General features: G+C 59.0%; 51 protein-coding genes and 2 tRNA genes (2 of these 53 running past the window's edge). 30 read left to right on the top strand and 23 right to left on the bottom strand.

The annotated features are described in order from the left end of the window. Positions 1-1065, top strand: partial view of an FAD-binding and (Fe-S)-binding domain-containing protein gene (locus tag MHM85_RS10570; RefSeq protein ID WP_239285865.1) — the final stretch only. It extends 2037 nt beyond the left edge of the window; 1065 of the gene's 3102 nt are visible here — the last part of the coding sequence; the start codon falls outside the window, past its left edge; the stop codon is at positions 1063-1065. Positions 1066-1108: 43 nt separating this feature from the next. On the opposite strand, the gene trpC is transcribed toward MHM85_RS10570, so the two are convergent. From trpC to MHM85_RS10545, 5 genes are all read right to left on the bottom strand, one after another. Next, positions 1109-1912 (bottom strand): indole-3-glycerol phosphate synthase TrpC, encoded by an 804-nt coding sequence (trpC, locus tag MHM85_RS10565; RefSeq protein WP_239285863.1) that lies wholly within the window; start codon positions 1910-1912, stop codon positions 1109-1111. A gap of 8 nt (positions 1913-1920) precedes the next feature. Further along, the gene (gene trpD, locus MHM85_RS10560) at positions 1921-2940 is read right to left on the bottom strand and encodes an anthranilate phosphoribosyltransferase (protein ID WP_139525587.1); all 1020 of its coding nucleotides are present in this window, start codon (positions 2938-2940) and stop codon (positions 1921-1923) included. A 36-nt stretch (positions 2941-2976) separates the two neighbouring features. Next, a complete protein-coding gene (locus tag MHM85_RS10555) occupies positions 2977-3582 on the bottom strand; it encodes an aminodeoxychorismate/anthranilate synthase component II (RefSeq protein ID WP_239285861.1) in 606 nt (201 codons plus the stop codon). 98 nt (positions 3583-3680) lie between these two features. Further along, on the bottom strand, positions 3681-6497 hold the full coding sequence (fdhF, locus tag MHM85_RS10550; protein ID WP_239285859.1) for a formate dehydrogenase subunit alpha: 2817 nt from the start codon (positions 6495-6497) through the stop codon (positions 3681-3683). Beyond that, complete coding sequence (locus MHM85_RS10545) at positions 6494-8242, bottom strand: NADH-ubiquinone oxidoreductase-F iron-sulfur binding region domain-containing protein (protein WP_239285857.1); 1749 nt, start codon at positions 8240-8242, stop codon at positions 6494-6496. Before MHM85_RS10545 ends, fdhF begins: the two co-directional genes overlap by 4 nt. Before the next feature lie 288 nt (positions 8243-8530). Here MHM85_RS10545 and MHM85_RS10540 point away from each other — a divergent pair, with 288 nt between their 5' ends. Next, positions 8531-9448, top strand: a complete 918-nt coding sequence (locus MHM85_RS10540) for a zinc ABC transporter substrate-binding protein (protein WP_239285854.1) — start codon at positions 8531-8533, stop codon at positions 9446-9448. 12 nt (positions 9449-9460) lie between these two features. On the opposite strand, the gene MHM85_RS10535 is transcribed toward MHM85_RS10540, so the two are convergent. Next, entirely contained in the window at positions 9461-10129 is a 669-nt protein-coding gene (locus MHM85_RS10535; protein WP_239285852.1) for a phosphoglycolate phosphatase, read from the bottom strand. Between the two features lie 135 nt (positions 10130-10264). Between MHM85_RS10535 and MHM85_RS10530 the strand changes: the two genes are divergently transcribed. Next, on the top strand, positions 10265-11563 hold the full coding sequence (locus MHM85_RS10530) for an NAD(P)/FAD-dependent oxidoreductase (RefSeq protein ID WP_139525581.1): 1299 nt from the start codon (positions 10265-10267) through the stop codon (positions 11561-11563). A gap of 57 nt (positions 11564-11620) precedes the next feature. On the opposite strand, the gene rpe is transcribed toward MHM85_RS10530, so the two are convergent. Further along, entirely contained in the window at positions 11621-12319 is a 699-nt protein-coding gene (gene rpe / locus MHM85_RS10525) for a ribulose-phosphate 3-epimerase (RefSeq protein ID WP_139525580.1), read from the bottom strand. 253 nt (positions 12320-12572) lie between these two features. Between rpe and cysP the strand changes: the two genes are divergently transcribed. The 5 genes from cysP (at position 12573) to MHM85_RS10500 (ending at position 17066) form a co-directional block, all read left to right on the top strand. Continuing rightward, complete coding sequence (cysP, locus tag MHM85_RS10520; protein WP_153842416.1) at positions 12573-13610, top strand: thiosulfate ABC transporter substrate-binding protein CysP; 1038 nt, start codon at positions 12573-12575, stop codon at positions 13608-13610. Positions 13611-13619: 9 nt separating this feature from the next. After that, positions 13620-14474, top strand: coding sequence for a sulfate ABC transporter permease subunit CysT (cysT, locus tag MHM85_RS10515; protein WP_239285850.1), 855 nt, complete (start codon positions 13620-13622; stop codon positions 14472-14474). Continuing rightward, positions 14474-15301, top strand: a complete 828-nt coding sequence (gene cysW / locus MHM85_RS10510; protein ID WP_139525577.1) for a sulfate ABC transporter permease subunit CysW — start codon at positions 14474-14476, stop codon at positions 15299-15301. The genes cysT and cysW overlap by 1 nt, the downstream gene beginning before the upstream one ends. Then, positions 15298-16392, top strand: coding sequence for a TOBE-like domain-containing protein (locus MHM85_RS10505; RefSeq protein ID WP_219863243.1), 1095 nt, complete (start codon positions 15298-15300; stop codon positions 16390-16392). The genes cysW and MHM85_RS10505 overlap by 4 nt, the downstream gene beginning before the upstream one ends. 80 nt (positions 16393-16472) lie before the next feature. Further along, positions 16473-17066 (top strand): YajG family lipoprotein, encoded by a 594-nt coding sequence (locus tag MHM85_RS10500; RefSeq protein WP_239285848.1) that lies wholly within the window; start codon positions 16473-16475, stop codon positions 17064-17066. An 8-nt stretch (positions 17067-17074) separates the two neighbouring features. Here MHM85_RS10500 and MHM85_RS10495 read toward each other — a convergent pair whose 3' ends face one another. From MHM85_RS10495 to MHM85_RS10485, 3 genes are all read right to left on the bottom strand, one after another. Further along, on the bottom strand, positions 17075-17707 hold the full coding sequence (locus MHM85_RS10495) for a thiopurine S-methyltransferase (protein ID WP_139525574.1): 633 nt from the start codon (positions 17705-17707) through the stop codon (positions 17075-17077). 31 nt (positions 17708-17738) lie between these two features. Continuing rightward, positions 17739-18374, bottom strand: coding sequence for a TIGR04211 family SH3 domain-containing protein (locus MHM85_RS10490; RefSeq protein WP_139525573.1), 636 nt, complete (start codon positions 18372-18374; stop codon positions 17739-17741). Positions 18375-18458: 84 nt separating this feature from the next. Continuing rightward, positions 18459-18788, bottom strand: a complete 330-nt coding sequence (locus MHM85_RS10485) for a DUF1820 family protein (protein WP_009100748.1) — start codon at positions 18786-18788, stop codon at positions 18459-18461. Positions 18789-18996: 208 nt separating this feature from the next. Here MHM85_RS10485 and MHM85_RS10480 point away from each other — a divergent pair, with 208 nt between their 5' ends. From MHM85_RS10480 to MHM85_RS10470, 3 genes are read left to right on the top strand one after another with little or no spacing between them, the layout of a single operon-like run. Then, positions 18997-20220: a carboxylate--amine ligase gene (locus tag MHM85_RS10480; protein ID WP_239285845.1), complete on the top strand. Its 1224-nt coding sequence runs from the start codon at positions 18997-18999 to the stop codon at positions 20218-20220. Between the two features lie 30 nt (positions 20221-20250). Continuing rightward, on the top strand, positions 20251-22275 hold the full coding sequence (locus MHM85_RS10475; RefSeq protein WP_239285843.1) for a hypothetical protein: 2025 nt from the start codon (positions 20251-20253) through the stop codon (positions 22273-22275). Between the two features lie 33 nt (positions 22276-22308). Beyond that, the gene (locus tag MHM85_RS10470; protein WP_139525570.1) at positions 22309-23061 is read left to right on the top strand and encodes a TlyA family RNA methyltransferase; all 753 of its coding nucleotides are present in this window, start codon (positions 22309-22311) and stop codon (positions 23059-23061) included. 3 nt (positions 23062-23064) lie between these two features. On the opposite strand, the gene mscK is transcribed toward MHM85_RS10470, so the two are convergent. Then, positions 23065-26400: a mechanosensitive channel MscK gene (gene mscK / locus MHM85_RS10465; RefSeq protein WP_139525569.1), complete on the bottom strand. Its 3336-nt coding sequence runs from the start codon at positions 26398-26400 to the stop codon at positions 23065-23067. 177 nt (positions 26401-26577) lie between these two features. Here mscK and MHM85_RS10460 point away from each other — a divergent pair, with 177 nt between their 5' ends. The 4 genes from MHM85_RS10460 (at position 26578) to MHM85_RS10445 (ending at position 28695) form a co-directional block, all read left to right on the top strand. Then, positions 26578-27609 (top strand): phospholipase A, encoded by a 1032-nt coding sequence (locus tag MHM85_RS10460; RefSeq protein WP_139525568.1) that lies wholly within the window; start codon positions 26578-26580, stop codon positions 27607-27609. 75 nt (positions 27610-27684) lie between these two features. Continuing rightward, positions 27685-28017, top strand: coding sequence for a DUF883 family protein (locus MHM85_RS10455; RefSeq protein WP_139525567.1), 333 nt, complete (start codon positions 27685-27687; stop codon positions 28015-28017). Then, the gene (locus MHM85_RS10450; protein WP_153842412.1) at positions 28017-28412 is read left to right on the top strand and encodes a phage holin family protein; all 396 of its coding nucleotides are present in this window, start codon (positions 28017-28019) and stop codon (positions 28410-28412) included. The genes MHM85_RS10455 and MHM85_RS10450 overlap by 1 nt, the downstream gene beginning before the upstream one ends. Beyond that, positions 28396-28695 carry a YqjK family protein gene (locus MHM85_RS10445; RefSeq protein WP_219863233.1) on the top strand — a complete coding sequence of 100 codons (300 nt, stop codon included), beginning with the start codon at positions 28396-28398 and terminating at the stop codon, positions 28693-28695. The genes MHM85_RS10450 and MHM85_RS10445 overlap by 17 nt, the downstream gene beginning before the upstream one ends. Positions 28696-28790: 95 nt before the next feature. On the opposite strand, the gene MHM85_RS10440 is transcribed toward MHM85_RS10445, so the two are convergent. Beyond that, entirely contained in the window at positions 28791-29975 is a 1185-nt protein-coding gene (locus MHM85_RS10440; protein ID WP_219863231.1) for an NAD(P)/FAD-dependent oxidoreductase, read from the bottom strand. Positions 29976-30171: 196 nt separating this feature from the next. On the opposite strand from MHM85_RS10440, the gene MHM85_RS10435 reads away from it, so the two are divergent. Further along, positions 30172-31236, top strand: a complete 1065-nt coding sequence (locus MHM85_RS10435) for an efflux RND transporter periplasmic adaptor subunit (RefSeq protein WP_153842410.1) — start codon at positions 30172-30174, stop codon at positions 31234-31236. Continuing rightward, positions 31236-34376: an efflux RND transporter permease subunit gene (locus MHM85_RS10430; protein WP_153842409.1), complete on the top strand. Its 3141-nt coding sequence runs from the start codon at positions 31236-31238 to the stop codon at positions 34374-34376. The genes MHM85_RS10435 and MHM85_RS10430 overlap by 1 nt, the downstream gene beginning before the upstream one ends. A 74-nt stretch (positions 34377-34450) precedes the next feature. Here the strand turns inward: MHM85_RS10430 and MHM85_RS10425 are convergent, their stop codons facing one another. Continuing rightward, the gene (locus MHM85_RS10425; protein WP_139525562.1) at positions 34451-34864 is read right to left on the bottom strand and encodes a DUF3617 family protein; all 414 of its coding nucleotides are present in this window, start codon (positions 34862-34864) and stop codon (positions 34451-34453) included. Between the two features lie 160 nt (positions 34865-35024). On the opposite strand from MHM85_RS10425, the gene MHM85_RS10420 reads away from it, so the two are divergent. After that, on the top strand, positions 35025-35234 hold the full coding sequence (locus tag MHM85_RS10420) for a CPXCG motif-containing cysteine-rich protein (protein WP_153842408.1): 210 nt from the start codon (positions 35025-35027) through the stop codon (positions 35232-35234). A 17-nt stretch (positions 35235-35251) separates the two neighbouring features. On the opposite strand, the gene MHM85_RS10415 is transcribed toward MHM85_RS10420, so the two are convergent. From MHM85_RS10415 to MHM85_RS10400, 4 genes are all read right to left on the bottom strand, one after another. Continuing rightward, complete coding sequence (locus tag MHM85_RS10415; RefSeq protein WP_139525560.1) at positions 35252-36094, bottom strand: ABC transporter permease subunit; 843 nt, start codon at positions 36092-36094, stop codon at positions 35252-35254. Continuing rightward, positions 36091-37002 (bottom strand): ABC transporter permease subunit, encoded by a 912-nt coding sequence (locus tag MHM85_RS10410; protein ID WP_139525559.1) that lies wholly within the window; start codon positions 37000-37002, stop codon positions 36091-36093. The genes MHM85_RS10415 and MHM85_RS10410 overlap by 4 nt, the downstream gene beginning before the upstream one ends. A 31-nt stretch (positions 37003-37033) precedes the next feature. Then, positions 37034-38215: a polyamine ABC transporter ATP-binding protein gene (gene potA / locus MHM85_RS10405; protein WP_139525558.1), complete on the bottom strand. Its 1182-nt coding sequence runs from the start codon at positions 38213-38215 to the stop codon at positions 37034-37036. Positions 38216-38310: 95 nt separating this feature from the next. After that, positions 38311-39414, bottom strand: coding sequence for a polyamine ABC transporter substrate-binding protein (locus MHM85_RS10400; protein ID WP_153842407.1), 1104 nt, complete (start codon positions 39412-39414; stop codon positions 38311-38313). 353 nt (positions 39415-39767) lie between these two features. Here MHM85_RS10400 and ahpC point away from each other — a divergent pair, with 353 nt between their 5' ends. Then, positions 39768-40331 (top strand): alkyl hydroperoxide reductase subunit C, encoded by a 564-nt coding sequence (ahpC, locus tag MHM85_RS10395; RefSeq protein WP_139525556.1) that lies wholly within the window; start codon positions 39768-39770, stop codon positions 40329-40331. A gap of 179 nt (positions 40332-40510) precedes the next feature. Next, the gene (ahpF, locus tag MHM85_RS10390) at positions 40511-42067 is read left to right on the top strand and encodes an alkyl hydroperoxide reductase subunit F (RefSeq protein WP_139525555.1); all 1557 of its coding nucleotides are present in this window, start codon (positions 40511-40513) and stop codon (positions 42065-42067) included. Positions 42068-42166: 99 nt separating this feature from the next. Here ahpF and moeB read toward each other — a convergent pair whose 3' ends face one another. From moeB to hemA, 5 genes are read right to left on the bottom strand one after another with little or no spacing between them, the layout of a single operon-like run. Beyond that, positions 42167-42922, bottom strand: coding sequence for a molybdopterin-synthase adenylyltransferase MoeB (gene moeB, locus MHM85_RS10385; protein ID WP_153842406.1), 756 nt, complete (start codon positions 42920-42922; stop codon positions 42167-42169). 4 nt (positions 42923-42926) lie between these two features. After that, positions 42927-43427, bottom strand: coding sequence for an Lrp/AsnC ligand binding domain-containing protein (locus MHM85_RS10380; RefSeq protein WP_139525553.1), 501 nt, complete (start codon positions 43425-43427; stop codon positions 42927-42929). Between the two features lie 30 nt (positions 43428-43457). After that, the gene (prmC, locus tag MHM85_RS10375) at positions 43458-44306 is read right to left on the bottom strand and encodes a peptide chain release factor N(5)-glutamine methyltransferase (protein ID WP_153842405.1); all 849 of its coding nucleotides are present in this window, start codon (positions 44304-44306) and stop codon (positions 43458-43460) included. After that, positions 44306-45394, bottom strand: coding sequence for a peptide chain release factor 1 (gene prfA / locus MHM85_RS10370; protein ID WP_153842404.1), 1089 nt, complete (start codon positions 45392-45394; stop codon positions 44306-44308). Before prfA ends, prmC begins: the two co-directional genes overlap by 1 nt. After that, positions 45391-46701 carry a glutamyl-tRNA reductase gene (gene hemA, locus MHM85_RS10365; RefSeq protein WP_153842403.1) on the bottom strand — a complete coding sequence of 437 codons (1311 nt, stop codon included), beginning with the start codon at positions 46699-46701 and terminating at the stop codon, positions 45391-45393. Before hemA ends, prfA begins: the two co-directional genes overlap by 4 nt. Positions 46702-46929: 228 nt before the next feature. On the opposite strand from hemA, the gene MHM85_RS10360 reads away from it, so the two are divergent. The 9 genes from MHM85_RS10360 to MHM85_RS10320 all read left to right on the top strand — a co-directional run bounded on the left by MHM85_RS10360 (position 46930) and on the right by MHM85_RS10320 (position 54331). Beyond that, positions 46930-48723, top strand: coding sequence for a tetratricopeptide repeat protein (locus MHM85_RS10360; RefSeq protein WP_153842402.1), 1794 nt, complete (start codon positions 46930-46932; stop codon positions 48721-48723). 86 nt (positions 48724-48809) lie between these two features. Further along, positions 48810-49460 (top strand): lipoprotein insertase outer membrane protein LolB, encoded by a 651-nt coding sequence (lolB, locus tag MHM85_RS10355; protein ID WP_153842401.1) that lies wholly within the window; start codon positions 48810-48812, stop codon positions 49458-49460. A gap of 58 nt (positions 49461-49518) precedes the next feature. After that, positions 49519-50379, top strand: a complete 861-nt coding sequence (gene ispE / locus MHM85_RS10350; RefSeq protein WP_153842400.1) for a 4-(cytidine 5'-diphospho)-2-C-methyl-D-erythritol kinase — start codon at positions 49519-49521, stop codon at positions 50377-50379. Between the two features lie 30 nt (positions 50380-50409). Continuing rightward, a tRNA-Gln gene (locus MHM85_RS10345) sits at positions 50410-50484 on the top strand. A 59-nt stretch (positions 50485-50543) separates the two neighbouring features. Further along, a complete protein-coding gene (locus MHM85_RS10340; RefSeq protein ID WP_026001771.1) occupies positions 50544-51485 on the top strand; it encodes a ribose-phosphate pyrophosphokinase in 942 nt (313 codons plus the stop codon). A gap of 96 nt (positions 51486-51581) precedes the next feature. Continuing rightward, positions 51582-52223, top strand: a complete 642-nt coding sequence (locus MHM85_RS10335) for a 50S ribosomal protein L25/general stress protein Ctc (protein ID WP_139525546.1) — start codon at positions 51582-51584, stop codon at positions 52221-52223. Between the two features lie 189 nt (positions 52224-52412). Further along, on the top strand, positions 52413-52994 hold the full coding sequence (gene pth, locus MHM85_RS10330; protein WP_153842399.1) for an aminoacyl-tRNA hydrolase: 582 nt from the start codon (positions 52413-52415) through the stop codon (positions 52992-52994). Between the two features lie 104 nt (positions 52995-53098). Beyond that, the gene (ychF, locus tag MHM85_RS10325; protein WP_139525544.1) at positions 53099-54190 is read left to right on the top strand and encodes a redox-regulated ATPase YchF; all 1092 of its coding nucleotides are present in this window, start codon (positions 53099-53101) and stop codon (positions 54188-54190) included. Positions 54191-54254: 64 nt separating this feature from the next. Beyond that, a tRNA-Met gene (locus MHM85_RS10320) sits at positions 54255-54331 on the top strand. Positions 54332-54410: 79 nt separating this feature from the next. Here MHM85_RS10320 and MHM85_RS10315 read toward each other — a convergent pair. Beyond that, complete coding sequence (locus MHM85_RS10315; RefSeq protein WP_153842398.1) at positions 54411-55715, bottom strand: M18 family aminopeptidase; 1305 nt, start codon at positions 55713-55715, stop codon at positions 54411-54413. Positions 55716-55853: 138 nt separating this feature from the next. Between MHM85_RS10315 and MHM85_RS10310 the strand changes: the two genes are divergently transcribed. Next, a protein-coding gene (locus MHM85_RS10310; RefSeq protein WP_153842397.1) for a carboxy terminal-processing peptidase crosses the window boundary here: on the top strand, positions 55854-57303 show its 5' portion. Its footprint extends 644 nt past the window's final position; only the first 1450 of its 2094 coding nucleotides appear in the window; it begins with the start codon at positions 55854-55856; its stop codon lies beyond the right edge, outside the window.

Here is a 57303-nt window from a genome sequence, read left to right as displayed (position 1 = left end):
GCGGGCTGCTTGGCGTGCAAATCCTGCGCGGGCCAGTGCCCGATCAAAGTCAACGTGCCGCAGTTCCGCTCGCAGTTTTTAGAGGTGTATCACGGCCGCTACCTGCGCCCGCTGCGCGACTACGTGATTGGCGGCACCGAATTCATGTTGCCTGCGTTGACCAAGATCGCTCCGCTCTATAACGCCGCCCTTGGCCAGCGTTGGGTCGAGCAGCTGATGCAAAAAGGGCTCGGTATTAGCGACTCCCCCGCGCTCTCTCGCGCCAGCGTGAAAAAACAGCTGCGTGCCTGGGGCGTGGCGGAAGCCACGCCCACATCGCTTGCGCTCCTCACCGAGCAGCAGCGAGCCAACAGCGTCGTGATCGTGCAAGACGCTTTCACCACTTATTTCGAAGCCAAGCTGGTGATGGACGTGGTAGAGCTGCTATCGCGGCTGAACCTGCGCGTGTTTGTGATGCCGTTTTCCGCCAACGGCAAGCCGCTGCACGTACAGGGCTTTTTGGGTGCCTTCGAGCGCACGGCAGAAAAGCAAGCCAAACGCCTTCGCGCACTCAGCGAGTTCGAGGTGCCCATGGTGGGCATCGACCCTGCCATGACGCTCACCTACCGCCAGGAGTACGTCAAAGCGTTGGGTCCTGAGCAAGTGCCGAACGTACTGATGCTTCAGGAGTGGCTGGGGACCCGCGTCAACACCCTCGCCACCAACAAGCTCACGCTCGAAGACCCAGGCTTTAAGCTACTCTCCCACTGCACCGAAAAAACCAACGCACCGGGCAGCCCGAAAGCGTGGCAGCAGGTGTTTGCCGCCTTTGGATTGCAGTTGGAGCTGGCCACCACGGGCTGCTGCGGTATGTCCGGCACCTACGGCCATGAGACCCGTAACGTCGCCACCTCCAAAACGATCTACGCTCAGTCGTGGCAGCCCCAGGTCGAAGCCGAAGAGAACAGCGGCAAGCTACTGGCCACCGGCTACTCCTGCCGCAGCCAAGTAAAGCGCTACTCGGCGCAAACCCTGCCCCACCCGCTGCAAGCCCTGCTCTCCTGCATCAAACAGGCCAGCCGCTAACGCGACTGGCCTGCTGGGTCTTGCTTGTATCCGTGTGAAGCGTTTAGAAAAACAGCCGCTTGAGGGCCAAACCAGGGTCCTCTTCGCGCATGAACGCCTCCCCTACCAGGAAACCATTGACTTCGTGGTCACGCATCAGCTCTACGTCATCACGCGTGTGAATACCTGATTCGGTGATCACGGTGACGCCATCAGGAATACGCGGCAGCAGGTCCAGGGTGGTATTCAAACTGGTCTCGAACGTGTGCAGATTACGGTTATTGATACCCACTAGCTTTAGGTCCAAGGCGAGCGCCCGCTCTAGCTCCTCTGCATCGTGAACTTCCACCAACACGTCCATGCCCAATGCGTTGGCCTGCTGGTGCAGGTCGCGCAGCTGAGCGTCATTGAGCGCCGCCACAATCAATAGGATGCAGTCCGCACCGATGGCGCGCGCTTCTGTGACCTGATAGCCGTGGGTAATGAAGTCTTTACGGATCACCGGCAGGTCACAGGCATCACGAGCGGCGATGAGGTAATCCTCATGGCCCTGGAAGAAGTCGGCATCGGTGAGCACCGAAAGACACGCCGCCCCGCCCTGGGCGTAGCTTTTGGCGATATCCGCTGGGTGAAACGCTTCCCGCATCACGCCTTTAGAGGGCGAGGCTTTTTTCACCTCGGCAATCACGGCCGCATCGCCTGCCGCAATACGCTGATTCAATGCCTCAATAAAGCCACGGGGCGCGCTCTGCTTTTCCGCCAGCGCAAGCAGATCCGCTTCAGATACCGCCTGCTGACGCTCAGCGACTTCCTGGTCTTTACGGGCCAAAATGCGCGTTAAAATAGTCGGCGTTGCCTGGTCACTCATTGGAAGTTTTACCCTTTAAAGACGCTAGTGAAGTGCGAAAGCTCTCTGAGCTTCTCAAGCGGTAGTTTGGAGGCCTGGGCATCCTGGGCCACCATCACGCCCTCTTTCAAGCTATCGGCCACGCCCGCGCAGTAAAGCGCCGCCCCGGCGTTGAGCGCCACCATATCTGCCGCTGCGCCTTCACCGCTAAGCGCGGCTTTCACCAAACGCAGGCTATCTTCCGCGCTGGACGCTTTGAGGTTGGCCAGGCTTTGGCGCTCGACGCCCAGGGATTCCGGCGTAATGGTGTACTGGGTAATTTCGCCCTCTTTTAGCTCCGCCACCAGCGAGGGTGCCGCGAGGGAGATCTCATCCAGGCCATCCTCAGAATGCACCACCATGACATGGCGGCTACCCAGCTTGCGCAATACTTCGGCCATCAGCGGCACCAGCTCGGCCGAGTAGACGCCTAACACCTGGTTGGGCGCCCCGGCCGGATTGGTGAGCGGGCCCAGAATATTGAACAACGTACGTACGCCCATTTCGCGCCGCGGTCCAATGGCGTAACGCATGGCCGGGTGGTGGTTAGGTGCGAACATGAAGCCAACGCCCACCTGCTCGATGCAGCGGGCTACTTGGTCGGGCTTCAGGTCAAGATAGATGCCTGCGATATCGAACAGATCCGCGCTACCCGAGGAAGAGGAAACGCTGCGATTGCCATGTTTAGCAACGTGAGCCCCCGCCGCCGCCGCCACGAAACTGGATGCGGTCGATACATTGAACAGGTTGGCACCATCGCCGCCGGTACCGACGATATCCACCACGTTCTCGGTGTGCAGCTCGACGCGCTTCATGAGCTCACGCATCACCTGGGCAGCGGCGCTGATCTCTTCAGCGCTTTCCCCTTTCATGGCCAACCCCACCAGTAGACCGCCAATTTGCGCGTCGGAGGCTTCGCCAGTCATGATCTGGCGCATCAGCGCGTGCATCGCATCGAAAGAGAGGTCTTCGCGGCGCATCACCGCGTTAATTGCGTCTCGCATTTGCATGAGCAGGAAAGCCCCTAAAGCGTATGAATGTGGCGATCAGCCGCGTTGTAAAAAATTGGCCAATAACGCATGGCCCTGGCGCGTGAGTATCGACTCAGGATGAAACTGTACGCCTTCCACATCAAGGGTACGATGACGAAACCCCATGATCAGCCCAGGCGTCACGTCATCTTCGGCGGTCCAGGCGGTCACTTCTAGGCAGTCGGGCAGGCTCTCATGCTCAACCACCAATGAGTGATAGCGCGTCACTTCCAGCGGGTTTTCCAGCCCGCTGAACACGCCCTGCCCACGGTGTACAACGGCCGAGGTTTTGCCGTGCATCACCTGGGGCGCCTGCACGACCTTGCCGCCATAGACCTGGCCAATGGCCTGGTGCCCCAGGCAAACGCCCAATATAGGCAGTTTGCCCGCAAAGTGCTCGATGGCTGCCAACGAAATGCCTGCCTCGTTGGGCGTGCAAGGGCCGGGCGAAATTACCAGATGGGTCGGTGCCAAGGCGCACATCTGGGCTAAGGTAATTTCATCGTTGCGGTAGGTCATCACCTCGGCATTCAGCTCACCCAGATACTGGACGATGTTAAACGTAAAGCTATCGTAGTTGTCTAGCATCAACACCCGTTGCACTGCCTGTGCTTGCGACATCGCCCCGCTTACTCCATCAGATAATTAACACTCACTGGCAGGATGATACCCCAACCCAGACGCTCCTTGCAGGGGCAGCGTGCAGGGGCGGAGCTCGCTTAGTGCGGCTGCGGCACTGCTGCGCGCTCCAGCCGACAGGCGGCGTACTTGAACTCGGGTATTTTGCCGTAAGGATCCAAGGCCGGGTTGGTGAGCAGATTGGCGGCGGCCTCAGCGTAGGCAAATGGCACGAAGACCATACCATTGGGGATTTTGTCGTCCACTCTGGCGGTCAGCGTGATCGCGCCCCTCCGCGTAATGATGGTGAGCTTCTCGCCCGGCGACACCCCCAAGCGATGGAGTTCACCCGCTGAAAGACAGGCGACCGCTTCTGGTTCTAGCGCGTCGAGCACCTGGGCGCGCCGCGTCATGGAGCCCGTATGCCAATGCTCTAACTGACGACCCGTGGTCAATACCGTGGGGTACTCGTGATCCACCGGCTCATCCGGGGGAAGCGGACGCGCAGGGGCGAATTTGGCCAGCCCGCCAGCGCGCGGAAAGGCGTCGCTAAACACCACATCCTGACCCGGTTCATCCTCGGCTGGGCAGGGGTATGTGACAGAGCTCTCCCGCGCTAGCCGCTCCCAGCTAATATGGTTGAATGAGTGCATCCCCTGCTGCATTTCAGCAAACACGTCTTGCGGGTGCTGATAGCGCCAGTTCAGCCCAAAGCGGTTAGCGATCTCCTGGATGATCCACCAGTCTGGCTTGGCGTCTCCTGGCAACGGTAAGGCAGCACGCCCAAGCTGTACTTGGCGGTTGGTGTTGGTCACGGTGCCCTCTTTTTCGGGCCATGCAGAGGCAGGCAAAATGACATCGGCAAACTGGGCGGTTTCAGTGACGAACAGATCCTGCACCACCAAATGCTCGAGCTTACCCAGCGCGGCGCGGGCATGGGTAAGGTCCGGGTCAGACATCGCCGGATTTTCACCCAAGATGTACATGCCACGCACCTCGCCTGCATGAATCGCATTCATCACTTCCACCACCGTCAGTCCAGGCTCATTGCTCAGCGGCGTGTTCCATAGCGCTTCAAACGCGGCGCGTAGCTGGCTATCGCCTACTGGCTGGTAGTCCGGCAGCACCATGGGAATCAGCCCCGCATCCGACGCCCCCTGCACGTTATTTTGACCCCGCAGCGGGTGCAGGCCCGTGCCGGGGCGACCGGTATGGCCGCAGGCCAGTGCCAGCGAAATCAGGCAGCGGGCGTTGTCGGTGCCATGGGTATGCTGGGAAATACCCATACCCCAGAAAATCATCGCTTTTTCGGCGTTGGCGTAGCGCCGCGCCACTTCACGAATGGTGTCGGGGGAGACGCCGCATAGTGCGCTCATGGCTTCCGGTGTACTGTGAGCGACGCTCAGCTTGAGCGCGCCAAAGCCCTCAGTGTGGGCGTCGATGTAGGCTTGGTCATACAGGCCTTCCGCAATGATCACATGGAGCAGCGCGTTGAACAGCGATACATCCGCCCCTGGTGTAAAACGCACGCTCATGCTGGCGTATGCGTCCAGCGCCTGCCCGCGAGGGTCGAGAATAATGATCTCGGTGCCCTGCTTGGCTGCCTGCTTGAAGAATGTCGCCGCCACGGGGTGATTCACTGCCGGGTTGCAGCCGGTAAGGATCACCACATCAGCCTCCAGCGCCTGCATAAACGAAGCGGTCACCGCGCCAGAGCCTAAGCACTCCATCAGCGCCGCGACGGAGCTGGCATGGCAAAGCCGCGTGCAGTGGTCCACGTTATTGCTGCCAAAGCCGGTACGCACCAACTTCTGGAACAGCCACGCCTCTTCGTTAGAGCATTTGGCGCTGCCAAAGCCCGCCAACGCTTTGGGGCCTTGCGCCTGTTTAATCGCCATTAGGCCGCCCGCCGCGATTTCCAGCGCTTCGTCCCAATTGACCTCACGGAAATGGCTGAAAGGATTGGCAGGATCAAAGGTAGGGTCGAGCGCTTTGGGAATCCCAGGCAAGCGTATCAGTGGCTTGGTCAGGCGTGCCGGGTGGCTCACGTAATCAAACCCAAACCGGCCTTTCACGCACAGGCGGTTCTGGTTAGCGGGGCCGTTGCGCCCTTCCACATAAGCCAGGGCATCGTCGTTAATATGGTACGTCAGTTGGCAGCCCACCCCGCAATAGGGGCACACGGAATCTACCTGCCGCTGGCTTTGAGAATCGCCCTGACCTTGGGCATTGACCACGGTGGCAGGCATCAGCGCGCCGGTGGGGCACGCTTGCACGCACTCGCCGCAGCCCACACAGGTGCTCTGGCCCATCGGGTCGGCAAAATCAAATACCACGGTGGCGGCAGCGCCTCGCTGCGCCATGCCGATGACATCGTTACTCTGCACCTCGCGGCAGGCGCGCACGCACAGGTTGCAGGTAATGCAAGCGTCCAAGTTGACGTGCATCGCCGGGTGACTGGTATCCGGCTGGCTCACCTTCGGTGCCGCCGCCGCATGGCTGACGGCGACTGAGCGGCGTGCTGGCAGCCACGACTTAACGGCCGCTTCGTCGACCGCCAATTGGTCGGCTACTTCCCAGAAGTGGCTGGAGCGGTCTGGGCTTTGGGCGCAGCTGGGCTGGTCGGCCATCAGCAGTTCCAATACCGTTTCACGCGCTTGTATGGCACGGGGCGAGTGGGCGCTGCGTACCACCATGCCGGGTTTGGCCTCGCGGATACAGCTGGCTGCCAGCACGCGCTCGCCTTCCACTTCCACCATACAGGCACGGCAGTTGCCATCGGCACGGTAGCCGGGGGCGTCTTTGAAACAGAGGTGAGGAATGGTCTCGCCAGCGCGCTTGGCCACCTGCCAAAGAGTTTCTCCGTGGTAGGCAGTGACGTCTTGATCATCCAATACAATAGTGAACGAAGCGCTCATGGTGCACTCCCTTCAGCGGCATCACTGACGATAATCTGCTGCTGGGCGAGCGCAGGGCGGAAATCCTTGAGTAGTCCTAAGACAGGATTCGGTGCCGCTTGCCCCAGGCCGCAAATCGAGGCGTCTTGCATCACTTGCGCCAGCCGAGTGAGCGCCTGCACATCCCATATGGGTTGCTCCAGAAGGCTGAGCATTTTCTCGCTGCCTACCCGGCAAGGCGTGCACTGCCCACAGGATTCATCGGCAAAAAAAGCCAGCAGATTGGTAGCCACCGCCTGAAGGTTATCCTGATCAGACAGCACGATTATCGCCGCTGACCCAATAAAACTGCCGTGCGCCTGAAGCGTATCAAAATCCAGCGGCACATCGGCTTTGCTGGCGGGCAGTATGCCGCCCGAGGCCCCGCCGGGCAGGTAAGCGGCCAGCGTATGTCCGTCTGCCATGCCGCCCGCATACTCTTCAACCAACTCGCGCAGCGTGATGCCTGCTGGTGCCAAGTACACACCGGGCTTGTTCACTCGACCAGAGATAGAAAAACTGCGTAGGCCCCGCCGTCCGTGGCGCCCATGTCCGGTAAACCATTCCGCCCCTTTGTTCCAAATGGCGGGAATCCAGTAAACGGTTTCGACGTTATTGACCAGCGTGGGACGACCAAATAGCCCCTCCTGGGCCACGTAAGGCGGTCGGTGGCGCGGCTTGCCGGGCTTGCCGGGCTTGCCCTCAAGGGATTCGATCAGCGCCGACTCTTCGCCACAAATATAAGCGCCCGCTCCCCGGCGCATGAGGATGAAGCCCCGCGCGACGATGCCCGCCTGCTCAAGCTCTGCAATCGCCTCATGGAGCACGCGGTGTAGGCCGGGGTACTCGTCGCGCAGATAGATATAGAGCGCCTCGGCCTCGATCGCCCAAGCGCTCACCAGTGCGCCCTCAAGAAACTGATGCGGCGCGCGCTCTAAATAGTAGCGGTCTTTGAACGTCCCCGGCTCGCCTTCGTCAGCGTTGATGACGCAGTAGCGTGGCCCGGCGGCTTGACGCACGGCCTGCCACTTTTTGAAGGTAGGGAAGCCCGCGCCTCCCAAGCCTCGCAGGCCCGAGGTTTCAAGCGTCTGCAGCACCTCATCAATGTTGACCTTACCGCTTCGGGCATTGGCCAGTAACTGGTAACCGCCCATCTGCTGATAGTCGCCAAGCCGCTGCCATAGGATCGCTTCAGGATGAAAGTGCCCCGTGTCCACGACAGCTTCTACACCGTCTGCGGTGGCATACAGCACATGGTGGTGGCCAACTTCAGCCACCGGCGCGGTATCGCAGCGACCCATACAGGGCGCACGGATCACCCGCACGCAGTCAGGGTCAACGCGGGCTTCCAACGCTTTGTGTAGCGCACTGGCCCCTGCTAATTGGCACGAGAGAGAATCACAGACGCGAATCGTCGTATCCGGGGGAGGCGCTTGTTGGTCATGCACGACATCGAAGTGGGCGTAGAACGTCGCCGTCTCGTACACCGCCGCCATAGGCAGGTTCATATAGGCTGCCAGGGCGCGCAGTTCCACGAGCGATAGATGGCCGTGGGCGTCCTGAAGGGTGTGCAGGTGCTCTATCAGCAGGTCGCGGCGTTTTAAGCTGGGCGTTTGGCGCTCATCGCCCAATAAATCGCGAAGTGCCGCCAGCGCCACGGGGGCGATATCGCGCCCATTGGGGTAGCCGCGACGGCGGCGAGAAGACGTAACAGATTGAGAAGTCATGACGCGCCATCCAGAGCTAGGCCAAAGAACGTTACAAACACCGCCGTCAAAGCCGCTATGCTCAGTGAAGCGTACAAACGTTGCGACAGCGACTCGATGGGCAGCCCGCCAAGAGCGATGCCAGCGTTGAGGGCTTTTCATAGCATAGAGGGTAAGCGTCAGCGGGGAAACCATCGCGTCTGTTGGTGGTGCAGCTCACTATGGCCGCTCTCTATACCAAGCAAGACTGGCAACGGGGCGCGACTCTCTTTATTATCTCCCGTCATTTTAATGGGTTAGGAGCGTGGCATGGATAAGCGAATATCTTGGATCATCACGCTCTTGTTAGCAGCAACATTCATCTCTTCGCCGTCATTCGCCGCATCGTCTGCCAAGATCATCGCCTCGTTTTCGGTGATCGAGGATTTGGTCAAACGCGTTGCCGGTGACGACATTTCCATTACGACGATCGTACCGATCGGTGAAGATGTGCATCGCTGGGAACTCACCCCGCCTAACGTACTCGCCGTCGAAGAGGCCGATATCGTGTTTTACAACGGCCATGGATTAGAGCCGTGGATTCGTCATTTAAAAGCGATGGCCAGCGATAGGCTGACGCTAGTCGCACTCGCCGAGATGGCCGACTATCCGACCCTGACACTACAGCAGGGGCAGTACGAGGGAAGCCCTGACCCACATATGTGGATGGCTCCGCACGGTGCAGCGGCCTATATCGATGTCATCACGCACACCCTCAGCGCCCGCTTTCCCGAGCGTGCCGACGCATTTCGAACGCGCGCTGAAGAGGCCAAGGACGCGCTTTCGTTACTCGACCAGCAGGTCATCGAACGCTTGGAGGGCATCCCCCACACCAATCGACTGATCACCATGAGTGAAGCCGCACTAAGCTACTTTGCCCACGCTTACGGATTCGAGTTCGCGGCCATTTGGGGGCTGAATAGCGAAACGATGGGCAGCGCTCACGACATGGCCAGCATGAGTGAGCGTCTGGTTGACAAGCGCCCGCCAGCGCTATTTTTTGAGAGCACGACACCCGACATTCACATGGACGCCCTAGCCCGAGAGACCGGTTTGACGCTGGCAGGCCCGCTCTACGTTGATACGTTGAGTGAGGCCGACGGGCCCGCTTATAACTACCCCGCTATGCTACACCACACTACCGAGCTTTTGCATGAAGCCCTGGGGGGCGCAAGAGCCGAGGAGTAGCCGTTAGCTGAGTTAGCCGAGTAGATCGCGCAGGGAGGAGACGAGCAGATCAGGCTGGCTCTGCGCGATAGGCTCGCCGTGGTTATAGCCGTACGGCAACGCCACGGTGGCAAAGCCTGCCGCCTTACCCGCCGCAATATCGTGGCGAGAATCACCTACCATCACGCTGGCTGACGGAACAATGTCTAACGCTTGCGCCACATGAATCAATGGCACCGGGCTTGGCTTTTTCTCGCTGAGCGAATCGCCCCCCACGGTAAGCGTAAACAGTGCTAGCAAACCGAAGTGATCTAAAATAGGCGCAATGAACCGCTCGGGTTTGTTGGTGATCAGGGCCAGGGCAAAACCTGCTTCACGCAGTGCGTGAAGCGCTTCCGATACGTCAGGGTAGAGCGTCGTCAACGCGTTGGGTGCAGCTCCGTAGTGGCGCATGAACGCTTCATAGCCGTTCTGCTGCAGCGCCGCCTCGGGTCGCTCACCTAGCGCCCAGGTCAGCGCTCGCTCCACCAGCACCTGAGCGCCGTTGCCCACCCAGTCGCGAACCTGCGCTTCACTCGGCCGGGCCAGCCCAACGTCGTGCAGCGCACGCTGCACGCCAACGGCCAAATCCGGCACCGAGTCGATCAACGTACCGTCTAGATCAAAGGCAATTAACCGTTTTTCTTGCAAAATGGTATGCACGCGCCGGCCTCACTGATGCGTCTAAGCGACTGGTTCACGATAATGTCGATTAATTCCATCATCTTACCCGTTTAGACCTTCGTCATACAGCGTAGAAAGTTCTATGCTGTGGCTATATTTGCCAAGGAGAGAGTAATGGCCATTCCCCGAATTGTGATTGTGGGCGGCGGTGCAGGCGGGCTAGCCCTTGCCACACGCCTTGGGCATACGCTGGGCAAGAAAAAGCGCGCTGAGATCGTCCTACTCGACCGCAATGCCACCCACGTATGGAAACCGCTGTTGCACGAGCTAGCTACCGGGGTACTCAACTCCAGCATGGATGAAGTGGATTATCGCGGTCACTCCTCGGCCCACTACTACCGCTACCAGCGCGGCTCGCTGAATGGCTTGGATCGTGACAAGAAGGTCATTCACCTAGCGCCCATCGAAGACGAAGATGGCATGGAAGTGCTTCCCGCCCGCCAGCTCACCTACGATTACTTGGTACTTGCGCTAGGCAGTGTATCCAACGATTTTGGCACCCAAGGCGTTGCAGAGCACTGCCACTTCATCGACTCTCCCCAGCAGGCCAAAGCCTTCCAGCGGGACATGATCAACACGTTTCTGCGCTATACCGACCCCAGTCTGCGCCAGCACACTCAGCTCACCATTGGCATCGTCGGGGGCGGAGCGACGGGCGTTGAACTGTCCGCCGAACTCCTCGACGCATCTCGGCTGCTCAATGCCTACGGCGTCACAGCGGTGGATCACCAAACGATCAGCGTGCATTTGATCGAGGCAGCACCGCGACTGCTGCCCGGCTTATCCGAACGTATCAGCCAGACCGTTCAGCAGGAACTCGAGAGCCTGGGTGTCACCGTGCATGTCGGCACGGCAATTCAAGAAGCTCAGGAGTATCAGTTGGTCACAGGGGACGGGGAAATAATAGAAACCGACCTGAATGTGTGGGCGGCAGGCATCAAGGCTCCCTCGTTTTTGGCCGAGCTGGGTTTGAGCACGAATAAGCGCCATCAGATCAACGTCAAACAGACACTACAAAGCGTGGACGACTCGCATATTTTTGCGATGGGCGACTGTGCTTGCTGCCCCCAAGGCGACGAAGCCACGGTACCGCCTCGCGCTCAGGCGGCGCATCAGCAGGCAAAGCTACTAGCGAAGAATTTAGAACACTGTCTAGCTAAAAAGCCGCTGCAAGACTTTACCTATCACGACCATGGCTCATTGGTATCGCTGGCCCGTTACGATGCCGTCGGAAATTTGATGCGCAGCTCGGCCTCTCGAGGTCTGTTTTTGGAGGGATGGCTCGCGCGCCAAGCCTACGCGTCGCTCTATCGCATGCATCAGCTCTCGATTCACGGCGCGCCGAAAACCGGGCTTGCCTGGCTAGTGGATAAATTGAACCGCTACCTCAAACCACGTATGAAACTTCACTAAGGACATGTAAAGGGCGGAAGATCAGCCGCCCTTTTGTGTTTTAGCGCGCTTTCCGTCTCAGCGCACCTTAGCGAGCTGCGTTCGCATCTGCTGAATCACGCTGTCGTAGCCATGCGGGTCGCTTGCCTGATGGGCGTTAAAAATCGCCGAACCAGCAACAAAGGTATCGGCACCAGCGGCGGCGATGTCTGCAATATTGTCGACTTTCACGCCGCCATCGATTTCAAGGCGAATCGGCAAGTCCGCCGCATCGATACGCGCCCGTGCCTCGCGCAGTTTGTCCAACGTACCGGGAATGAATGACTGGCCGCCAAACCCAGGATTGACGCTCATCAGCAGCACCATATCCACTTTATCCATCACATAATCGAGGTATGACAACGGTGTGGCCGGGTTGAACACCAACCCTGCTTTGCAGCCGCCATCACGAATGAGCTGCAAAGAGCGATCGATATGTTCGGAGGCTTCGGGGTGAAAAGTGATGTAGCTAGCCCCAGCCTCGATGAAATCGCTGATCATACGATCCACTGGCTTCACCATCAGATGAACATCGATGGGTGCGGTCACACCATGGTCGCGAAGGGCCTTGCATACCATCGGCCCAATGGTCAGGTTTGGCACGTAATGGTTATCCATCACATCAAAATGCACCACATCGGCGCCAGCCGCCAGAACGTTATCGACCTCCTCGCCCAACCGCGCAAAATTGGCGGAGAGTATCGACGGGGCAATCAAAAATTCCTGGGCAGCGCTCATGGCGGGGTCCTCGGATAAACAGTACGTGATGATGAGATAAGAAAGACATTCAAGCGCATATCTTACCAGAGCTGCTCACGAAGCCCTATGCCCAGAACGCACGACCAACCAGCCTGAAAGACGGGCCATGCTCGCTCGATACGTCAACACATATTTCCAAATAGAATATAAAACACGATTGTAATTCCACAATCCAAGGTTTAACCTTAACAGCATTGCGAGCATCATCGCCCATCGTTTCTAGGAGTTTGCAATGACGTCATCCACTGCATTCCGTACTACCCTTCGCCGCAGCCTGCTGGCCGTCGCCCTAGGTACTGCCGTTTCTGGCATGACCTTCTCCAGCGCTGCCGTTGCTCAGGAACGCGAGCTACTGAACTCTTCCTACGACATCGCCCGTGAGCTGTTTGCCGCCATCAACCCAGAGTTCCAGGCATGGTGGGAAGAGGCGCATGACGAAGAAGTCGCCATCAGTCAGTCGCACGGCGGCTCCTCTGCTCAGGCGCGTGCCATCATGCAGGGGCTACGTGCCGACGTCGTGACGTTCAACCAAGTGACCGATGTTCAGGTACTGGCCGATGCGGGTCTGGTAGCAGAAGATTGGCAGGATGCGTTCCCGAACAACGCCTCGCCCTACTACTCCACCACGGCGTTTTTGGTGCGTAAAGGCAACCCTAAGGGCATCGAAAGCTGGGATGACTTAGCCCAGGAAGACGTTCAGATCGTTTTCCCTAACCCGAAAACCTCGGGTAACGGCCGCTACACCTACTTAGCCGCTTGGGGCTTCGCCGAAAACGAATTCGACGGTGACGAAGAGCAGATACAGGACTTCATGCGCACTTTCCTGCGTAACGTTGCCGTCTTCGACACCGGCGGCCGTGGTGCCACGACCAGCTTCATCGAGCGCGGCATTGGTGATGTATTGATCAGCTTCGAGTCAGAAGTGAACAATATCCGCAGCGAGTACGGCAGCGATGACTACGAAGTGGTCGTTCCGCCAGTCAGCATTCTGGCCGAATTCCCGGTGGCAGTCGTGGGTGAGAACGCCGAGCGTAACGGGAACAGCGACCTCGCCCAGGGCTACCTGGAGTACCTCTACACCGAAGAAGCGCAGCGCCAGCTAGCAGGTTTCAACTACCGCGTTCATAACGAGACGGTGGTCGACGAGTTTGCCGACCAGTTCCCCGACACCGAGCTATTCGAAGTCGAGAACGTGTTCGGCAGCTGGGAAGAAGCGATGGAGACCCACTTCGAAGGCGGTGCTCTTCTCGATCAACTGCAGCGTCGTTAACGGTATCTCATGAGCCAGTTAGCATTTTGGCGATCCGGCAGCACGCGCGTGCTGCCGGGTTTTGGTCTATCCATGGGCATCAGCGTGCTGTTCATCTCGCTGGTACTGCTTCTGCCGATGACGGGGCTGTTCGGTCAGCTTTCCGAACTGAGCTTGGCCGAGTATGTTGCGATCATCACCGAAGGCCGCGTGGTGGCCAGCTACATGGTCACCATCGGCGCGGCAGCGGTCGCCGCGCTGGTGAATGCGGTATTTGGCCTGCTTTTGGCTTGGGTACTGGTACGCTATGAGTTCCCCGGCAAACGCCTGCTCGATGCGCTGATGGATCTCCCTTTTGCCCTGCCCACCGCAGTGGCAGGCATTACCCTCGCCACGCTTTATGCGGGCAACGGTTGGGTGGGCAGTATCATCGAGCCGATGGGGTTTCAGGTCGCTTATACTTGGGTGGGAATTGCCCTAGCGATGGCCTTCACCAGTATCCCTTTCGTGGTGCGCACGGTTCAGCCGGTGCTGGAAGATTTACCCGCCGAAGTGGACGAAGCCGCGATGTCCCTGGGTGCCACCGATGGCTTGGCATTTCGCCGCGTCATCATGCCGCATCTATGGCCCGCGCTCGTCACCGGCACCGGGCTTGCCTTCGTGCGCTCACTGGGCGAGTTCGGCGCGATCATCTTCATTGCGGGTAACATGCCCTACGAAACCGAAATTACCGCGCTGATGATCTTCGTCAAGCTGCAGGAGTATGACTATGCGGGGGCATCCGCCATTGCCTCGGTGGTGCTGTTCGTCTCGCTAGCACTGCTGCTCGCCATCAACATCTGGCAGGGGCGTTTCGTGCGCCGCCTGCATGGAGGAAAAGGATAATGCGCCGGATTGGTGACGCGCCCACCGTGCGGCGCTTGTTGATTGGCGCAGCCTTGCTGCTGTCCGCGCTATTTCTGCTGCTGCCGCTGGTGGCTATTTTTGCTCAAGCGTTCTCTCAAGGTGTGGCAGTGTTTTGGGGGAACGTGAGCAATACGTTCACTCTGCACGCCATTGGTCTCACGCTGATCATCGCGCTGATGACCATCCCCATCTGCTTGGTCTTCGGTGTCGCCTTGGCGTGGCTGGTGACGCGCTTTAGCTTTCCGGGACGGCGCATTCTGCAAACGCTGATCGACATCCCGTTTGCCGTCTCTCCCGTCGTCGCTGGCTTGATCTATCTCCTACTGTACGGCCGCAACGGCTGGATCGGAGGCTGGCTCGATAGCCACGACATTCAGCTGATGTTCGCCTGGCCGGGCATTTTGATGGTGACCGTCTTCGTCACCTGCCCATTCGTGGCGCGGGAATTGATTCCGCTCATGCAGGCGCAAGGGTCACGCGAGGAAGAAGCCGCCGTGACGTTAGGTGCTTCTGGTTGGACGACGTTTTGGCGGGTCACACTGCCCAACATCCGCTGGGCACTACTGTACGGCATCATCCTGACCAATGCCCGTGCGGTGGGTGAATTTGGCGCGGTGTCGGTTGTCTCAGGAGCCATTCGCGGGCAAACCAATACGCTACCGCTACACCTAGAGCAGCTTTATCAGGACTACAACGCCGTCGGGGCGTTTGCCAGCGCTGCGCTGTTGGCGCTGATTGCCCTGTTCACGCTTGCGGCCAAGGCAGGCCTTGAATGGCGCGCATCGCGCCGGGAGGCATTCTCATGAGTATTCGCTTACAGAATATCGCCAAACACTTTGCCAACACCCAGGCGCTCGAACCGATCAATTTGGATATTCACGAAGGTGAACTGGTGGGCTTGCTAGGCCCCTCCGGCTCGGGCAAAACCACTCTGCTACGCATCATAGCCGGCCTGGAAAGCGCCGACCGCTCGCCGCAGCCGGGTAAAATACTGTTCGGCGACCGTGACGTTACCCACGTGCACGTTCGCGATCGTCGTATCGGCTTCGTCTTCCAGCACTACGCCCTGTTTCGCCATATGAGCGTCTATGACAACGTGGCGTTTGGTCTCACGGTGATGCCGAAAAAGCGTCGTCCTTCCAGCGGCGACATTCGTGCACGGGTGTTTAGACTCCTGGAAATGGTTCAGCTTCAGCACTTGGCAAATCGGCTCCCTGCACAGCTTTCCGGTGGCCAGCAGCAGCGCGTATCGTTGGCGCGCGCACTCGCCGTAGAGCCAGACGTACTGTTGCTCGATGAGCCGTTTGGGGCATTGGATGCTAAAGTGCGTCAAGATCTGCGCCGCTGGCTGCGTCGCCTGCACGACGAGCTGAACTTCACCAGCGTGTTCGTCACCCACGATCAGGAAGAAGCACTGGAGCTCTCAGACCGTGTGGTCGTCATGAGCAACGGCCGCATCGAGCAGATCGACACGCCGGATACGCTCTACCGCGCGCCGAAGAACCGCTTCGTGTTCGAGTTCTTGGGGGATGTGAACCACCTAGAAGGGCGCGTTCGCAATGGCGTACTGACCTGCGGCGATGCCCACCTGAACGTGGACTTGTCCGACGGCGATGAAGAGCTGTTGCTCCGCCCCCATGAGGTGCGCCTTGCAGAGGAGCCCAGTGCGGAGTGCCACCTACCGGTGACCGTTACCGCCATCTCCCCGGTCGGTGCCGAAGTGCGCGTAGAGCTAGAGGCCGACTGGCTAGCCACTCCGTGGCAAGCCACCGTTCGCCATGCCGATTTCGAGCGCCTGCATATGCGCCGCGGCCAGCGGTTGTTTGCCCATCCGCGCCAGTGGCACCGTTTCAAAGAAGAGGCCAAAACACCCGAGCAACAGACCCGCGTGGCCTAGCCATGGCTGGCGTCTCGCGTAAACTCAGGTCTATACTGCGGCCTTTGTCTCGTTCAACCAGGATGATTGCGGAGAGTAATATGCGTCGGCGTCACTTTTTACGCGCGTCGGGTGCGCTGCTGGCCACCTTACTGGTAGCAGGCTGCGCAAGCCCTCAGTATCTACAGCTCAACCCCACCCGTAGCGCCAGCGTGCCACAAACCGGCTCGGGTCAACAAGTTACCGTCGTGGCCGTCGACGCCCGGCCGAGTGAAGTCATTGGTACGCGGACGGGCGGCAACATGTCCACCGCGCAGATTACCGTCAGCAGTCACGAACTGATCCCGCGCCTGCAGGCCGAAGCCGAACGCGCCGCCAGCGATATGGGGTTCACTCCCACCCGCGAAACCGCGCAGGGTCGTCCCAGTTTGACGCTAGAGCTTGCCAGCTTGGATTACGGACGTGGCGACAGTGGCCAGCCGCTGATCGATGAAGCGCGCATCGAAGGGGTGTTCCGTGCGATCGCACACAACCAGGGCACGACTTATACCGGCACGTATACGTCACGCCGTACCCAAGGCTACGCCATCAAGCCCGGCGAGGATGCCAATACACGTATGCTCAACGATCTGCTTAGCGATGGACTGAATCGGGCGTTCAGTGACCCAGAGCTGGGCAGGCTGCTAGCCCGATAAGCGCTCGTTTATACCCGTGGCCCGCGACGTTCTAACGCCCATAGGCTCTCGCTGCGGCCACGAGCATCAGCCTCTAGACGAGCCAGCCGCTCGACATGGAAGTTGGGCGTCATCAAGCGCTCGATTTCGTCATCCGGCACGCTAAAAGGCGGCCCCGCTTCGCCATCGCCATGGGTAAGCCCCACCAACAGCCCTTTTGCTCCCGGCGGGGTCAATTGCGCCAAATGAAAGGCATAACGCTCTCGCGTTGCCGGTGGCAATGCAATCAAAGAGGCCCGGTCGTAGAACGCGCCCACTTCTGCCGCTTGCTGAATATGCAGATGAAAAAAGTCACCGCACCACAGCTCGATACTGCCCTGCCGAGACACCTCGAACCCCGCTTGGGTATAGCGCGAAACACCGCTGCGTCGCTGAGCCAAAAACTGCTCGATGGCCTCCGGTGCAAGCTCGATGCCGAGCACTGGGTGCCCGCGATCCGCCAGCCAGCGCATGTCTAGGCTCTTCCCACATAGTGGCACCAGCACTTTGGTCCCATCGGCCACGCCTAATTCCGGCCAGTGCTTGACCAGCGCAGGATGAGTCTCCTCGAGATGAAAGCCGATGCGCCCCTCTTGCCAGCGCTGCCGCCAGGGATTTTCCATGAGCTACCTCGTTATTGCTTGGAAAGCACGTTTAGAACCAGCGATCGCGCTTTTTACGACGGCGCGGTAAATGCGGCACGATCAAGCCTACCAACAGACCGGCCCCTGCCACACCGCCACCGTACATGAAGTAGCGCATCAGCAAGTCCTCCTCCTGGGTATCCAAGCGGGCCTGCAGGGCGCGCACCTGCTGGCGAGACTGCTCCGCTTGATTGTCCAACTCGGCGTTTCGGGCTTCCAGGTCGGCGATACGCTGCTCGCGAATATCCAGAGTTTCCGTCATGGAGGAAACCCGCTGCTCCCAGGTATCGTTGATTCCGTCTAGCTCTTGCGTCAGCTCTTCAACTTGGGCTTGCAGCTCGGGAAGCTGCTGACGCGCGCTGGGCGTTTGCTGCAGCTCATTGCTGAGCACCCAAACGGTGTCGCCGCTGTTACTGCGTACCCGTGTGTAATCGCCGCTGGTTTCCAGCACCTCGACCTGCTCGCCGGCGTTCAGCGTTCCCACAATGCGATATCCATCTGTCGGCCCGCTACGCACATAGGTGCTCAGTTCATCGCTCACCCAAGCTTGGCTATCGGATTGAGCTAGCGCTGCTTGGCTGCTCACGGTTAACAGCACGCCCACAGCGGCGGCATAACAGTTACTGCGAATTTTTTCTACTTGCATGACGTCATGTCCTGGTCAAAAAACGCGCGTGGCCGACGAAGCCGCCGCGCGTGTCGCTCAAAGCGTTGCGCATGTCTTAGGCGCTTACCCTTCCCCGCGGGGCGGTAACGGGAAGGGACGAGGAAACTCTGCGACGCGAGCATCACTTTTCACGGCTTTCAACGGGCCTTCACGCTCTACCTCATCGATCCGCACAATGGCATTCAACGGCAGGTAGCTACGCTTCACTCCCTCGAAGGTTCGCTGCAGTTTTTCCGCTCCTGGATCCACCACCACCCGCGACGCATCGTCAAAGACAAACTCCTCGACTTCAATAAAGCCCCAGAGTTCGCTTTGAAAGATCTCTCTGACGTATAAATCCCAAATTTCACCCTGCTGGTGAACCACTACACGGTAGATCGGCTTGGCCGCCATCTTGGCCTAATCCTCTTGCCACTTGAACGTATCGTTACTGGGCAAGCCTACCATATTCGCGCTGGGCTCTTTAGCAGACATCGCTAACGTGGGCGAATTCCCGCTATTTTCGCTTCAGAAGCTGCTAATTAGCCCAGAATGGTTCGGGTCGTGTATGGTGAAGAGAGCAGTTGGCAAGACCATTCATCACCCCAGAGGAGTCAACACCATGCAAAAGGATCCCAATAAGGGCTATATCGCCCTCTTAGGCTGGAGCCTCAATGCGATCGAAGCGGCGGAAAACTTTGACCGCCGATATATCGTGGTGGCACCCGACTGGGCGGAGGAGTACTGCCAAAAGCACGACATTCCCTACGTCCCTTGGAACTTCGAGCGCCTCAATGACCGCTCCATGGAGATCGCCGAAACGCTCAAGGAAAAAGGCGTCGACGTGGCGATCCCCCTATTCGAAGAGACCGTGGAGTGGGCGGGGGCCATCAACTCGGTGCTGCTCGACAATCCGCGTCTTTACGGCCAGTCGCTGCTACTGCGTGATAAGGCACTCATGAAACGCCGCGCACAGCTTGGTGGCATTCGGGTGGGCATTTTCGAAGAAGCCCACGACAAAGAGGATGTCATCCGCTTTCTCAAGCGCGTCAACCAGACGCTGTTGAAGCTCGATGGCGACCCCAACGACCCCATCCACCTCAAGGCCTTCGACAAAGCGGGTTGTTTGGGCCACCGGGTCATTCGTACCCCTGACGAAGTCGATACGATCCCCGAGGAGGAGTTTCCAGTCCTGATGGAGTCACACCTGGATGGCTGGGAGTTCGCGGTAGAAGCGTGGATTCACGATGGCAAAATCGCCTTTTTGAACATTTCCGAGTACGTCACGCTGGGCTACTCGGTCTTCGTGCCTGCTTCCCCAGAATTGGAGAAGTATCGCGCGCAAATCACCGCGCAGATCGAAAAACTGATCAAAGCCTTCGATATCGAATTCGGTCTGATTCACCCCGAATACTTCGTCACCAGCGACGGTGAGATGTACTTTGGTGAGGTCGCCTACCGTCCGCCGGGCTTCAAAGTCTTCGAACTGTTGGAGCGGGTTTACGGCTTTAACGCCTATCAGGCGTCCTTGCTGGTCTTCGACCCGAAAAGCACCAAAGAAGAAGTGGCTGAGTTCTTCCCGAAAGAGATCGTCGATGCCGACGGCTTTGCAGGCTGCTTCGGCGTCTATCCACGCCGCCGCGTCGTGAGCCGCCTAGAGATTCCAGAAGAGACGGAAGATCACCCCTACTTCGAGTCTCACGAGCTGACCCCACCGCTGGAAGAGACCGTCACGAAACGCACCGCCTTTGGCACTCACTGGGGGTTGATCTACTTTAAGGGTGACGATGCACATACGATTCGCGATCTCCTCAAACGCCAAGAAGATCTCGACTTCTATGTATAATCCCCGCTTACGCTGGGATAAGGAGTCACCGTGACGACCAAGCACGAGGCTACTGCCACACAAGATGGCAAGCTTGCTGGACTACTGAGCAAATTCGATGATGCATTGCGCCTGCTTTCGCAGGCGCCAACCTTTTCTAAACCGTCAAAGCTCCCCCGCGTGCTCGACACTGCACGCCGCGTGCTCCTTCAAGCAGGCGGATGTGCCGCTCTGGAGCATCGCTCGATGGATATCGAATCTGCCGGGGTCTTTGCCGGTTCCGATTGGGCAACTCCTCAGTTTTTGGTACCTACTTTGACGACCTTCTCGCTGAAAAGCGCCGATGCCAACGTGGTCGTCATCGAAGCGCTCAGCGAATTAAGGCTTCTCGCCGTCGCCAAGGGCGATTATGCCCACCCGCTCGTTTCTCAAGAGCATGCCCACCACTACCTTACCCAGGTCATGGCGATCAATCTGTGGCTGCTCTTCAACGCACCCAGCGAAGCCGAGCGAGAGACCCAAGGGCGCTTAGCCAACATTTCTCGCCTGCTGTTTCAGCATCTGGCCGAGCGTATCGGCTATGAGTACGTCATCGATCAGTTGATCGATGAGATCTGGCGCATTCTCAAGCAGCGCCCGATTCAGGTCGATGCCATTAAACAGATGATCACCCAGATTGCACTCTGCCAAGCCAATCCAGACATCGATCTAGGGGCCAGCGGCCATGGCGCGGATCGACTCGTCAGCTCGCTATATGGCCCGACACAAGCCTGCCGGGAAGATCCCGGCATCGATATCTACCGAGGGCGTCTGGAGCGAATGGATAACGCCACGCTTCAGGCAGAATCCATTGGTTTTGCCCGCGCCATGCACGATACCGGCCTGGTATCTCCTTACCATGCGGTGCTATTGCGCTACCTGCTAGAAGAGGGCGACCACCTGCTCTCCGAAGCCCTTGGGCTCTCCTCCACTGGCCGCGACTGTTTGCTTTGCTACCGAGAGCTGGTGCATGCACTGATTCGCAGCGGTGTGTACCCAGCCACCGCGCAGGCGGTTTACGGTCTGGCACTTTTACTAGAACGCGGCATCCTCTATCAACCGCCTGTCGCACCCGCCATATGGCGTCAGCTCAACCTTCAACTCTCCGAGTGGGCCGAGGCGCGTTTGACCCTGGCATATGGCGAGGTAGCCTCACCCCGTGCACGGCTCATCGAGGGTGTATTGTGCATGCTAGGGCTACCGCTGGGTGTCGGTCAGGGTAACAACCCTACCTGCCAATCGGCGCGGGCACTCTCCATGTGGGCCTATAACGACCCGGACTATCTGCTTCAGATGGTGACTTGGGCGGCGCGGGACGATGAAATCATCATGCACTTCGAAGGCCAGCCGATTTCCTCGAACGAGAGTATCTCGGGCGTGGCTACCGAGCTGCCGATGGATCTCGATCCGGTGTCACTGATCGTAGTGCCCCACCTGGACCGAATTTATGCCGAGATGGGACGTCGCTGCTTAGGTCGCGAGGGGGATCCACACCGTTGGGTCAACCCTGAATTTCATGGCTGGTGGTCTGGCCGTGGCTTCAGCATCAATGTCGATGTCGCGACCGGCCAGTTGGCCGAAGTCGATAGTTTCGTTCGCCATTTTTATGCCAGCTATCATCCGTACTACAACGGCAACCAGCCGTTGATTCATCCCCAGCCTGCGGGTATTGCCGTGACCGACAGCGCCGCACGGTTTATTGGCTGGCACGCCATTACGATTTTGCGCGCCTCGCTAGACCCCAACGACATCATGCGGGTCTACTTCTACAATCCCAACAACGACAGTGGCCAAGATTGGGGCGACGGGGTCAAGGTCAGCACGTCCGGCAACGGCGAGCGCTTTGGCGAGGCATCCCTGCCCTTCGAGCAGTTCACCTCGCGACTCTATATTTACCACTACGACCCCTTAGAGCGCGGCGAACTGGCGACGGTATCCACCGAGGAGCTCGACCGCGTGAAGGGATATCTGCATCGTAGTTGGGGAGCGACTCGTCTCCCTTCCGCCGAGCTACAGGCTGACCAGGGGCCCCAATAACCCGGGCGCTTTACCATCACAGACATGACCACCATGATACGACTCGACCAACTGCTGGTCAGCCAAGGGCTGGCCAGTTCTCGTACCCGTGCCCAACGACTGATCAAAAACGGGCGCGTTTTTTTGAGCAACGGAAAGCCGCTGAGCAAACCATCGGAGAAATGGCCCTCCGATACGCCGCTACGCATCGACGCAGACCCAGAGGAGCGCTACGCCTCTCGGGCGGGGCTCAAGCTGGAGAGCGTGCTACTGACGTTAAATATGCGCCTCGACGAGCGAGGCGTGCTGGATATTGGTCAATCGACGGGGGGCTTTACCGACTGCGCCCTGCAGTTCGGCGCGCGCCACGTCATTGGTGTGGAAGTGGGCCACGACCAACTCGCCAGCCACCTGCGCAGCGACCCTCGTGTGACGTGCCTAGAAGGACTCAACGCCCGCTATATGAGCGGTGCAGCGGCGCTATTGAACACCCTCGCCGAACGGCCCATTGATCTTGCGGTCATGGATGTTTCGTTTATTTCCCAGACCCTGATCTTGCCTGAGGTTGCCGCACTGCTGCCACCCAGCGGGCAGCTCCTCTCCCTGGTCAAGCCGCAGTTCGAACTCGACCCAGGCGCGCTGGATAAGCGCGGCATCGTGCGCGACCCGCAGCGCTATCAAGAGGTAGAACACCACATACGCGACGCCTGCGAGCAGTGCGGCCTCGTCATCAGTCACTGGCAAGAGAGCCCGATTACCGGCAGCGACGGCAATCGGGAGTTTCTACTATTTGCCAGCAAGCGGTAGCGATCAGCTCAAGGTAGCGGGCGGGAGAGTCGAATCCGACTGCACGTTCACCGGCTCTCCCTGCTCACGATGTAGCCATACGTCCAACTGCTCGAAGGCGATTTTCACTCCAGCCTCCTTGAACAGCTCGTCCACCCGGCAGTTCACCTCGTCGGCAGCAAACAAGCGGTCCAGTAGGTCATTGACAAAAATACGCAGTTCAAAATTCAGGCTGTGTGGCCCATAGCTCAAGCAGAACACCTGCGGCTCCGGGTCATCCAATACGCGTGCGTTCTCATCGGCAGCTTGACGTAACAGTCTATGCACGAGTGGTAAATCCGAACCGTGGGAGACGCCGTAGGTGAGCACCACGCGGGTCACGTTGTCGGAGAGCGACCAGTTGATCAGTTGGTCGGTCACGAACGTTTTGTTGGGAATGATGATCTCTTTGCGGTCGAAGTCGGTCACCGTGGTCGCCCGAATGCGAATCCGGCTGACCGTGCCGTGAAGGTTCCCTAGCGTAATGGTGTCGCCGATACGAATGGGGCGCTCGAACAGAATGATCAATCCCGAAATGAAGTTGGCAAAGATCTCTTGCAAGCCAAACCCCAAACCCACACTCAGCGCCGCCACCAGCCACTGCAGCTTGTCCCAAGAGACCCCCAAGGTCGCCAGCGACATGACGATCCCGGTGCCTACGATGGTGTAAGAGAGCAGTGAGCTAATCGCATAAGCGCTGCCCTGCTTGAGCGCCAAGCGAGAGAGCACCATGACTTCGAGCAGTCCTGGCAGGTTACTCGCCATGATGAACGTGACAGCCACCACCAGCAGCGCCGTAAAAAAATCCGAAATGGAGAGAGCATCATCGACCAGATCGCCTTCGCCCGCGTCCCAAAGCGATACCTGGTCCAAGTAACCCAACACCGAGAGCAGGTCCGACCACACCAAATAGAGCAGCGCACTGAAACCAATCAGCAGAATCAGCTTGGAGAGCCGCAGCGACTGAGCGTTGATCTTTTCCATATCCAGCGGCGGCTCTTCGACTACCTCGAGCCCGCCTTCGGCACCCTCTTGCACCTGGGCGCGCCGTCTGGCCAGCGCTCGGCGGTAGGCCAAGCGGCGGGCGGCAACGGCCAAACTACGCACCACCGTCGCCTCCACTACCACCCAAAGCCCTAATAGGTAGAGCGTAATGGCAAAACGCGCTACCAGCCTGAGCGCCGTGTACTCGTAGCCCCAGGCAACCAGGCCCATCAGCACCAGTGGAACGGCGGCCATGGCGAGCCCCAAGATCAGCCTGAAAAGCCGCACACCAAAGATTGGGACATGGGCCAGGATGAGCTGCGTCAGCGACCACGCCATGGCAAGCAGCCCCCCCATGAACAGTGCCATGGCGACAGGGCGCTGGGCCAAGGGGGTCTCCATCTGTTCAGACATGGCCGCAATGGCCACGACCGGTACCAGCGCCATGCCCAGCCCAATCAACAAGCGACGCAGCCGCGCGTTGTACGCCGGTGACCAGGTAAAGTGACGCTCGGCGACGCCGTCGGGCACCAGCAGTCGCCGCCCAAGGGCTACCACGAACCAGCTCAAACCAAGCTGCAGCAGCGCCGGTGCCAGTCCAAGGGCCAGGCCGCCTTCCGCCGTACGTAGGGCTACGCCCGTGCCAGCCAACGCCAGCGGGCCTGGTACCGCCAGCAGTGCATTGAGCAAAACGGCCTTGGGGGTATGCAGCTGGGTATCGCTCTTCAAACGGCCAATTTGTGAATGAATCAGCGCCAAACGCGCTTTGATATGCCCGCGCAAAGCGATTAAAACCACGCTCAACAGCAGCAGTGGCGCGCCCACCAACATGTCCCATGAGAGCCCTTTCCAACGAGTAGGCAACACCGCGCGCCACTCCCCTTCCCGCCACTCCTGCTGAAGATGCTGGGGCAGTTGGCGCAGCCAGTTCACATCTAGAGGACGACTGTTGGCCACCCAAAACAGCTGCTCATCGATGGTAGTGCGTAAATCTTGTGTCGTGCTGAGCAGCTGCTGCTGATTGAGCTGTAGCTCGATAGCCGAGCTCAATAGGTTGCCGTATGCTTGTTCGAGCTGCTCGACCAGCTCGCGTCGGGATTGATACAAGCGGGTCAGAGAATCCACCAGCCCTGGCGTGACATCGACGCCAGCCTCTTCCAGGCGCTGAGCTGCCAGTCGCTCGCCCTGCCGGAGTTGATCGCGCTGGCGGATGAGATCGAACTGCTTCAAACGCAGATCGGCGATCTCATCTTGCAAATCCCGGCGCGGCACCACAACGGGTAGCGATTGACGCTGTTCGCGAAGAATACGCGACAACAGTTGGCTGCCGCGAATCGCCTCCATCTGCTCGTTGAGGCTGCGCTGGAGCTGGCGAACATGCTCCAACTGGCGCTGCGCCTCGATGTTTTCGCGCACGATGCCATTGGCACGGTCCGTCGCCCGCAATAGCTCCAGGCTAAGCGTTTGGTTGATCTGCTGTGCATTCAGCACGACAGGGTGCCCCTCGGCGATCAATGGATCGTTCTTGGCGGCGTCGGCAATGGCCTGTTCAGACTGAAGACGTCGCTGGCGGTCGATCACGCCCTGGAGCAGGTTGAGCTGCTGCTCTTGCTGGTCGATTTGCAAGGCAATCAGGTCACGACGCTGCTGAGCCAGCTCGCGCAGGCGACTGTTAGCGCTCAACTCCCGCTGGTTCAGGGTGACCTCTTGCTCGGCCACCGCTCGCTCTAAGCGCCACTGAATGAGCTGCGCATCCTCACGGGCCGAAAGCTGGCGGTCGGCGAGCAGCGCGGCTCGGGTATCGTGCTCACGACGCAGTGTTTCAGCCCGCTGCAGCGCCTCGGAAATGGCCTGTTGCGCCCGCTCGGGCAGCGTTTGCGCCGCAAGGAGTTGGGAATTCACCTCGGCCATTTGGCTCTGGAGCTGCTGCAGTTCGATCACGGCATCCGCTTGTTCGGCTTCCAAAGCCTCTAAAGGCATATCGCTAAGGTTATCGACCGACAGCTGCAGACTCTCCTCTTGCGCAGCGTTGAGCTCACGCTCCAGGCGTAGCAACTGCTCAGGCGCCTGACTGACCCGCTGCTCGAGTGCCTGCTGACGCTCTTCGATCGCTTGGAGCCGCTCATATGCCTGCAATGCAGCGGTCAACGCCGCTTGGTCACGCTGCTGCTCAGCGGTAGGCTCAGTTTCAAGAGATTCAATGACTGCCAAGCGTTCGGAGAGCTCAGCTTGAGGAGGAACGCCCTCGATCGAGGTGCTTTGAGCGATGGCGGTTTCCGCCAACAGCACTACCACAAACAGGCAGCCGATGGCGGCTTTCAGGGCATTTCTAACCACGTGACGGATGCCTCATAGACATATCGGCCCGCGATGTCGGGCGAGATAGCCATTGTCATGGGTAAGACAGCTCGACGCAATATTGTCAGCACGTCGCCATACGGAGTTGACTTACACAAGCGGCATGTATAGAAACAATGCTGGCATCTCTCTACTCTTAATTTGCGAGCCACGTTGATGGTTACCCGAAAACTGCTGTTCACCGGTTTGGCGACATTTGTGAGCGCGACCGTGCTCAGTCAAAGCGCCATAGCCGATTCCCGAGAAGACATTGAAGCGCGCATTCAAGCGCTCAATACCGAACTCTACCAGTTGCGCCAGCAGCTTCAGCAAATCGAAGCACCCGAAGATGCCGCCCAGGGTATCGAACCAGCGCCGCTGCCAGTCGAAGTAGCGCTCGAAGACCTGAGCGAACGGCGACAGTTGGAACAAGAGTCGTCACGTAACCCCTTCGCCATCACGACGCATCGCACCAACTATCTGTTCCCCATTAGCTACAACACGAATCAAAACGTCGAGAATTTCCGCAGCATCACAGACGACGTTCAACCGGATAGTGGTGAGGTCAAATTTCAATTCAGTGCCAAGTTCAATTTGGCCGAAAATGTCTTCGGTGACATAGGCGACGTTTACTTTGCGTATACCCAGCGTAGCTGGTGGCAGGCGTACAACACCGATGCCTCCTCGCCGTTTCGCGAAACCAACTATGAGCCCGAAGTGTTTATCGACTTCGACAACGCCTGGAGTGCCTTGGGATGGGTGAACACCCGCAACCGCGTGTCGTTCATCCATCAATCAAATGGCCGCTCCGATCCGCTCTCGCGCAGTTGGAACCGAGTGTACTTGGAAAGCACCTTCCAAAGCGGCGATTGGGCGCTCACCCTGGCGCCCCACTGGCGCGTGCCCGAGTCGGATAGCGATGATGACAACCCCGATATCGAGCGCTTCGTCGGCTATGGCGACATTCGCCTCGCCAAGCGCCTGCAAAACAACCATGAATTTGCCGGTCAACTGCGTGGCAACCCTAGCGCCGGCAACTACGGCACGCAGATCGATTACAGCTGGCCCGCGTTCAACGGCGTGCGCACCCATGTGCAGTATTACTACGGTTACGGCGAGAGCATGATCGATTACAACCACCGCGTGCATCGCCTGAGCCTTGGTTTTAGCCTCAACCCACTGTTCAGCGCCACTGGGCTGAACCGTTAAGCCAGTAAGGTTGTCTATATGATGATGACTGCTATGCTGAAGTCGTAATTCATTCACTCGTCAAAGGAAGACATCATGGCAAAACGTAATACAGACACCTCTGCCCGTGCTGACCAGCTCAAAGAGGATCTGCGTCACCTCAGCGAAACCGTCGAAGAGCTGATGAACGCCACCTCCAAGGATGCTAGCGGCGAAATGCGCGACCTGCGTGAGCGTGCCGAACGACGTTTGAAGGATACCCGTGCCCGCCTAGAAGCCCGCGGTGAACGTTTTTACGAAGATACCCGCGAGACACTTTCAGAGCAGGTCGATTGCTGTGATCGTTACGTCCGTGAGAACCCCTGGACCAGCATCGGCCTTGGTGCCGCAGCGGGCCTTGTCGTTGGTATGCTCCTCGGACGTCGCTAATGGCTTTGGGTCCTACCCAACGTGTCTTTTCCGCCGCCAAACGCCTGCTAAAAACACTGGTTGCCAACAGTGAGACCCGCCTGCGTTTGGCGGTTTTGGAACTAGAGGAAGAGCGCGCCCGCTTATTAGTCTTACTGCTGCTTGCTGGTGCCAGCCTGCTATTACTGCTTCTTGGCATTGCTACGCTAACGGCTCTTGTCATTGTGCTTTTTTGGGACACGTATCGTCTCACGGCCATCAGCGTGAGTGCTGGTGTACTGATTGCACTCAGCGTACTACTCGCCGTAATAGCACTTCGTCAAGCCAAGCGTCATACGCTGCTCAAAGAAACGTTAAAGCAGCTTGCGGCGGACCGGGCCTTGCTAGAGGTGAATGAGGATGACCCGTCACGATAGCGTCGTTAAACCACTCAGTCGAGCAGAGCGCAAGGCGGCGCTGCTCGCCGAACTGGAGCAGCAGCGTATCGACATACTGGTCGATAGCGACACGTTGCTACATGCCTCTTCCCCGCTGGAACGTCATTGGAAAAGCATCAAACTGCCGCTTTACGCCATTGGCGGCATTGCTGCGTTACGCATTGCACGTCATCCAGGCGGTGCCATGGTGCTAGGTCGTAAGGCACTGGCAGGTTACATGCTCTTTCGAAAGTTGAAGCTCCTTGCCAAAGTGGCGACATAATCGTCCGTTGACCGCTACGCCTGCGATAAGGATGATCCGACAAGCCGCTGCGGCTCACTTACCGCAGCGGCTTGTTTAATGCGTGTCGATGACACTTAACACGCTTGTCCACAGGCAACACCGCTAGCCCATGCCCACTGAAAGTTATAGCCGCCTAGTTGCCCCGTCACATCCAGCACCTCACCAATGAAGCGCAGCTGCGGTAGGTCTTTGACTTCGAAAGTTTTCGATGAGATAGCATGGGTACTTACCCCGCCCATCGTCACCTCCGCCGTGCGCCACCCTTCCGTACCCGCCGGTTTTAGCTGCCAGTGGTTGAGCCGCTGAGCCCACACATCAAGCGCTTCATTGCTGTACTGGGCCAGCGGACTAGCCAGCTCTGCGTTGGGGTACCACTCTTGCAATGCTTGGGCAAAGCGCTTGGGAAAACGCTCGCCAAGCCAGGTAGACAATAGACGCTTAGGGGTTTCCTGCCGCGCATGACGCAAGGCCTCCGCGACGTTTTCACCCGGCATGAGGTCAATGGTAATCGCGCTACCAGACTCCCACACGCTGGAGATCTGCAGCATGGAGGGGCCAGACAGCCCTCGGTGGGTAAACAGCATCGGCTCGACAAAGCGCGTCTCCTTGCAACTCACCGCCGAGGGCAGGCTGACGCCAGAAAGCGCTGCGACCCGCTCTTTCCAGCTATCGCTCAGGGTAAACGGCACCAAGCCGGGGCGAGTGGGCAGCACCTCCAGGCCGAACTGGCGCGCAATGTCGTAGCCAAATCCCGTCGCCCCCATGGTGGGAATGGAGAGCCCCCCTGTAGCCACCACGACCACGCCTGCATCGATGGTCCCCATGGAGGTGGTCAGGCGCATGCCCTCCCCTTGGCGCTCCACGCGCGAGATGGAGGTTTTCAGTGCCACCTCTGCCCCAGCCCACTCACACTCGGTCATCAGCACCCGAACGATCTCTTTAGCGGAATCGGCGCAAAACAATTGTCCAGGCGCTTTTTCTACATACTCGACGCCATGGGCTTCCACGAGCGATACGAAGTGTTCTGGACGGTAACGTTTTAATGCGGAGATACAAAAATAAGGATTTTCAGAGTAAAAATGCCCAGGCGCCGTATCAAGATTGGTAAAGTTACAGCGGCCTCCCCCCGACATTAGGATTTTTTTACCCGCTTTGTTGGCATGGTCGAGCACTAAGACACGTCGCCCGGCATAGCCTGCCTGCGCCGCGCACATCAAACCAGCGGCGCCCGCGCCAATGACCACGACGTCGAAGACCATTACAAAGGCTCCCAAAAAGAATAGGCGGGTATTTTAACAGGTAAAAAGCACTACATTGCTGTACATTATCATCCTTAAAGTACAAGAAGAGCACAATATTTCGCTTGGCGGTACGGCACCGCTGCGCCTAGGGGCTGACACCGGCCTGGACGGTGGAGCGTAAAGCACCCAGTCCGTGAATGATATCGAGACACTTATGCCTGCATCGAAACGCACCTTTTGTGGCCTCTTACTACTGCTTGGTTGGGCCACTCTTGCCAGCGCGCAAACACCCCCACCCGTCATTGGGTATCAAGTAGCGTCCGACACCTGGTCGGACCCGCTGGAAGCGCTGGGCACTTTGAGCGCCGACGAGAGCGTGACATTATCCGCTACTGTCACCGACACCATCGCGGAGATCAACTTTGACGATGGTGAACAGGTCGAGCGTGGCCGCTTACTCATTCGTCTGGAAGATGCCGAAGAGCAGGCACTATTGAGAGCAGCGCAAGCGCTCACCGATGAGCGGCGCAATGCATCCGGCCGCGCCTCGCAGCTGCAGCAGCGTAACTTAGCGGCCAGAGCCGACGTCGAAGATACGCAATCCCAGCTCCGCCAAGCGCAAGCCGATGCCCAAGCGCTAGAAGCGCGACTCGAGAATTATCGTATCCTTGCACCGTTTAGCGGCAGGGTCGGCTTTCGTGATGTCAGTGTCGGCACGCTCGTCACCCCAGGTATGGCGCTGGTGACCCTCGACAAGCTCGACGTCATGAAGCTCGACTTCACCTTGCCTGAGGTGTTTTTGGGCCGACTCTCTGCCGGGCTGAGCCTAACGGCCACCACCGCAGCGTATCCAGACGAGGTGTTTCGCGGGGAAATTGCTAGTATCGGCACGCGCATCGATCCCACCTCCCGCAGCGTGAACGTTCGCGCCGAGCTTGCCAACCCCGACTTGAAATTGCGCCCCGGCATGCTGATGGAGGTCATCGTGCAACAGCGCGTGCGCGAGACGCTCGTGCTCCCTGAAGCCGCCCTTCAGCCCAGTGGCAACCGCCATTTCGTCATGGTAATTCAACAGCAGGAGGCCCCGCGCTTAGAACGCCGTGAGGTCGCTATTGGCGAGCGACGCAGTGGCGAGGTCGAAATCCTCGAAGGCCTTCGTGAAGGCGACTTGGTCGTGATCCACGGCCTACAGCTCGCCCGAGAAGGCCAAGAGGTCAGGCTACTGGGCATTGCCGACGAAACGACGGATATTCGCTCGCTGCTGGAGGCTGATCGCTAATGCGTTTATCCGATATTTCCGTCCAGCGGCCCGTGCTCGCCATGGTGATTGCGGCGCTAATCATCGCCTTTGGACTGCTGGCGCTCAATCGCTTACCGCTTCAAGAGTATCCCACGGTCGACCCGCCCATCGTTAGTATCGATACACGCTACCCCGGCGCCTCAGCAAGTGTGGTAGAAACACGTATTACCCAAGTGCTGGAAGACCGTATTGCCGGGGTCGAAGGTATCGAACTGATCACCTCTCAAAGTGAAGATGGCCGCTCGCGTATCGAAATCGAGTTCGCCATCACCATGGATATCAACGCCGCGGCAAACGATATACGCGACCGCATCTCCGGCGCGCTGCGCAACCTCCCAGACGACGCCGACAACCCAGAAGTCACCAAAGCCGATAGCAGCGAAGAGATCGTCGTATGGCTGAGCCTGTCGGGGGCGGACTACTCGATTGCCGAACTCACCGACTACGCCAACCGCTTTCTCGTTGATAGCCTGTCGGTGCAACCCGGCGTTGCCCGCGTGCGTGTCGGCGGCGGCCAAGATTACGCCATGCGCGTGTGGCTCGACCGTAACGCACTGGCGGCTCGCGGCCTAACCGTGGGCGATGTAGAAGACGCATTACGCGCCGAGAACGTCGAGCTACCCGCTGGCTCGATCGAGTCCGATGACCGTCAGTTCATCGTCCGTCTGCCGCGCAGCTTCGCCACCGCCGATGATTTTCAGCGCCTAGCGCTCACTCAAAGCAACAACGGTTATTTGGTACGTCTTGCCGATGTCGCCCGCGTGGAAGTCGGGTCAGTAGAAGATCGCTCGGTGTTCCGAGCCAACGGTGTGCCCATGGTGGGGCTGGGGATGATCATGCAGTCCACCGCCAACGTGATCGAGCTGTCTGAGGCGGTGCAACAGGAGCTGGAGCGGCTGCAGGGCACGCTGCCCGCGGGCATGTCGCTTGCCCTCAATTACGATGCCTCAGTGTTTGTCTCTGGTGCCATCGAGCAGGTCGTCATGACGCTCTTTATTGCCATGGGCCTTGTCGTCATCGTGATTTTTCTGTTCCTAGGCAATCTACGTACGACCCTGGTCCCCGCCGTCACGGTACCGATTGCCGTGATTGGCGCGTTCACGGCGCTGGCGGCAATGAACTTCTCCATCAACCTGCTCACCCTGCTTGCCCTGGTGCTGGCCATCGGGCTGATCGTGGACGACGCCATCGTGGTACTCGAGAACATCAATCGACGCATGCATGACTATGGCGAAACCCCGCTAGTGGCCGCTTTTCGTGGCACGCGACAAATCGCCTTTGCAGTGATCGCCACCACCCTGGTGCTGGTCGCCGTCTTTGTACCACTGAGCATGCTGCAAGGCGACATCGGCCGACTGTTCTCGGAATTTGCCCTGACCATGGCGGCGGCGGTGATCGTCTCTACCCTACTCGCGCTGACGCTAACGCCGATGATGGCCTCCAAGATTCTCAAGCCCGGCATGCACGACAGTCGTATTGGCCAAGGCGTACAGTGGTTGCTGGACGGCACTAAGCGCCGCTATCAATGCGCTCTTGAAACCGTATTGGCAGCCAAATGGCTGGTGGTGGCGCTGTTTGCTTTACTGATCACGGGTACGGCGTGGCTCGCATCGGCGCTGCCCAACGAGTACACCCCCCAGGAGGATCGCGGTAACTTCATCGTGCTGGTGAATGGGCCCGAAGGCGCCACATTCGACTACATGATGGACTACATGGACGAAATCGAGGCGCGGCTAACCCCCTTCGTAGAGAGCGGCGAGCTGGAACGCGTGGTCGTGCGCGCCCCGCGTGGATTCGGCAATATCGAAAACTTTAACAGTGGGTTCATCATCGTCAATATGGCTGACTGGGGCAGCCGCCGCAGTGCCTGGGAGATCATGGCTGACGTGCGCCAACAGCTTGGCTCGCTGCCTGGCGTCCAAGCCTTTCCGGTGATGCGCCAAGGCTTTGGCCAGCGTACACAAAAGCCCGTTCAGTTCGTCTTGGGCGGCGGCACCTATGAAGATCTTGCCCGCTGGCGTGATCGGTTGATCAACCACGTACGGGAAAACAACCCGCGCCTGACCGCCATCGAGAGCAACTACGACGAAACCCAGCCCCAGCTAAGGGTGGATATCAATTACGAACGCGCCGCATCGTTGGGCGTTACGGTGACCGAAATAGGCCGCACACTAGAAGTCCTGCTAGGTGGGCGTAACGTGACGCGCTATGTAGATGACGGTGAAGAGTACGACGTCATCGTGGAAGGCGACCGCAGCCGCCAAAACAGCCCGCGAGCGCTGGATAACATTCAGGTGCGCTCGGCGCGCACGGGCGAACTGATCCCGCTGGCCAGTCTCGTGACACTGTCCGATTTTGCCGGGGCTAGCACGCTGAACCGATTTGACCGGGTACGCGCCATCACGATCGAAGCAAACCTCGCTGACGGCTATCCCCTTGGCGAAGCGCTGGCCTACCTCCAAGACGCCGCGGATACGCTTCTACCGGAAGAGGTACAAACCAACGTGGCCGGGCCTTCCCGGGATTTCCAGCAGGCCAGCGGCGCAACGACGTTTCTGCTGATCCTCGGCGCGGTGGTGGTCTTCCTGGTGCTGGCGGCTCAATTCGAGAGCCTGATTCACCCCTTCGTCATCATGCTGACGGTGCCACTCGCCATGAGCGGTGCGCTGCTCGCGCTGCTACTCAGCGGCCAGTCGCTGAATATTTATAGCCAAGTCGGCCTAGTACTGCTGATCGGTTTGGCGGCCAAGAACGGTATCTTGATCGTCGAGTTCGCCAACCAACTGCGCGATGAGGGCCAGGGGTTTCGCTCGGCGCTGATCGAAGCCTCGGTGACGCGTTTGCGGCCCATATTGATGACCGCCGTCACCACCATGGCCGGTGCCATTCCGCTGATCATCTCCAGCGGCCCGGGGGCCGAGTCACGCCTAGTGATCGGCACGGTCATCATGGCAGGCGTCGGGGCTGCCACCCTCTTTACGCTGTTCGTCGTGCCGGTGGCCTACGACCTGCTGGCCCGCTACTCCGGCTCGCCTGGGGCGGTCAAGCGTCAGCTCGAAGAGGAGATCGCCAATGCCCCGACGGCGCCACACACGCCGCTGGAAACGCCAGAGCGATGAATCGACGGGCAGTAGAGACACCAAGGGCGCCCAGTGGGCGCCCTTGGTGGTTTAGGCTATCGTAACGGGAGTGCTTATTCGCAGTTACCGATACGCTCGCCTTCGATCGTCGTGTTCATGGTCAGTTCGCCCATGGGCGACTGCGTCAGAATATCCACGGTGCCTTCGATCTGCTCACCCATGAAGCGCATTTCGCCATCGATGGTGGCTTCGCCACCCTCTGCGCGGCATACCATGCTGTAGGAGAGGCCATCGGCATTCATCTCTTGGTCCAGCAGCTCGCAGCCCTCTTCCTCTTCGATGAAACCGAACTCAGCGCCTTCCAGTTCTGCCTGGGTAATGCACTGACGCTCGGTTTCGGTTTGATCGGGAATCTGCATATCGCCACTGACGCTAGTTACGCTGACGAACTCCCACTCGCCGGGCGTCAAATTCGGTGTATCTGCCTGGGCGACCATTGGGAAGGCCGCTAGGGCCGCAACTGCCATGTATCGTTTCATCATCGCTCTCATCTCGCTAGGTGATTCGGGAAAACCCGCTGATATCCTACCTGATTCGCGCAGCAGGCGCCTGCCTGTAAAGCGCACTGCTACACTGAGTCATCATGTCCATGCTTCAGCCAGTGTAACGTTAAAAAGGGCAAACACCATGCAAGACGACGCGTTGATCCATCACGATTTTCACTGCCCTTATTGTGACACCCCGCTCACCTTCGTGATCGACATCTCACAGGGCAGCCATGATACCTGGGAAGATTGTCATCAGTGCTGTGCGCCCATCCAACTTCAAGCCATCGTTTCGCCGATGACCGGCGAGCTAGAAGCCGTCATCACCGGCCGTGATGACGACGTGCTCTAGCGGCGCTCGAACTCTATTCAAGCCCCTTCGGCCTGCTGCATGGCCGCCTGACGCTTGGCCTCGCTGCGGCGCATGAAATACCACGCCAGCAGCGTCGCCAACGACACCGTCAAAATGATCAACGTCGCCAACGCGTTGATCTTCGGCGACACGCCCATCCGTACCGATGAGAACACCACCATCGGCAGCGTGTTCGCACCCGGGCCCGACACAAAGCTGGCAATGACCAAGTCATCCAGCGAGAGGGTAAACGCCAGCAACCAGCCAGCGGCAAGCGCCGGGGAGATCACCGGGAGCGTCACGAAGAAGAACGTCTTGACCGGGGGCGAGCCCAAATCCATCGCCGCTTCCTCGATGGAGCGGTCCACTTCCCGCAGGCGAGCGGCGACCACCACCGCCACGTAGGCACTACAAAACGTAGTGTGGGCGATCCAAATGGTCGCCATGCCACGGTCAGCAGGCCAACCTATTAGCTGCGCCATTTGCACGAACAGCAGCAGCAGCGACAGACCGGTGATGACTTCCGGCATCACCAGCGGCGCAGTCACCATGCTCGAGAGTGCCGTTTTACCTCGAAAATGTCCGTAGCGGGTCATGACGAAGGCCGCTACCGTTCCCAGGCACACCGCCATGCTGGCGGCAAAGAAGGCAATTTTCAAACTGGTCCACACCGCCGACAAAATCTGCTGGTCGCGGAATAGCTCACCGTACCACTGGGTGGAGAACCCGGCCCACACCGTCACCAGGCGTGATTCGTTGAACGAATACACCACCAGAACGACCATGGGTAGGTACAAAAACAGCAGCCCCAGCACCAGCATCACGGTGGTAAAACTTGGGCGCCGATGCGATCTGATCATTCTTCAAGCTCCCGTGACTGGTAGCGGTGGAACCACACGATAGGGACGAGCAATAGCAGCAGCATGACCATGGCGAGCGCCGAGGCCACGGGCCAATCCCGATTGAGGAAGAACTCTTCCCACAACACCTTACCAATCATCAACGTATCGGGGCCGCCCAGCAGTTCGGGAATCACGAATTCACCGACCGCTGGGATGAACACCAGCATCGAGCCCGCAATGATGCCCCCCATCGAGAGCGGCAGCGTGACCTTCAAGAAGGTGTTGAATTTACGTGACCCAAGGTCCGATGCCGCTTCCAGCAGCGAATTATCCAAACGCGTCAGGTGGGCGTACAGCGGCAGCACCATGAACGGCAGGTAAGCGTAGACGATGCCTACGATCACCGAGAATTGCGTGTTCATCATCCGCAGCGGGGCATCGATGAGACCAAGCCCCATCAGCAGGTTATTGATCAACCCGCTATTGCTGAGAATGCCCATCCAAGCGTAAACCCGAATCAGAAACGACGTCCACGACGGCAGCATCACCAACAGCAGCAGAACCAGCTGCCAGCGCCCTGGCGCACGCGCCATGGCATACGCCATCGGGTAGCCAATCAGCAAACACACCGCCGTGGCAATGAACGCGGTTTTGATCGACCCCCAGTAGGCGGCCACATAGAGCGAATCGGACAACAGAAACAGATAGTTGCCTAAATTCAGAAAAATGTTGAGCGTTTGGTCGGCATACTCCACCAGCGGCCCATAGGGCGGAATGGCGATGGCCGATTCGGATAAGCTGATTTTCAGCACCAGCGCGAACGGGAGCAGGAAAAACAGCGTCAGCCACACCAGCGGAAGTGCAATCACGGCGCGACGGCCTAGCTGCATCCGCTTGATCACGCCTGAAACGCGAGATGGCGTCATAATAGGCAATCTCCTCTCATCCACCTGGGCATTAGCGGTTCAGCACGATAGCGCTGTGGTCTTCCCAGTAAACGTACACGCTATCCTCCCAGGTAGGGCGGTCGCCGCGACGCTCGGTATTGGCCATGCTGACCTTGATCATCTGCCCGGAGGTGGTGCGCACGTAGTAGAGCGAGTAACCACCCAAATAAGCGATATCGTCCACTTTGCCCGCTTCCCAGTTGTACTCACACGTTGGCTGTTCGCGGGTGAGCCAGATTTTCTCAGGGCGCAGCGCCGCCCACACCCGGCGATCGACCGCTTGGGTCGTAATACCGTGGTCGATATAGATTGGCCGAGAAAGCGCGGGTGATTCGATGCGGCAGTGATCGGCGGCGTCTTCGATGATCTCCCCTTCGAACAGATTCACCGTGCCAACGAATTCAGCCACCATTCTGCTCGCGGGGCTTTCGTAGATATCCACCGGTGAGCCCACCTGCTCGATCCAGCCGTCGGCCATGATCGCCACGCGGTCGGCCATGGTCATGGCTTCTTCCTGGTCGTGGGTCACCATGATGCAGGTGACGCCGACCTGCTCGATGATCTCGACCACCTCCAGCTGCATTTCGGTGCGCAGCTTTTTGTCCAACGCGCCCATGGGCTCATCGAGCAGCAGAAGCTTGGGTCGCTTGGCGAGCGAGCGTGCCAAGGCCACCCGCTGACGCTGACCGCCTGAGAGCTGATGGGGCTTGCGCTTGGCGAAACGCTCCATGTGCACCAGTTTGAGCATCTGAGCCACGCGCGTCTCGATGTCGGCTTTCGGCAACTTGTCCTGCTTCAAACCAAAAGCAATGTTTTGGGCCACAGTCATGTGCGGAAACAGCGCATACGACTGGAACATCATGTTGATGGGCCGTTTATGTGGTGGCATCTCGGTGATGTTCTCGCCACTCAGCAAAATGCGCCCCTCGCTGGGCGTCTCGAACCCCGCCAGCATGCGCAGTAGCGTCGACTTACCCGAGCCAGAACCGCCGAGCAAGGCAAAAATTTCGCCGCGCTTAACCTGCAAATTCACGTCATCTACGGCAAGCGCATCATCGAACCGCTTGCTCAAACGCTTGACCTCTAAAACGATATCCTCGGCAAAACGAGGCGTCTTACCCTGGGCGCGAGCCTGAGGAGGTACGGCAGACGAAGCAGAGGGAACGTCGTTCGACAGGGGCGTAGTGACCATTCGCCACTCCCATCAAAAGGCCCGAAAGACCGGGCGATAAAAGACAAACAGCGAGCCGGGCAGCTGCCCGGCTCGCCGTCAGACGATGATTGGCATTAACGTCCAGATTTGACGCGGTTCCAGGTGCGCGTTCGAGCACGCAGCAGCTCCTGGGGTTTTTCGACTTGGACGTAAAGGTTCTTCATTACGTCGGTCTCAGGGTAAATGGCCGGGTCGTTGATCAGCTCATCAGAGAGATACTCGTTAGCAGCCAAGTTGGGGTTGGCGTAACGCACGTACTCGCTGATCTCGGCAGCGATTTCCGGGTCGAGAATGAAATTGATGAACGCGTGGGCATTCTCAGGATTCGGCGCATCGGCCGGCACCGCCATCATGTCGAACCAAAGCGCAGCGCCCTCTTTCGGGATGCTATAGCCAATGGTGAAATCACGACCCGCCTCTTCGGCACGCGCAGCGGCCTGGAAGATATCGCCGGAGTAACCCGCCGCCACACAAATGTCGCCATTAGCGAGGTCAGAGACGTAGCGCGAGGAGTGGAAGTAAGTGATGTTGTCGCGAACGTTGGCAATCAGCTCACCAGCCGCTTCGATATCTTCGACGGTCTCGTTCAGCGGATCCAAGCCAAGGTACACCATGGCAGGCGATAGCATTTCATCGCCCGAATCCATCATCGATAGGCCACAGCCCGCTTCGCTCAGCTTAGTGGTAATCTCTGGATCGAACAGCAGTGCCCAGCTATCCAACGGAGCGTCGTCACCGAGAATGTCGGTCACTCGCTCGACGTTATAACCGATGCCGTTGGTGCCCCACATGTAAGGAACGGAGTATTCGCTGTCTGGGTCGATGGTTTCGAGATTGGCCATCAGCTCCGGGTCGAGGTTGTCCAGGTTCGGCAGCAGCTCATGGTTCAGCGGCTGGAAAACGCCCGCTTTGAGTTGGCGGGTAAAGTAGTACGTTGACGGCACCACCACGTCGTAGCCAGAACGGCCCGACAAGAGCGCTGCGTCGAGAATTTCGTTACTGTCGTACACATCGTACGTCACTTCGATACCGGTACGCTCGGTGAACTTCTCCAGCGTTTCCGGGGCGATATAGTCAGACCAGTTATATACCCGCACTTCCTCAGCGTGGGCAGCGGCAGCCGCTACGGCAAAAGAGATGGCCGTAACGGCCGCTGAAAGTTTTTGGATGTTCCCCATCTACCTGCTCCTAAAATGTAAAATTCACGTCACCACAGCCCACGGTCGGCAACCGACTGCTCTTTGAATGAAGGCGCTGTACGCCGACTCAACGCAGTTGAAAACAGCTTAGGCGATTCTCGCAACCGTGCGAATTTTGCGGTGCAGTGCCGCCTACCGCAAGAGCCACCGAAAAATTCTTGTATTAAGCGCCCACTGCCCCCACAACAAGTGTCGCGAAGGGTAGCCAAATCGTTCAATAGCCCACTTCTATTGGAAAGATTCATTTTTCCAATTTTAGCTATTAGTCGTAGCCCGCTACCATTAGCAACAACTTTTTTTACTGCCATTCACCCTTTATGGAGACGTTCTAAATGTCTTTGATCAACACTGAAGTAAAACCGTTTAAAGCCACCGCCTACCTGAACGGCGAATTTATCGATGTTACTGAAGCGGACCTGAAAGGTCAGTGGTCCATTTTCTTCTTCTATCCGGCTGACTTCACCTTCGTCTGCCCGACCGAGCTTGGCGATCTGGCCGACAACTACGAAGCCTTCAAGAAGCTGGGCGTCGAAATCTACAGCGTATCTACCGACACCCACTTTACCCACAAAGCATGGCACGACAGCTCTGAAACCATCGGCAAGCTTCAGTACCCGATGATCGCTGACCCGACCCTGCAAATTTCTCGCAACTTCGAAGTACTCATCGAAGAAGCGGGTCTGGCTGAGCGCGGCACCTTCGTCGTTGACCCCGATGGCAAAATCCAGATCGTCGAAATCAACGCTGGCAACATTGGCCGTAACGCCGAAGAGCTGCTGCGTAAAGTGAAGGCAGCTCAATACGTTCGTGAAAACCCGAACGAAGTGTGCCCGGCCAAATGGAAAGAAGGCGAAGAGACACTTGCCCCGTCTCTGGATCTCGTAGGCAAAATCTAACTCGCCTACCGCTGCCCTACCGGCAGCATGACACCCGGGCACTTGGCCCGGGTGTTCCGTTTAAGCACCCGTATCACCGCATCCCTGTTTTCCCTAGCGCCATTGGCTGCCCGACTGACTCGGCAGCGAGCGTTTTAGGTCGAGAACGACTTACTGCTGACTGCGAGGAAGCCACTGTCATGCTGGACGCCAATTTAAAAAATCAGTTGAAAGCTTACCTGGAAAAAGTGACTCAACCGTTCGAGATCGTTGCGTCCCTCGATGACGGTGCCAAGTCACGTGAATTACTGGGTCTGCTGGAAGATATCAGCAGCCTCACCGATAAGATTACTCTGCACACCGACGGGCAAGACAGCCGTACCCCGTCGTTTGCCATCAACCGCCCCGGAGAAGAGACCGGCGTGGTCTTTGCTGGCATCCCCATGGGCCACGAGTTCACTTCGCTGGTACTGGCGCTGTTGCAAGTGGGTGGCCACCCACCGAAGACCTCTCAAGCGCTGCTGGACCAAATCAAGGATCTCGACGGCGAAATGCTGTTCGAGACCTACTACTCGCTCTCCTGCCAGAACTGCCCAGATGTGGTCCAGGCACTGAACCTGATGGCAATCTTTAATCCGAAGGTGCGCCACGTCGCCATCGACGGTGCGCTGTTCCAGGATGAAGTCGAATCGCGCGAAATCATGTCCGTGCCCAGCATCTACTTGAACGGCAAGCCGTTTGACCAGGGACGCATGACCCTCGAACAGATTCTCGCCAAGGTCGATACCGGCGCTGCAGAACGCGAAGCGAAGAAGCTGAGCGAAAAAGCTGCGTTCGATACGCTCGTCATCGGCGGCGGCCCAGCAGGTGCGTCGGCAGCGATCTACTCCGCCCGTAAAGGCATCAACACCGGCGTTGCCGCTGAGCGCTTCGGCGGTCAAGTCGCCGATACCATGGGCATCGAGAACTTCATCTCCGTCACCCATACCGAAGGTCCCAAGCTGGTCAGCGCGCTCGAAGAGCACGTCAAAGAGTACGACGTCGACGTCATGAATCTGCAGCGCGCTACATCGTTCAAAGCAGCGGAGGCCGATGGCGGCCTGCACGAGGTCACCTTCGAATCTGGCGCGAAGCTGAAGAGCAAGACCCTGGTACTGGCGACCGGCGCCCGCTGGCGCGAAATGAACGTGCCTGGCGAACAGGAGTACCGCAACAAAGGCGTTGCCTACTGCCCCCACTGTGACGGCCCGCTGTTCAAAGGAAAGCGAGTGGCGGTCATCGGGGGCGGTAACTCGGGCGTCGAAGCCGCGATCGACCTGGCCGGCATCGTCGGTCACGTGACGCTGGTGGAGTTCATGGGCGAAATGCGCGCCGATGCCGTCTTGCAGAAGAAGCTGAAGAGCCTGCCCAACGTCGACATCGTGCTGAACGCTCAGACCACCGAGGTCACTGGCGACGGCAGCCGTGTCAACGGCCTGACTTACAAAGACCGCAATACCGATGAAGTGAAGAGCATCGCACTGGAAGGCATTTTCGTACAAATCGGCTTGGTGCCCAACACCGAGTGGTTGAAAGGCTCGCCCATCGAAATGTCCCCGCGTGGCGAGATCATCGTCGATGCCCACGGCATGACCTCGGTGCCCGGCGTGTTCGCCGCAGGCGATGTGACCACTGTGCCTTACAAGCAGATCATCATTGCCATGGGTGAAGGCGCCAAAGCGTCCTTGGGTGCCTTCGACTACCTGATTCGTCATTAAGCGAATGACTGGCTAAGAGGGCGGCCGTACCGCCCTACTGAGTTCGTTCCTTTGACGTGAAGACCGTGACGTCACGCCCGCCTCCCTGCGGGCGTTCTTTTATGCGCGGGCGCTACACACTGGGCAGGCAGGATCTCTCGGCACTTGGAAATGGCGCCACTGGCCGCTCAAGCCATCGAAGGTGGACAAGCCCTGATGTGACCTGCCCGCGCCACTGATCAGTTTGAACGCTTCGACCGCCTGGAAACAGCCGATCAGCCCCACCAGCGGGGCCATGACCCCGCTCTCCGCACAGCTCAACGTTTCGTCGTCACTATCGCCTGGCGGGTAGAGGCAGGCATAGCAGGGGCAGGCATCATCACGGGGATCAAACACCGCCAACTGGCCCGAAAAGCGAATCGCTGCACCGGAAATCAGCGGCACGCCCGCCCGCTGAGAGGCGGCATTGATGGCATAGCGACTGGAGAATCGATCGGTGCAGTCCAGCACTACGTCGGCCGAGGCCACCAAGTCCATGAGCGCCTCGCCTTCGGCATGTTGCTCGATCGCCACGACATGGCACTCCGGGTTGAGCGCCTGCATACGCTCCTTCGCTGAGCGCGCTTTGTTGACCCCCAGACTGGCTTGCTGGTGGGCAATTTGACGCTGTAAATTTGTCAACTCCACCTGATCCGCATCGACGATGGTGATCCTGCCAACGCCCGCCGCCGCCAGATAGAGCGCTACCGGCGAGCCGAGCCCGCCGGCACCAATGATCAGGGCATGAGCAGCACTCAGGCGCTCCTGGCCGCCAATATCGACCTCGGGCAGCATGATTTGGCGGCTATAGCGCAGCAGCGCCTGATCGTCCATCATCGCGTTACTTATCCTCAAACTCCTCGATATCGGGGATGTGCAGGCTAAAGCTCTCCTTTACCTCTTCCATCACCACGTAGCTTTTCGACTCTTTCACGCCGGGAAGGGTCAGCACTACATCGCCCAATAGCTGACGATACGCGGCCATTTCGGGAATGCGGCACTTCAAAATATAGTCGAACTGCCCAGAGACCAAGTGACACTCCTGAATCTGCGGCAGCTTCTCGACCGCTCGGCGGAACTCGTCGAACACCGTCGGCGATTGGGTTTCCAGACTAATTTCGACGAACACCAGCAAATTCGCCTTGAGCGCCCGGGGATCGAGAATGGCTTGGTAGCCGCGGATGATGCCCGCTCGCTCCAGGCGTTTGACACGCTCCAAACAAGGGGTTGTGGATAACCCAACTTCCGAAGCAAGGTCTACATAGGAGATACGTGCGTTTTCCTGCAGACAGCGCAGAATCTTCAGGTCGATACGGTCCAGCGTTCTATTTTTTGGTTTCATGGCAGGATCCAATACTGATGAATCAGGCAGTTATTCGAGATGCCCCAGGGTAACCCGTTCATGGCCGCCGATGTCTTGTACGCTTTCAACGTTTTGATAGCCCGCCTGCATCAATGCTTGGCGAACGCAGGCAGCCTGCTGGTAACCGTGCTCTAGCGCCAGCCAGCCGCTGGGAGAAAGAAACGCTTGGGCAGCGATGATCAGATGCATCAAGTCCGCCATGCCATCCCCCTCGGCCACCAGCGCCGAACGGGGCTCGAAGCGCACGTCACCCTCGGACAAATGCGGGTCGTCGGCGGCGATGTAAGGCGGGTTACTCACGATGATATCGAATGCATCGCCGTCAGGCGGCACTCCCAGCGAAGCAAACCAGTCGCTCAGCAAAAAAGTTGCGTTAGCGATGTGCAGTGTCTGAGCATTGTGAGTGGCAAGCGACACTGCCTCCGGCCGAACATCGACCCCAATGACTTGCCACATCGGCCGCTCACTGGCAAAGGCCAGCGCGATAGCCCCGGTGCCCGTCCCCAAATCGAGCAGCCTGCCGCTGGGCGCTTTGGCACGCGCCAGCACGACGTCCACTAGCGTTTCGGTATCGGGACGGGGGATCAGCGTAGAGGGCGAGGTGGCTAGCGGCAGGCCCCAAAACTCGCGCTCTCCGGTCAAGTAAGCCACCGGCTGTCCCTGAGCACGCGCGGCGACCAAGGCGTCAAAGCGAGCATGCTCCCAGGTGGGGCATTCGCTATCGCCCCAAGTGTATAGCCACGTGCGGCTGCGGCTTGCAGCGAATGCCATCAACACCTCAGCATCGATCCGTGGCGATGGCGAACCGGCGCGCTGCAACCGCTGGGCAGCGCTCTTCAGAAGGGCGTCGAACGTCATCAAGCGTCCTGCAGCGCCGAGAGCTGTTCTGCTTGGTACTCGTGAATCAGAGGCTCGATGACGTCGTCCAATTGCTCGCCGCTCACTACTTCGGTCAGCTTGTAGAGCGTCAGGTTGATCCGGTGGTCGGTAATGCGCCCTTGGGGGAAGTTGTACGTCCGGATTCGCTCGCTGCGATCCCCCGACCCTACCAACGAGCGGCGAGCATCGGCCTGCTCCTGGCGCTGTGAATCCACGGCGTTGCGTTTGAGCTTGGCGGCCAGCAGCGACATCGCTTTGGCACGGTTCTTGTGCTGGCTACGCTCTTCCTGGCACTCCACCACCACGCCGGTGGGCAGGTGGGTAATACGGATCGCGGAGTCGGTGGTATTGACGTGCTGACCACCGGCACCGCTGGAGCGGTAGGTATCAACCCGCAAATCGGCCGGATTGATATCGATATCCCCCACCTCGTCCACCTCGGGCATCACCGCGACGGTGCACGCTGACGTGTGGATACGCCCCTGCGATTCGGTTGCCGGTACGCGCTGCACCCGGTGAGCGCCCGACTCGAACTTGAGCCGCGCGTAGACGCCTTCACCCTTCACCCGGGAGATGACTTCTTTATAACCGCCCTGCTCGCCGTGGCTGGCACTGACGACTTCGACACGCCAGCCACGCTTTTCCGCATAGCGGGAGTACATGCGAAACAGATCGCCCGCAAAAATAGCGGCTTCGTCCCCGCCAGTACCTGCACGCACTTCCAAAAAGACGCCGCGCCCATCGTCGGGATCTTTCGGGATCAGCAGGCGCTTGAGCTCCACGTCGAGCGTTTCCAACTGCTCGCGGCCTTCGATGATCTCCATCTCGGCCAGCTCGCGCATGTCGGGGTCGCTGTCGCGGCTGAGCTGCTCGGCGTCGGCAATGCTCTGTTCCACGTCGAGATAACGCTTCCACGCGGCGACCAGCTCTTCGAGTTCGGCGTACTCACGGGAGTAGTCGCGAAAGCGCTGTTGATTGTTGATCACCTCAGGATCCGACAGCAGCATGGCCAGCTCTTCGAACCGGTCGGAAAAGCTGTCTAAACGTTGGCGCAAAGTCTCTTTCATGCGGGCGTATCATCCTTCTGGCGTTTTGCCGAGGGCGCAGGCTGCTCGAAGGCGGGCTTCGGTGGTAGCAGCAGGCGCGGCGCGGCGCTGAGCAAATCGTGGTTTTCCTGGGCAGCCGCTTCGCGAATGGTCAGCGTCGGCTGATGCATGAACCGGTTAGCGAGCTGGTGCGCCAAACGCTCGACCACTTTGGCGGGGTCTTCGCCTTTGGCCAGACGCTCCAACGCCTGGTCGCGGGCTTGGTCGCGCAGCGATTCACCGTGACGCCGAAAATCGCGAATCACTTCGCCCCCATTGCGTACCCGCCGCTCCTGCTGCCAGCTCCCCACGCCGTGTTCGATCAGCGACTCGGCTTGGTCGGCCGCAACCTGGCGATGACGCCGGTTCTCCTCGATCACCTCTTCCAGGTCATCGACGGTATACAGGAACACGTCCGCCAGCTCCCCCACTTCCGGCTCGATATCCCGGGGCACGGCGATGTCTACCATGAAGACCGGGCGATGGCGGCGCTTCTTCAGCGCCCGCTCGACCATGCCCTTACCCAGAATCGGCAGCGGCGAGGCGGTGGACGAGATGACGATATCGGCACGCTCCAAGGCGTCGGGAATTTCCGGCAGGGTAATCGCCGTGCCTCCGAGCGAAGAGGAGACCCGTTCGGCACGTTCACGGGTACGGTTGGCAACGGTGAGCTGACGTACCCCCGCCTCGTGCAGGTGGCGAGCCACTAGTTCGATGGTCTCCCCCGCACCTATCAATAGCGCATTGGCGCGACTGAAATCATCGAAAATGCGGCTGGCCATGCTAACGGCGGCATAGGCCACCGACACCGGGTTCTTGCCGATTCCGGTTTCGGTGCGTACCTGTTTGGCCACGGCAAAGGTGTGCTGAAAAAGCCGCTCCAGCTCGCCACCCAGCCCCTTGGCCTGGCGCGCCTGCTGGTAAGCCTCTTTCAACTGACCCAGAATCTGTGGCTCGCCCAACACCATGGAGTCCAGCCCAACGGCCACGCGCATCAAGTGACGCGCGGCATCGTTATCGTGGTAGTGGTAGGCACAGCGGGTAAGCTCTTCCACACGCAAATTATGAAAACGGCCCAGCCAGTCCAATACGGTTTGCTCACCGGCGGCATCCGTCACACAGTAAAGCTCCGTGCGATTACACGTCGAAAGTACCGCTGCTTCGCTGATGTGAGGCAGGCTGCGCAGCTCGGCCAGCGCGCTTTCTAGCTGCGTTGGCGTAAAAGCCACCTGCTCGCGCACCGCGACGGTAGCAGTACGATGATTGATTCCCAGGGCAAGAAGCGTCATGGGTTATGCGTCTTCGCTAGTGGATCGGTCGTCACGTCACTGTCGGTCATTGTTTCTTGGCTTGCTGATACAAGTCTAAGAGAGCAGCTTTGTAAGTGAATTGCGCTGACTCGGCTCTTTTTCAAGGAGAGTCATTCTATCACAGCCGAGCATCTTCTGGCGCACACCACTTTGCCGCAGGCAGCCAAGCCGCTATGCTGAACACTCGGCCACTTGATCGAGATACGCATGCCCCATCGCGCAACACTTCTGGGTATTCCCCTTTCGTTTTCGGGTTTTCCACTGTACCCCCTGGCCGCCATGCTGATGTTGAGCGGCTGTCAGCTCTCGCCCTCGCTGCTGGGTAACGACGCGCCATCTCGTGTCGATGATCCCATGGCATCGGCGCCCCCCATCACACGCGGCTTGGATGCCGCAGGCTTGAGCACCCTGCTGGCCGCCGAGCTGGCCGGGCAGCGAGGCGACTACCGCTATGCTGGGCAAGGCTATCTCGACGCCGCGCAGCGCTATACCTCGCCGGGGCTTGCCGAACGCGCCACGTTTGCTGCTCGGTTTGGTAACGACGCGGCGTTGATGGAAAGCGCCGCGCTTCGCTGGCGTGAGCTCGATCCACAAGCAGAGACGCCCAACCGCCTGTTAGCGTCGCTGTCGCTTCAGCGTGGCGATTGGCTCGACAGCCTTGAGCAACGACTCGCCATCGCCAGGGCTGGCGGTAACGGTGAGATCGCCACCTTTGCCGAAATCGCTGTAGCGGAAGAGGCACCGCTACGCCTGCTAGCCCAGCAGTTACGACGCTACCTCGGCGAGCCCGACGCCGCCCAGCGCGAGTTTCATAGCGATGTGCTGCTAGGTACCGCCTTGATCGAAGCCGCCCTAGGAGAAACGCAAACGGCGCAGCGCTACTTGAACGAGGTGGAGCAACAAGCCCCCGAGTCATCCGCGCTATGGCTTGCCAAAGCCCGTCTAGCACTTGAAACCGGCGACCACCGTGGCGCACAGCGAGCCGCCCAGCAGGGCTTGAACCTTGCCCCGGACGACGTGCGATTCATCCTCATGCTGGCTCAGGCAGAAATCCGGCTCAACAACATTACCGCCGCCGAGGAGCAAACCAACGCGCTTCTCGATAGTCATGGCGGCAACCAGGAACTACGTATTGCTCTCGCACAGCTTTATTTAGAAGAGGGACACAGCGAGCCCGCCTATCGGCTGCTGCAACCATTGATTGGTCAAGAGAACGTCCCAAACCTCGTCTACTTCCTGATGGGTGCCATTGCGCAGTCTCAAGATGAAGTCGACAATGCCCTTCTTTACTATCGACAAGTGCAGGAGGGCAACGAGTTTCTTCCCGCCAGAGCCGCAGCGGCCAACATGCTGATCGACGACGACCGCCTGCTGGACGCCCGCGCCTTTCTGCGCATCGAGCGTATGCGCCACGATGCTTACTTTGGCGACTTGGTACGGCTAGAAGTACAGCTGCTCGACGAGCTCTCACGTCAAGAGGACGCCACGGCGTTACTGAATCGTGAACTCACCCGCACGCCGGATGACACCAGCCTTCTTTACATGCGTGCCATGCGCGCCTGGGAGAGAGGTGATTTGGCCGGCATGGAGCAGGATTTACGTCAGATCCTGCGCACCGAGCCCAACAATGCCGATGCGCTGAACGCGCTGGGCTACACTCTGGCCGATCTCAATATTGCTGGCAGGCTAGAGGAGGCCCGCGACCTGATCGAGCGCGCCTACGAGGCCGACCCTAATAACCCCGCAGTACTCGATAGTATGGGGTGGGTATACTTCCGACTTGGCCAGCCCAATGACGCACTCGCGTGGCTGGAGAGTGCCTACGCCCAAATGCCCGACCAAGAAATTGCCGCGCACCTCGCCGAGGTTCTGCACTCGCTGGGACGTAGCGATGAAGCGCGAGAGCTCATCGAGCGAATTCTTCAGCGCGCGGCGTATCACCCGCAAATCGATGATTTGCTAGAACGCCATCCTGAACTTAGGCCCGTACGCGCGCCCTAAGGCTTACGCTTGGCGGGCGCACTAGCGCCCGCGCGCTCTCTTAATCGACAGCCACCTTTGTAAATAGCAATGACATGGAGCCAGTTATGTTGACCTCTTTTTTGCACCGCGCCCCCTCTAGCACGCCCTCTTGCTACCGCGCTGCACGCTTATGGGTAGCGGCTCTGGCCATCGCCACCCTGGCAGGCTGTGCCAGCCAATCGCCGGTCGATGAGAGCGGCCGCCAAGCAGGGCAATGGGAACGCCAGCAGGCCGAGGTCGAAGCGTTCGACACCTGGACCCTGGTAGGTAAAGCGGGACTGCGTACCCCCCAGGAGAACACCAGCGCCAACCTGGACTGGAACCAAACACCCTACTATTTCCGCATGCTGATCAGCGGTCCCTTCGGCGGTGGCCGTAGCGTACTGGAAGGCCGTGAAGGCCGCTTCTCGCTGACCACCAGCGAAGGCCGTTTCGAAGCCGAAACGCCAGAAGCCTTGATGGAAGAGCAGCTTGGCTGGTCGCTGCCGGTGCGCGCCATGCCCGACTGGGTGCGCGGCCTGCCCGGCGATCACGCCAGCTACCAGCTAGAAACCGACGAGCTGGGTTTTCCGAGCTTCTTGCAGCAGGATGGCTGGGAGATCGATTACCGCGACTGGGAGCAGGCAGAAGGCATGTGGCTGCCGCGCCGTCTAGTGATGAACTATGGCGACGTGCGTATTACCCTGGTCGTCAATCAGTGGCAGGCGTCACAGTAGTCTTCTCGGGCTGGCCTAGCGCCAGCCCTTTTCATACGCTTAGCAGTAGAGAGACGGCATGTCCGCAACACCCCAAACGCTTACCCTACCCGCTCCCGCCAAGCTGAACCGTATGCTGCACATCGTAGGGCGCCGCCCAGATGGCTACCACGAACTGCAGACGCTGTTTCAATTCATCGACCTATGCGACTACCTGAGTTTCACGCTGCGCCAAGATGGCATCATCGAACTGACCACACCGATAGCGGGAGTGGCCCACGATGACAACCTGATCGTACGGGCAGCCACCTTACTGCAGCAGGCCAGCGGCACCCACTTAGGCGCGACGATTTCCATCGAGAAGCGCCTACCAATGGGCGGCGGCTTGGGTGGGGGCAGCTCCAACGCCGCCACCGCACTCAAAGGGCTCGACCGGCTCTGGCAGCTTGGACTGGGCGATACGCACCTGGCCGAGCTCGGTTTGGCGCTGGGTGCCGACGTGCCGGTTTTCGTTCGGGGCCGCAGCGCCTGGGCAGAAGGCGTCGGCGAAAAGTTGACGCCCGTGACTCTCGACACCCCATGGTTCGTGGTCATTCACCCCGGCATTAGCGTCTCGACCCCGGCGATCTTCCAAGACTCGGAATTGACACGCGACAGCCTCCCCATTACTATGGCGCGCGCACTGCAGGGGGGAGTAGCCGAGTGGCGTAATGACTGCGAGGCGACCGTCAAAAAACGCTACCCGCACATCGCGGAAGCACTTGACTGGCTCGCGCAGCATGCACCTAGTCGACTGACGGGCACAGGCGCCTGTTTGTTTGCCGCTTTCGAGTCGAAAGAGGCAGCGCAAACGGTGGCTGAATTGGCTAATCGGCGCTGGCAAGCGTGGGTAGCGCGCGGACTCAACACCTCTCCCCTACAAGATGCTCTGGGCTGCTGAAAGCGCCCGGTCATCGCATTAGGTTATTGCTGGGGTATCGCCAAGTGGTAAGGCACCGGTTTTTGGTATCGGCATTCCCAGGTTCGAATCCTGGTACCCCAGCCAACGCTAATGTTGATCTGCGTTTTCTCCCCTGATCCCCAACACTGCAAAGGTGGCTGCGCGTGTCAAAATTGATGGTTTTCACCGGGAACGCCAATCCCGAACTCGCTCAAAAGATTGCCGAGAGCTTAGACAGCCGGATGGGTAACGCCACGGTGGGTCAATTTAGCGACGGCGAAATCGCGGTCGAGATCAATGAGAACGTGCGTGGTAAGGATGTCTTCATCCTGCAATCCACCTGTGCCCCGACGAACGACAACCTGATGGAACTGATCCTGATGGTCGACGCTCTGCGTCGCGCCTCAGCGACCCGTATTACGGCAGTGGTTCCCTATTTTGGCTATGCCCGCCAGGACCGTCGTGTACGCTCCGCCCGTGTTCCCATCTCCGCCAAAGTCGTGGCGGACATGATGGTGAAAGCAGGCGTCGACCGCGTTATGACCATGGACCTGCACGCTGACCAAATCCAAGGTTTCTTCGACGTTCCGGTCGATAACGTATACGGCTCACCGATCCTGCTGGACGACATTGAGCGTCAGAACTACGACGATCTCGTGGTCGTCTCTCCTGACGTTGGCGGCGTGGTACGCGCCCGTGCCATTGCCAAGCAGCTCAACGCCGATCTGGCGATCATCGACAAGCGTCGCCCCCAGGCTAACCAAGCCCAGGTGATGCACATCATTGGTGAAATCGAAGGCCGCACCTGCGTGGTCGTCGATGACATGATCGACACCGCCGGCACGCTGTGTAAAGCCGGTGAAGCCCTGAAAGACCACGGCGCTGCGCGCGTTGTCGCGTACGCCACGCATCCGATCTTGTCCGGCCCTGCGGTCGACAACATTACCAACTCTGTACTGGACGAGGTTGTCGTGACCGACACCATTCCGCTCGCCGACCACGCGCGTCGCAGCGGAAAAATTCGCCAGTTGAGCGTTGCTGGCCTGATTGCGGAAGCCATTCGCCGCGTCAGCAACGAAGAATCCGTCAGCGCGATGTTTCACTAACGCCTGACGTTATGAGCCCCCACTTGGGGCCCTGGAAACGTCGTCGTCTGGTCGCGGGCGGCGGCGTTTCCTTACTTAAACCAAGAGGCAAATTCCATGTCTGATTTTATCCTGCAAGCCAGCGTTCGTAACGACCTGGGGAAAGGTGCGAGCCGCCGCCTGCGTCGTGCGAACCAACAAGTACCGGCCGTTGTATACGGCGGTGAGAAAGGCGCTCAGTCGATCTCCGTAGAAAAAACGGCGTTCTACAAAGCGATCGAAGACGAATCCTTCTTCTCCTCTGTCATCAAGCTGGTGATCGACGGTAAAGAAGAGCAAGTGGTCGTTCGTGACCTGCAGCGTCACCCGTTCAAGCCGCTGCTGACCCACGCTGACTTCCTGCGTGTTGACGCTACTCACGAAATCACCATTAACGTGCCGCTGCACGTGGTGAACGAAGAGAAGTGTGTCGGCATCAAAGACCAAGGCGGCGAACTGCACGTACTGGCCAACGAAGTGGCCATTAGCTGCTTGCCGAAAGATCTTCCGGACTTCCTGGAAGTGGACATCAGCAAGGTCGAGCTGGGCACGACTCTGCACCTGTCTGACCTGACCCTGCCGGCCGGCGTCACCTCCGTTGACCTGTCCCATGGTGAAGAGCACGACAACGCCATTCTGAGCATCACCAAAGTGAAAGTACGCGGCGATGACGAAGAAGAAGGCGAAGGTGAAGGCGACGCAGAAGACAGCGCCGAGTAAGCCTGGTTAAAAGTGCTGCCAGCCAGCGCTGCCTGGGCCACGCTCGCATGGCCCAGGGATGTTAAAATCAAGCGCTTCGGCGCTTGATTTTTTTTTTGCGGCATGAGGCTCGATAGCCTCAGGCAGCCGCCTGCCAAGGCAGCTCCGTCACACGTCGTCATATCTTCCAGAACCGTTGGAGGTGGGAAAATGAGCCAGATAACGGCCATTATAGGACTGGGCAACCCAGGGGCTGAATACGACGCCACCCGACACAACGCGGGCTTTTGGCTCGTCGACGCCATTGCACGCAGCGCCCACACCGAATTGCGTCCTGAAAAAAAGTTTTTAGGGCTCTACGCCAAAGCCCGTGTGGGTGACCATGAGCTGCATTTGCTCAACCCCACCACGTTCATGAACCGTAGCGGTGCGGCGGTCGCCGCGCTTACCCAATTCTTCAAATTGACCCCGGAGAACCTGCTGGTCGCCCACGACGAACTCGACCTTCCCCCGGGGCAGTCACGTTATAAAACCGGCGGCGGACACGGCGGCCACAACGGGCTGCGCGATATCATCAGCGCCCTGGGCAACCAGAAGCAGTTTCACCGCCTGCGCATTGGGATTGGCCACCCGGGCGAAGCGAAGCAGGTGGTCAATTACGTGCTGGGCCGCCCGGGCAAGGCCGAACAAGAAGCCATCGAGCGCTCGCTGGACGAGTGTCTGGCCACGCTGCCCCTCGCGCTTTCCGGCGACTGGGCTAAAGCCATGAACCGCCTGCATAGCGTAAAATAGCGGCACGTTGTCGGACTCTATCACCCCGCGTTACGAACGCACTCTTTTCACACCGGGCAGACGCAGCAACGGTTGCGCCGCCCTAGCGGTCAGGAAGTTATTTTATGGGCTTTAACTGCGGTATCGTCGGCCTACCCAACGTAGGCAAATCCACGCTCTTCAATGCGTTGACCAAGTCGGGCATTGATGCCGAGAACTTTCCGTTCTGCACCATCGAACCCAACGTCGGTATCGTGCCGATGCCCGACCCACGTCTGGACAAGCTGGCGGCCATTGTGAAGCCTGAAAAAGTGCTGCCCACCACTATGGAGTTCGTGGACATCGCGGGTCTTGTCGCAGGCGCCTCCAAGGGAGAGGGCCTGGGCAACAAGTTCCTCGCCAACATTCGCGAAACCCAAGCGATTGCCCACGTGGTGCGCTGTTTCGATAACGACAACGTCATCCACGTCGCCAATCAGGTCGATCCCCGCGCCGACATCGAGACCATCAACCTCGAGCTCGCCCTGGCCGACCTGGACACCGTCGAGAAAGCCAGTCAGCGCTTGGTGCGCGTGGTGAAAGGTGGTGACAAAGACGCCATTGCCACCAAAGCCGTGCTGGACAAGATTCAGCCGCATCTGGCCGAAGGCCAGCCGCTGCGCAGTTTTGGGCTGGACGAGGACGAGAAGCGTCAGGTAAAAAGTTTCGGCTTCTTGACCCTCAAGCCCACCATGTACATTGCCAACGTCAATGAAGACGGCTTCGAGAACAACCCCTACCTGGACATCGTCAAAGAGATCGCCGCCGAAGAAGGTGCAGTCGTCGTGCCGGTGTGCAACCAGTTAGAAGCCGAAATTGCCGAGCTGGATGACGAAGAGCGCAGCATGTTCCTGGCCGACATGGGCATGGAAGAGCCGGGACTCGACCGCGTGATTCGCGCGGGCTACGCCCTGCTGGGCCTGCAAACCTACTTCACCGCCGGTGTGAAAGAAGTGCGCGCCTGGACCGTGAAACAGGGCGCTAGCGCGCCGGAAGCCGCCGGTGTGATTCACACCGATTTTCAGAAAGGCTTCATTCGCGCCGAGGTCATCGCCTATGACGACTACGTCGCGCTAGGCGGCGAACAAGGTGCCAAAGACAACGGCAAATGGCGCTTGGAAGGCAAAGAGTACATCGTCAAAGATGGCGACGTGATCCACTTCCGCTTCAATGTATAAGCGAGAAAAGAAACAAATGCTTGACGGGCGGCGTGCCTCTGGGTAATATTCGCCCCCGTTGAACGGCTACGTAGCTCAGCTGGTTAGAGCACATCACTCATAATGATGGGGTCCCCTGTTCAAATCAGGGCGTAGCCACCAACACCGAATACCGCTAGCAATAGCCAGGCCCGCTGACTCAGTCAGCGGGCCTTTTTCGTTTTTAAAATGCTGATCAATATTACGCAAGCGCCGGGCGGTTCAAGAAGACCGTCAGCGCACGGGTCAGGTAATCCACGTCTCGCGTACCGGACGTTTCACGAATCGAGTGCATCGCCCACTGGGGCAACCCGACGTCGATGGTCGGCACGCCCACTTCCGTGGCGGTAATCGGCCCTATGGTGCTACCACAGCCCATATCCGCCCGTGTGACGAACGACTGTACGGGCACATCTGCTTCGCGACACACGTCCCGGAACAGCGCGCCGGTGACGCTATTGGTGGCGTAGCGTTGGCTGGCGTTCACCTTGATCACCGGGCCGCCGTTAATGGCCGGACCGTGACGTTCATCGTGTTTGTCGCGGAAGTTTGGATGCAGCGCGTGGGCGTTATCGCAGGAAATCATCAGCGACGATTGAATCAGCTGAATCAACGACTCCTCGCTGCCACCGCCCACCTGGGCATTCAAGCGTTTCAGCACGTCGCTCAAGAACGGCCCCTGGGCACCGCACGCGCTGGCACTGCCCACCTCCTCATGGTCATTCGCCACTAGCAGCGCGCCCTGACTACCATCGCTTTCCAGCAGCGCTTCCAGGCCCACGAAGCACGAAAGCAGGTTATCCAGCCGCGCGCTGGCCAGCAGCTCCTTGCGCAACCCGACCAGTGATGGCGGCTGAACGTCGTAAAAACCCAACTCGAAATCCACCACCTCGACCGCGCGTAGGCCGTGCTGCTCTTCCAACCACTGCCCCAGCAGTTCGTGCAGCTTGGCGGTATCGCTCTGCATCAGCACCGGCGCCATCTGTGTTTGCGGATTGATCGAGCGCCCCGCATTTACATCGCGGTCCATATGGATCGCCAAGCTCGGAATCATTGCAATCGGACGCGCCACGTTGAGCAGCACGCTCTCCAAGCGGCCATCGGCATGGCGCACGTGAACGCGGCCCGCCAAGCCCAAATCGCGGTCAAACCAGGGGGCCAATAGCACGCCGCCGTACACCTGCACGCCCAACTGCAGCCAACCCGCTGAATATTGGGTGGCGTTGGGCTTCAAGCGCAGCCCTGGGCTATCGGTGTGAGCACCCAGCATGCGCAGGCTGGTCAGCTTACCAGCGGGCAGCTGAAACGCGATCACCGACGAGTCGTTGCGCGTCACGTAGTAGCGCTTTCCTGGCGACAACTGCCAGTTCGCGGTCTCTTCCAGGCGCGCAAAGCCCGCCTGCTCCAAACGCTCGACCATGCGTTGGGTCGCATGCCATGGCGTGGGCGACTGCTGCAGAAAATCGCACAGCCGCGTTAAACGTTCCGCGTTGAAAGCCTCGGACATGGAATTCCTCATAACAGTAATGATTGAGTCTCACAGGGGAAATGACCTGCTACAATGCTCCCTCGGCCTACGCAACTCATAGGCTGACTGCGGGTCTAGGGAAGAATGAGTGTACACAAATCCGGGAGAGCTTGACTGATGAGCTTGTTTGCAACGCTTTCGCGCTCGGTCGCCCTTGCCGTCATGCTGGTGATCACCAGCCCGGCAGCGCTGGCGCAACTTGCGCCGACCGACGAACAACGCCAAGCGGCGGTGGAAATTGCGGAAGCCCTCCGCTATGGCCATTATGCCGATATTGATTTCGACGAACAGTGGTCACAGGAAGCTTTCCAGCGCTATCTGGACATTCTTGATGGTCAGCGCAGCTACTTACTGAACCGTGACATCGAACCCTATCGCCACCTCGAAGACGACATGGCCGACGCGCTGTTCGACGGCGACCTAGACGATGCGTTTGCGCTTTACAACCGTCTCAGCGAGCGGCACACAAACCGCTTGGAATGGCTGCTCGCCGAATTGGACGACGGTTTATCGTTGGAGTTCGATAGCAACGAACGCTTGGAAGTCGACCGCGAAGACGCTCCCTGGGCCAGCCGCGAAAGCGAGCTGGATGAGCTATGGCGCAAACGGCTGAAAAACGACGCCCTGACCCTCGCCCTCACCGACCAAGACGCAGAGCAGATCGAAGACAACCTGCGCCAACGTTATGAAGGCCAGCTTTCGCGGTTACGCCAAACGGAATCGGAAGATGTCTTTGGGCTGCTGATGGCCGCTGTCTCCGGCACCATCGACCCGCATACCGGCTACCTATCTCCTCGCCAAGGCGAATCTTTTGACATTCAAATGAGCCTCTCGCTGGAGGGCATAGGCGCGCTACTGCAATCCGACGGCGAGTACGTCAAGGTCTCTAGCCTCGTACCCGGCGGCCCCGCGGAGCGCGCAGGTGTATTAGAACCCGCCGACCGCATCATCGCCGTGGGCCAGGAAGAGGGAGAAATGGTCAACGTGGTGGGCATGCGCCTGGATAACGTCGTCGACCTGATTCGCGGCCCGAAAGGCTCCGTGGTCCGCCTGGACGTGGTGCCGGCCCAGGCGGTGGATATGACCCGCTCGCAAATCGTCGAAATCACCCGCGATACGGTGAGCCTTGAAGATCAAGCCGCCCACAGCGAAGTGATCGAAGTGATGCGTGACGGCGAGCCACACCGCATCGGCGTCATCAATGTGCCCACCTTCTACGTGGACTTCGACGCCTGGCAAGCCGGTGAAGAGGAGTACCGCAGCACCACCCGCGACGTCGCCCGAGAAATCGAGACTCTCAAAAAAGAGGGTGTGGAAGGCATCGTGCTGGACCTGCGCAATAACGGCGGTGGCGCGCTACAGGAAGCCAATTCGCTGATCGGCCTATTCATCGACCGCGGCCCCACCGTGCAGGTACGCGACGCCCAGGGCCGCATTCAGCTCTACGGCGACACCGAAGCGGGCACCGTGTACGACGGTCCACTCACCGTACTGGTGAACCGCCTTTCAGCTTCGGCCTCGGAAATCTTTGCCGGCGCCATTCAGGACTACGGCCGTGGCGTTGTAG

This window comes from Halomonas sp. McD50-4, from assembly GCF_022348135.1.
GTDB lineage: Bacteria > Pseudomonadota > Gammaproteobacteria > Pseudomonadales > Halomonadaceae > Vreelandella > Vreelandella piezotolerans.
The sequence above is the reverse complement of the archived record's forward strand: the minus strand, read 5'-3'. Positions and strand labels throughout refer to the sequence as shown.

Excerpts from the sequence above, each read along its gene's own strand:
- hemA (WP_153842403.1), bottom strand. The coding sequence starts at position 46,701 with ATGACGCTTCTTGCCCTGGGAATCAATCATCGTACTGCTACCGTCGCG.
- moeB (WP_153842406.1), bottom strand. The coding sequence starts at position 42,922 with ATGATGGACGATCAGGCGCTGCTGCGCTATAGCCGCCAAATCATGCTG.
- cysP (WP_153842416.1), top strand. The coding sequence starts at position 12,573 with ATGACGTCATCCACTGCATTCCGTACTACCCTTCGCCGCAGCCTGCTG.
- MHM85_RS10360 (WP_153842402.1), top strand. The coding sequence starts at position 46,930 with ATGCCCCATCGCGCAACACTTCTGGGTATTCCCCTTTCGTTTTCGGGT.
- MHM85_RS10430 (WP_153842409.1), top strand. The coding sequence starts at position 31,236 with ATGCGTTTATCCGATATTTCCGTCCAGCGGCCCGTGCTCGCCATGGTG.
- fdhF (WP_239285859.1), bottom strand. The coding sequence starts at position 6,497 with ATGAGCGCTTCGTTCACTATTGTATTGGATGATCAAGACGTCACTGCC.
- MHM85_RS10410 (WP_139525559.1), bottom strand. The coding sequence starts at position 37,002 with ATGACGCCATCTCGCGTTTCAGGCGTGATCAAGCGGATGCAGCTAGGC.
- ispE (WP_153842400.1), top strand. The coding sequence starts at position 49,519 with ATGTCCGCAACACCCCAAACGCTTACCCTACCCGCTCCCGCCAAGCTG.
- MHM85_RS10555 (WP_239285861.1), bottom strand. The coding sequence starts at position 3,582 with ATGTCGCAAGCACAGGCAGTGCAACGGGTGTTGATGCTAGACAACTAC.
- MHM85_RS10540 (WP_239285854.1), top strand. The coding sequence starts at position 8,531 with ATGGATAAGCGAATATCTTGGATCATCACGCTCTTGTTAGCAGCAACA.
- MHM85_RS10530 (WP_139525581.1), top strand. The coding sequence starts at position 10,265 with ATGGCCATTCCCCGAATTGTGATTGTGGGCGGCGGTGCAGGCGGGCTA.
- pth (WP_153842399.1), top strand. The coding sequence starts at position 52,413 with ATGAGCCAGATAACGGCCATTATAGGACTGGGCAACCCAGGGGCTGAA.
- prmC (WP_153842405.1), bottom strand. The coding sequence starts at position 44,306 with ATGACGTTCGACGCCCTTCTGAAGAGCGCTGCCCAGCGGTTGCAGCGC.
- trpD (WP_139525587.1), bottom strand. The coding sequence starts at position 2,940 with ATGCAAATGCGAGACGCAATTAACGCGGTGATGCGCCGCGAAGACCTC.
- MHM85_RS10420 (WP_153842408.1), top strand. The coding sequence starts at position 35,025 with ATGCAAGACGACGCGTTGATCCATCACGATTTTCACTGCCCTTATTGT.
- MHM85_RS10380 (WP_139525553.1), bottom strand. The coding sequence starts at position 43,427 with ATGAAACCAAAAAATAGAACGCTGGACCGTATCGACCTGAAGATTCTG.
- MHM85_RS10490 (WP_139525573.1), bottom strand. The coding sequence starts at position 18,374 with ATGCAAGTAGAAAAAATTCGCAGTAACTGTTATGCCGCCGCTGTGGGC.
- MHM85_RS10415 (WP_139525560.1), bottom strand. The coding sequence starts at position 36,094 with ATGATCAGATCGCATCGGCGCCCAAGTTTTACCACCGTGATGCTGGTG.
- MHM85_RS10400 (WP_153842407.1), bottom strand. The coding sequence starts at position 39,414 with ATGGGGAACATCCAAAAACTTTCAGCGGCCGTTACGGCCATCTCTTTT.
- ahpF (WP_139525555.1), top strand. The coding sequence starts at position 40,511 with ATGCTGGACGCCAATTTAAAAAATCAGTTGAAAGCTTACCTGGAAAAA.
- MHM85_RS10425 (WP_139525562.1), bottom strand. The coding sequence starts at position 34,864 with ATGGCAGTTGCGGCCCTAGCGGCCTTCCCAATGGTCGCCCAGGCAGAT.
- MHM85_RS10495 (WP_139525574.1), bottom strand. The coding sequence starts at position 17,707 with ATGGAAAATCCCTGGCGGCAGCGCTGGCAAGAGGGGCGCATCGGCTTT.
- ychF (WP_139525544.1), top strand. The coding sequence starts at position 53,099 with ATGGGCTTTAACTGCGGTATCGTCGGCCTACCCAACGTAGGCAAATCC.
- ahpC (WP_139525556.1), top strand. The coding sequence starts at position 39,768 with ATGTCTTTGATCAACACTGAAGTAAAACCGTTTAAAGCCACCGCCTAC.
- cysW (WP_139525577.1), top strand. The coding sequence starts at position 14,474 with ATGCGCCGGATTGGTGACGCGCCCACCGTGCGGCGCTTGTTGATTGGC.
- MHM85_RS10315 (WP_153842398.1), bottom strand. The coding sequence starts at position 55,715 with ATGTCCGAGGCTTTCAACGCGGAACGTTTAACGCGGCTGTGCGATTTT.
- MHM85_RS10455 (WP_139525567.1), top strand. The coding sequence starts at position 27,685 with ATGGCAAAACGTAATACAGACACCTCTGCCCGTGCTGACCAGCTCAAA.
- MHM85_RS10505 (WP_219863243.1), top strand. The coding sequence starts at position 15,298 with ATGAGTATTCGCTTACAGAATATCGCCAAACACTTTGCCAACACCCAG.
- MHM85_RS10470 (WP_139525570.1), top strand. The coding sequence starts at position 22,309 with ATGATACGACTCGACCAACTGCTGGTCAGCCAAGGGCTGGCCAGTTCT.
- MHM85_RS10460 (WP_139525568.1), top strand. The coding sequence starts at position 26,578 with ATGGTTACCCGAAAACTGCTGTTCACCGGTTTGGCGACATTTGTGAGC.
- MHM85_RS10335 (WP_139525546.1), top strand. The coding sequence starts at position 51,582 with ATGTCTGATTTTATCCTGCAAGCCAGCGTTCGTAACGACCTGGGGAAA.
- MHM85_RS10440 (WP_219863231.1), bottom strand. The coding sequence starts at position 29,975 with ATGGTCTTCGACGTCGTGGTCATTGGCGCGGGCGCCGCTGGTTTGATG.
- prfA (WP_153842404.1), bottom strand. The coding sequence starts at position 45,394 with ATGAAAGAGACTTTGCGCCAACGTTTAGACAGCTTTTCCGACCGGTTC.
- MHM85_RS10450 (WP_153842412.1), top strand. The coding sequence starts at position 28,017 with ATGGCTTTGGGTCCTACCCAACGTGTCTTTTCCGCCGCCAAACGCCTG.
- MHM85_RS10480 (WP_239285845.1), top strand. The coding sequence starts at position 18,997 with ATGCAAAAGGATCCCAATAAGGGCTATATCGCCCTCTTAGGCTGGAGC.
- cysT (WP_239285850.1), top strand. The coding sequence starts at position 13,620 with ATGAGCCAGTTAGCATTTTGGCGATCCGGCAGCACGCGCGTGCTGCCG.
- rpe (WP_139525580.1), bottom strand. The coding sequence starts at position 12,319 with ATGAGCGCTGCCCAGGAATTTTTGATTGCCCCGTCGATACTCTCCGCC.
- MHM85_RS10485 (WP_009100748.1), bottom strand. The coding sequence starts at position 18,788 with ATGGCGGCCAAGCCGATCTACCGTGTAGTGGTTCACCAGCAGGGTGAA.
- MHM85_RS10545 (WP_239285857.1), bottom strand. The coding sequence starts at position 8,242 with ATGACTTCTCAATCTGTTACGTCTTCTCGCCGCCGTCGCGGCTACCCC.
- MHM85_RS10435 (WP_153842410.1), top strand. The coding sequence starts at position 30,172 with ATGCCTGCATCGAAACGCACCTTTTGTGGCCTCTTACTACTGCTTGGT.
- potA (WP_139525558.1), bottom strand. The coding sequence starts at position 38,215 with ATGGTCACTACGCCCCTGTCGAACGACGTTCCCTCTGCTTCGTCTGCC.
- MHM85_RS10500 (WP_239285848.1), top strand. The coding sequence starts at position 16,473 with ATGCGTCGGCGTCACTTTTTACGCGCGTCGGGTGCGCTGCTGGCCACC.
- MHM85_RS10445 (WP_219863233.1), top strand. The coding sequence starts at position 28,396 with ATGACCCGTCACGATAGCGTCGTTAAACCACTCAGTCGAGCAGAGCGC.
- lolB (WP_153842401.1), top strand. The coding sequence starts at position 48,810 with ATGTTGACCTCTTTTTTGCACCGCGCCCCCTCTAGCACGCCCTCTTGC.
- trpC (WP_239285863.1), bottom strand. The coding sequence starts at position 1,912 with ATGAGTGACCAGGCAACGCCGACTATTTTAACGCGCATTTTGGCCCGT.